The organism is Enterococcus sp. DIV0660C (genome assembly GCF_017316125.1).
In the GTDB taxonomy this organism is placed as follows: Bacteria; Bacillota; Bacilli; order Lactobacillales; family Enterococcaceae; genus Enterococcus_B.
This window is the reverse complement of sequence record NZ_JAFLWA010000021.1, coordinates 1-57,671: the sequence shown is the minus strand read 5'-3', so window position 1 is coordinate 57,671 and position 57,671 is coordinate 1. Positions and strand designations below refer to the sequence as shown.

The 57,671-nt window shown below is 35.4% G+C and carries 49 protein-coding genes and 1 other RNA gene (1 of these 50 running past the window's edge); 11 read left to right on the top strand and 39 right to left on the bottom strand.

Annotated features, from left to right (window positions below; translation table 11 throughout):
* The 3 genes from DOK81_RS06740 to tadA form a co-directional block, all read right to left on the bottom strand.
* Positions 1 to 257, bottom strand: the 5' portion of a protein-coding gene (locus DOK81_RS06740) for a bifunctional metallophosphatase/5'-nucleotidase (protein ID WP_206909522.1). Its footprint begins 1,129 nt before the window's first position; the window shows 257 of its 1,386 coding nt (coding positions 1-257); the start codon lies at positions 255 to 257; its stop codon lies off the left edge, out of view.
* A gap of 357 nt (positions 258 to 614) precedes the next feature.
* Positions 615 to 699, bottom strand: an RNA gene (gene ffs / locus DOK81_RS06735) — signal recognition particle sRNA small type.
* 40 nt (positions 700 to 739) lie between these two features.
* A complete protein-coding gene (gene tadA, locus DOK81_RS06730) occupies positions 740 to 1,237 on the bottom strand; it encodes a tRNA adenosine(34) deaminase TadA (protein WP_206909521.1) in 498 nt (165 codons plus the stop codon).
* A gap of 126 nt (positions 1,238 to 1,363) precedes the next feature.
* Between tadA and DOK81_RS06725 the strand changes: the two genes are divergently transcribed.
* On the top strand, positions 1,364 to 2,236 hold the full coding sequence (locus DOK81_RS06725; protein ID WP_206909520.1) for a helix-turn-helix domain-containing protein: 873 nt from the start codon (positions 1,364 to 1,366) through the stop codon (positions 2,234 to 2,236).
* Between the two features lie 73 nt (positions 2,237 to 2,309).
* Here the strand turns inward: DOK81_RS06725 and DOK81_RS06720 are convergent, their stop codons facing one another.
* Positions 2,310 to 2,645: a hypothetical protein gene (locus tag DOK81_RS06720; protein ID WP_067482472.1), complete on the bottom strand. Its 336-nt coding sequence runs from the start codon at positions 2,643 to 2,645 to the stop codon at positions 2,310 to 2,312.
* A gap of 85 nt (positions 2,646 to 2,730) precedes the next feature.
* Positions 2,731 to 3,276 (bottom strand): TetR/AcrR family transcriptional regulator, encoded by a 546-nt coding sequence (locus tag DOK81_RS06715; protein ID WP_206909519.1) that lies wholly within the window; start codon positions 3,274 to 3,276, stop codon positions 2,731 to 2,733.
* 463 nt (positions 3,277 to 3,739) lie between these two features.
* On the opposite strand from DOK81_RS06715, the gene DOK81_RS06710 reads away from it, so the two are divergent.
* Positions 3,740 to 5,278 carry a helix-turn-helix domain-containing protein gene (locus DOK81_RS06710; protein WP_206909518.1) on the top strand — a complete coding sequence of 513 codons (1,539 nt, stop codon included), beginning with the start codon at positions 3,740 to 3,742 and terminating at the stop codon, positions 5,276 to 5,278.
* Positions 5,279 to 5,329: 51 nt separating this feature from the next.
* On the opposite strand, the gene DOK81_RS06705 is transcribed toward DOK81_RS06710, so the two are convergent.
* From DOK81_RS06705 to DOK81_RS06675, 7 genes are all read right to left on the bottom strand, one after another.
* The gene (locus DOK81_RS06705; protein WP_206909517.1) at positions 5,330 to 6,034 is read right to left on the bottom strand and encodes a zinc metallopeptidase; all 705 of its coding nucleotides are present in this window, start codon (positions 6,032 to 6,034) and stop codon (positions 5,330 to 5,332) included.
* A 75-nt stretch (positions 6,035 to 6,109) separates the two neighbouring features.
* On the bottom strand, positions 6,110 to 6,445 hold the full coding sequence (locus DOK81_RS06700; protein ID WP_206909515.1) for a zinc ribbon domain-containing protein YjdM: 336 nt from the start codon (positions 6,443 to 6,445) through the stop codon (positions 6,110 to 6,112).
* 166 nt (positions 6,446 to 6,611) lie between these two features.
* Entirely contained in the window at positions 6,612 to 7,583 is a 972-nt protein-coding gene (locus DOK81_RS06695) for a bifunctional oligoribonuclease/PAP phosphatase NrnA (RefSeq protein ID WP_206909513.1), read from the bottom strand.
* Positions 7,584 to 7,597: 14 nt separating this feature from the next.
* The gene (locus DOK81_RS06690; RefSeq protein WP_206909511.1) at positions 7,598 to 8,929 is read right to left on the bottom strand and encodes a DRTGG domain-containing protein; all 1,332 of its coding nucleotides are present in this window, start codon (positions 8,927 to 8,929) and stop codon (positions 7,598 to 7,600) included.
* A 7-nt stretch (positions 8,930 to 8,936) separates the two neighbouring features.
* A complete protein-coding gene (locus tag DOK81_RS06685; RefSeq protein ID WP_206909509.1) occupies positions 8,937 to 9,617 on the bottom strand; it encodes a metal-dependent hydrolase in 681 nt (226 codons plus the stop codon).
* Between the two features lie 412 nt (positions 9,618 to 10,029).
* Positions 10,030 to 10,512, bottom strand: a complete 483-nt coding sequence (locus tag DOK81_RS06680) for a YbaK/EbsC family protein (RefSeq protein ID WP_206909508.1) — start codon at positions 10,510 to 10,512, stop codon at positions 10,030 to 10,032.
* A gap of 131 nt (positions 10,513 to 10,643) precedes the next feature.
* Positions 10,644 to 12,323: a ribonuclease J gene (locus DOK81_RS06675; RefSeq protein ID WP_206898279.1), complete on the bottom strand. Its 1,680-nt coding sequence runs from the start codon at positions 12,321 to 12,323 to the stop codon at positions 10,644 to 10,646.
* 668 nt (positions 12,324 to 12,991) lie between these two features.
* On the opposite strand from DOK81_RS06675, the gene DOK81_RS06670 reads away from it, so the two are divergent.
* The 3 genes from DOK81_RS06670 (at position 12,992) to DOK81_RS06660 (ending at position 16,506) form a co-directional block, all read left to right on the top strand.
* Positions 12,992 to 14,506, top strand: coding sequence for an ABC transporter permease (locus tag DOK81_RS06670; RefSeq protein ID WP_206909507.1), 1,515 nt, complete (start codon positions 12,992 to 12,994; stop codon positions 14,504 to 14,506).
* 13 nt (positions 14,507 to 14,519) lie between these two features.
* Complete coding sequence (locus DOK81_RS06665) at positions 14,520 to 15,200, top strand: ABC transporter ATP-binding protein (RefSeq protein ID WP_206909506.1); 681 nt, start codon at positions 14,520 to 14,522, stop codon at positions 15,198 to 15,200.
* A gap of 319 nt (positions 15,201 to 15,519) precedes the next feature.
* Entirely contained in the window at positions 15,520 to 16,506 is a 987-nt protein-coding gene (locus tag DOK81_RS06660) for a DUF1002 domain-containing protein (protein WP_206909505.1), read from the top strand.
* Positions 16,507 to 16,583: 77 nt separating this feature from the next.
* Here DOK81_RS06660 and DOK81_RS06655 read toward each other — a convergent pair whose 3' ends face one another.
* The 6 genes from DOK81_RS06655 to DOK81_RS06630 all read right to left on the bottom strand — a co-directional run bounded on the left by DOK81_RS06655 (position 16,584) and on the right by DOK81_RS06630 (position 21,463).
* The gene (locus DOK81_RS06655; protein WP_206898275.1) at positions 16,584 to 16,802 is read right to left on the bottom strand and encodes a CsbD family protein; all 219 of its coding nucleotides are present in this window, start codon (positions 16,800 to 16,802) and stop codon (positions 16,584 to 16,586) included.
* Between the two features lie 104 nt (positions 16,803 to 16,906).
* Positions 16,907 to 18,091, bottom strand: a complete 1,185-nt coding sequence (gene iadA, locus DOK81_RS06650; RefSeq protein ID WP_206909504.1) for a beta-aspartyl-peptidase — start codon at positions 18,089 to 18,091, stop codon at positions 16,907 to 16,909.
* A gap of 76 nt (positions 18,092 to 18,167) precedes the next feature.
* Positions 18,168 to 19,907, bottom strand: a complete 1,740-nt coding sequence (yfcC, locus tag DOK81_RS06645; protein ID WP_206909501.1) for a putative basic amino acid antiporter YfcC — start codon at positions 19,905 to 19,907, stop codon at positions 18,168 to 18,170.
* Between the two features lie 479 nt (positions 19,908 to 20,386).
* Positions 20,387 to 20,599: a DUF2922 domain-containing protein gene (locus tag DOK81_RS06640; RefSeq protein ID WP_206909499.1), complete on the bottom strand. Its 213-nt coding sequence runs from the start codon at positions 20,597 to 20,599 to the stop codon at positions 20,387 to 20,389.
* Between the two features lie 13 nt (positions 20,600 to 20,612).
* On the bottom strand, positions 20,613 to 20,825 hold the full coding sequence (locus DOK81_RS06635; RefSeq protein ID WP_206909497.1) for a hypothetical protein: 213 nt from the start codon (positions 20,823 to 20,825) through the stop codon (positions 20,613 to 20,615).
* Between the two features lie 113 nt (positions 20,826 to 20,938).
* A complete protein-coding gene (locus tag DOK81_RS06630; RefSeq protein WP_206909495.1) occupies positions 20,939 to 21,463 on the bottom strand; it encodes a hypothetical protein in 525 nt (174 codons plus the stop codon).
* 164 nt (positions 21,464 to 21,627) lie between these two features.
* On the opposite strand from DOK81_RS06630, the gene DOK81_RS06625 reads away from it, so the two are divergent.
* Together DOK81_RS06625 and DOK81_RS06620 are read left to right on the top strand one after the other, a co-directional pair.
* Entirely contained in the window at positions 21,628 to 22,368 is a 741-nt protein-coding gene (locus DOK81_RS06625) for a hypothetical protein (RefSeq protein ID WP_206909493.1), read from the top strand.
* Positions 22,369 to 22,474: 106 nt separating this feature from the next.
* Positions 22,475 to 22,645: a hypothetical protein gene (locus DOK81_RS06620; protein WP_206909492.1), complete on the top strand. Its 171-nt coding sequence runs from the start codon at positions 22,475 to 22,477 to the stop codon at positions 22,643 to 22,645.
* 155 nt (positions 22,646 to 22,800) lie between these two features.
* Here DOK81_RS06620 and DOK81_RS06615 read toward each other — a convergent pair whose 3' ends face one another.
* From DOK81_RS06615 to DOK81_RS06525, 19 genes are all read right to left on the bottom strand, one after another.
* Positions 22,801 to 23,760: an LCP family protein gene (locus DOK81_RS06615; RefSeq protein ID WP_242589935.1), complete on the bottom strand. Its 960-nt coding sequence runs from the start codon at positions 23,758 to 23,760 to the stop codon at positions 22,801 to 22,803.
* A 451-nt stretch (positions 23,761 to 24,211) separates the two neighbouring features.
* Entirely contained in the window at positions 24,212 to 24,829 is a 618-nt protein-coding gene (locus tag DOK81_RS06610; RefSeq protein ID WP_206909490.1) for an SIS domain-containing protein, read from the bottom strand.
* 639 nt (positions 24,830 to 25,468) lie between these two features.
* On the bottom strand, positions 25,469 to 25,813 hold the full coding sequence (locus DOK81_RS06605; RefSeq protein WP_206909489.1) for a hypothetical protein: 345 nt from the start codon (positions 25,811 to 25,813) through the stop codon (positions 25,469 to 25,471).
* Between the two features lie 160 nt (positions 25,814 to 25,973).
* Entirely contained in the window at positions 25,974 to 26,555 is a 582-nt protein-coding gene (locus DOK81_RS06600; protein WP_206909488.1) for a hypothetical protein, read from the bottom strand.
* 246 nt (positions 26,556 to 26,801) lie between these two features.
* Entirely contained in the window at positions 26,802 to 27,677 is an 876-nt protein-coding gene (gene galU / locus DOK81_RS06595) for a UTP--glucose-1-phosphate uridylyltransferase GalU (protein WP_206909487.1), read from the bottom strand.
* Positions 27,678 to 27,834: 157 nt separating this feature from the next.
* Positions 27,835 to 28,845 carry an NAD(P)H-dependent glycerol-3-phosphate dehydrogenase gene (locus tag DOK81_RS06590; RefSeq protein ID WP_206909486.1) on the bottom strand — a complete coding sequence of 337 codons (1,011 nt, stop codon included), beginning with the start codon at positions 28,843 to 28,845 and terminating at the stop codon, positions 27,835 to 27,837.
* A gap of 63 nt (positions 28,846 to 28,908) precedes the next feature.
* Positions 28,909 to 29,523, bottom strand: a complete 615-nt coding sequence (locus DOK81_RS06585) for a hypothetical protein (protein ID WP_206909485.1) — start codon at positions 29,521 to 29,523, stop codon at positions 28,909 to 28,911.
* Between the two features lie 28 nt (positions 29,524 to 29,551).
* Positions 29,552 to 30,205: a hypothetical protein gene (locus tag DOK81_RS06580; protein ID WP_206909484.1), complete on the bottom strand. Its 654-nt coding sequence runs from the start codon at positions 30,203 to 30,205 to the stop codon at positions 29,552 to 29,554.
* Positions 30,206 to 30,217: 12 nt separating this feature from the next.
* Complete coding sequence (locus DOK81_RS06575) at positions 30,218 to 31,027, bottom strand: ABC transporter permease (protein ID WP_206909483.1); 810 nt, start codon at positions 31,025 to 31,027, stop codon at positions 30,218 to 30,220.
* A 2-nt stretch (positions 31,028 to 31,029) separates the two neighbouring features.
* Complete coding sequence (locus DOK81_RS06570) at positions 31,030 to 32,388, bottom strand: ATP-binding cassette domain-containing protein (protein ID WP_206909481.1); 1,359 nt, start codon at positions 32,386 to 32,388, stop codon at positions 31,030 to 31,032.
* A 35-nt stretch (positions 32,389 to 32,423) separates the two neighbouring features.
* Positions 32,424 to 35,075, bottom strand: coding sequence for a DUF6270 domain-containing protein (locus tag DOK81_RS06565; RefSeq protein ID WP_206909480.1), 2,652 nt, complete (start codon positions 35,073 to 35,075; stop codon positions 32,424 to 32,426).
* A 13-nt stretch (positions 35,076 to 35,088) separates the two neighbouring features.
* Complete coding sequence (locus DOK81_RS06560; RefSeq protein WP_206909479.1) at positions 35,089 to 38,085, bottom strand: CDP-glycerol glycerophosphotransferase family protein; 2,997 nt, start codon at positions 38,083 to 38,085, stop codon at positions 35,089 to 35,091.
* The gene (locus DOK81_RS06555) at positions 38,085 to 41,852 is read right to left on the bottom strand and encodes a CDP-glycerol glycerophosphotransferase family protein (RefSeq protein WP_206909478.1); all 3,768 of its coding nucleotides are present in this window, start codon (positions 41,850 to 41,852) and stop codon (positions 38,085 to 38,087) included. Before DOK81_RS06555 ends, DOK81_RS06560 begins: the two co-directional genes overlap by 1 nt.
* Before the next feature lie 43 nt (positions 41,853 to 41,895).
* Positions 41,896 to 44,253, bottom strand: a complete 2,358-nt coding sequence (locus DOK81_RS06550; protein WP_206909477.1) for a CDP-glycerol glycerophosphotransferase family protein — start codon at positions 44,251 to 44,253, stop codon at positions 41,896 to 41,898.
* A 36-nt stretch (positions 44,254 to 44,289) separates the two neighbouring features.
* Positions 44,290 to 44,688 carry a glycerol-3-phosphate cytidylyltransferase gene (gene tagD, locus DOK81_RS06545; protein ID WP_206909476.1) on the bottom strand — a complete coding sequence of 133 codons (399 nt, stop codon included), beginning with the start codon at positions 44,686 to 44,688 and terminating at the stop codon, positions 44,290 to 44,292.
* Positions 44,685 to 45,863, bottom strand: a complete 1,179-nt coding sequence (locus DOK81_RS06540) for a CDP-glycerol glycerophosphotransferase family protein (RefSeq protein ID WP_347401439.1) — start codon at positions 45,861 to 45,863, stop codon at positions 44,685 to 44,687. The genes tagD and DOK81_RS06540 overlap by 4 nt, the downstream gene beginning before the upstream one ends.
* Positions 45,860 to 46,660: a WecB/TagA/CpsF family glycosyltransferase gene (locus DOK81_RS06535; RefSeq protein WP_206909475.1), complete on the bottom strand. Its 801-nt coding sequence runs from the start codon at positions 46,658 to 46,660 to the stop codon at positions 45,860 to 45,862. The genes DOK81_RS06540 and DOK81_RS06535 overlap by 4 nt, the downstream gene beginning before the upstream one ends.
* Positions 46,644 to 47,768, bottom strand: a complete 1,125-nt coding sequence (locus DOK81_RS06530; RefSeq protein ID WP_206909474.1) for a CDP-glycerol glycerophosphotransferase family protein — start codon at positions 47,766 to 47,768, stop codon at positions 46,644 to 46,646. The genes DOK81_RS06535 and DOK81_RS06530 overlap by 17 nt, the downstream gene beginning before the upstream one ends.
* A gap of 450 nt (positions 47,769 to 48,218) precedes the next feature.
* On the bottom strand, positions 48,219 to 49,955 hold the full coding sequence (locus tag DOK81_RS06525; protein ID WP_206909472.1) for a glycosyl hydrolase family 18 protein: 1,737 nt from the start codon (positions 49,953 to 49,955) through the stop codon (positions 48,219 to 48,221).
* 221 nt (positions 49,956 to 50,176) lie between these two features.
* Here DOK81_RS06525 and DOK81_RS06520 point away from each other — a divergent pair, with 221 nt between their 5' ends.
* Together DOK81_RS06520 and DOK81_RS06515 are read left to right on the top strand one after the other, a co-directional pair.
* Entirely contained in the window at positions 50,177 to 51,019 is an 843-nt protein-coding gene (locus tag DOK81_RS06520) for a helix-turn-helix domain-containing protein (RefSeq protein ID WP_206909470.1), read from the top strand.
* Between the two features lie 128 nt (positions 51,020 to 51,147).
* On the top strand, positions 51,148 to 51,792 hold the full coding sequence (locus DOK81_RS06515; protein ID WP_206909468.1) for a lytic polysaccharide monooxygenase: 645 nt from the start codon (positions 51,148 to 51,150) through the stop codon (positions 51,790 to 51,792).
* Between the two features lie 50 nt (positions 51,793 to 51,842).
* On the opposite strand, the gene DOK81_RS06510 is transcribed toward DOK81_RS06515, so the two are convergent.
* Both DOK81_RS06510 and DOK81_RS06505 read right to left on the bottom strand, forming a co-directional pair.
* Positions 51,843 to 52,985, bottom strand: coding sequence for a 3D domain-containing protein (locus DOK81_RS06510; RefSeq protein ID WP_347401440.1), 1,143 nt, complete (start codon positions 52,983 to 52,985; stop codon positions 51,843 to 51,845).
* 181 nt (positions 52,986 to 53,166) lie between these two features.
* On the bottom strand, positions 53,167 to 54,003 hold the full coding sequence (locus tag DOK81_RS06505) for a putative ABC transporter permease (RefSeq protein WP_206909466.1): 837 nt from the start codon (positions 54,001 to 54,003) through the stop codon (positions 53,167 to 53,169).
* A 176-nt stretch (positions 54,004 to 54,179) separates the two neighbouring features.
* Here DOK81_RS06505 and DOK81_RS06500 point away from each other — a divergent pair, with 176 nt between their 5' ends.
* Positions 54,180 to 55,895: an ABC transporter ATP-binding protein gene (locus DOK81_RS06500; RefSeq protein ID WP_206909464.1), complete on the top strand. Its 1,716-nt coding sequence runs from the start codon at positions 54,180 to 54,182 to the stop codon at positions 55,893 to 55,895.
* A gap of 1 nt (position 55,896) precedes the next feature.
* Entirely contained in the window at positions 55,897 to 57,660 is a 1,764-nt protein-coding gene (locus DOK81_RS06495; RefSeq protein ID WP_206909463.1) for an ABC transporter ATP-binding protein, read from the top strand.
* Positions 57,661 to 57,671: the final 11 nt, after the last annotated feature.

The window sequence follows — 57,671 nt, the reverse complement described above, 5'->3', positions numbered from 1 at the left end:
CCAACACCTTCATTATTGCCAATCGTTGCGGCATCGTAACCAATTTCATTCATCAGCAAAACATTGGCTTGACCGTTCGTTGCTTCCGATAACGGATGCCACCGATCAACAAAATCTCCTAAATCCACGGTAATAGTCGTTGTCTGTACTTTCTTTTCACTTTCGCGTTTCCGTTGCTCTAAAAAGCGTCTGATTCTGGGCCAGTTTTCCAGATGTGAATGGAGATCATTCGTGTGTAATAACATTATTTTTTCCATCTTCTCGCCTCTCTTCCCGATCATCATACCACAGAGCTATTTTTTTCTTCCAATAATAATTCTGAGTACTATTTACTTCAGAAAAATGGAATAAAAAAGCGTTTATGGTTTCTTTAAGCTAACCTAGTTATTATTAAGTCATTCCCAAAACATTCATTTTTTCATTCTTTACCTCCAACCTTGCCAGCCTCATTCTTTCTATTGAGGCTGGTCTTTTTTGATAAAAAAAATAAAAAAGCGTGCCTTTGACTTCAAAAGAAGCAGTTGGCACACGTTTATCTCTATCATTTAGTTGGTCCACTTATTTTTTGGACAAAAAAAAAACAGGCATCGCATCCCTGTTCATCAATCAGCTATTTTTATTCAGACACATGGTGGAGCCTACTTAGTGCTGCTTCCTTCCGGATCTGACACGCTTCATAAGCCCACCATTGTCCTAGCCTTTCGGCAAGAAATAGTATACCGCATTTTTTTCATTCTGACTAGCTTTTTTTCAATTTCTTTTTTTTCGCACGCAACTGACGGAAGAATGTTGACAAAACTTCTCCACATTCCTCTTCCAAAATACCGCCTTCTACTACTGCTTGATGATTGAAGCGTTCATCCGTCAATAAATTCATCAACGTTCCGGCCGTTCCACCCTTTGGATCATAAGCCCCAAAATAAACTTCCTTGACACGTGATAAGATCATTGCACCACTACACATTGGACAAGGCTCCAGTGTTACAAATAGCTGTGCTTTTTCCAAACGCCAACTACCCACAGTTGCGCACGCTTCTTTGATTGCAAGCATCTCTGCATGAGTTGTGGCGTCTTGCGTTGTTTCTCGTAAATTATGCCCGCGACCAATTACTTGATTATCTAAAACCACCACTGCACCGATTGGAACCTCCGCTAACTGTTCCGCTTTCTTGGCTTCTTCAAGGGCGAGGCGCATCCATTTTTCTTTTTCTTGTTGTGATAGCTGTTCTTCGTTCAATGAATTCCCTCACTTTTTCTTTCATTATTTTCTTCAGCATAACTTTACCATATTAAAAAAAACTTGTAACTAGTTGCTCCCTTTCGTCAACGTTTTTTATGGTAAAATAGCGATGAGGTGAAGTAAATGAACCAAGCACAATTATTAGAGTTATATCCAACTGCCCAACTAAAAGAATTTCCTTCCGCATCACCAAGCATTCTTTCTTTGGCTACTGGAGATGCCTTTCTTTGGTTTGAAAAAAAATCGTTATCTCCATCTGAAATCAGTCTTTTGAAAGCGTTATTCCCGATGGCAACTAATCCAAAAAATCATCCTTGGTACCATTATTTATTTGAACAACAAGTGCTCACACTGGATCGTTCCTATCGAATCATCCAATTACATGTTTCAGCAAATGATGATTTTTTGCAACAAGAATGGCAAGAAACACTATTAGCCATGTTTTATGAACCTGCAGATTTCTTTTTTTATAGCGAGCAAGACGCACTACTGATTGAGCCTAAAGGAAAAAATTTTCTCCCTGCCTCTGAGCTCAATGGTATTTTTCAAACATTAGATATTGACTTTGAGATTACAACAAATGTTTTTGTCGGCGCTTTTCATGAGCCTTCACAAGATTTTAGAACATTATTTGCCGAAGAAAGGAAAATTTTTCTTACAGAAAAACGTTCCCCACAAAATAGCCAAGCGGTGTTTTCCTTACAAGATGTTGCTCTTCATTACTTTACAACAGAAGGAATCAAAGATCACTTACTTGTCCAAACTTATCAGCGTTTGCTTGAGGAAATGGATATGGAAGAAATTATCCTCGCATTGTGGAACCATTTAGGAAATATTAGTTCTGCTGCTAAAAATCTTTTTCTTCACCGCAATACGTTGAAATATCGGATAGAAAAATTTCAAGAAGCAACTGGCTTCAATTTAAAGCAAGCAAATGATCTCCTTTTTTGTTATCTTCTAATCATTCAAAAACGTCCTATACAGAAAAAAAATTAAAAAAAGTGAGCATTGTAACTGACCAAATCAGCCCAATGCTCACTTTTTTATTATACTTTTTTAACGCAAAAAATTACATGATCTTGTCAACTAAAGTCATCAAACGTTCGCGTAGATCATCTGTTGAATCTTTCAGTGTATCGCCATAAACAGAGATTTTTTTACGACCTTTTTTGATTTTTTCTAAAACACCCATCAAAGAGTCCAAATCACTATCAGATAAGTCGTCAACTAAACCTAACAGTTTTTCGTTTCCGTCAAACTTATCATTAACAAATTTTTTGACTTTGCAACGATTAGACATATGACGAATTTTTTCCACCACTTTACCTGACACAACTGCTGTAGTTGCTACGCCGGCAGCTGCCATAATACCTAAACCAATTGTTACTTTTGTTGATGTTTTCATAAGTCTTCAGCTCCTTTTTATCTACTTCTATCATAGCATAGACAAAAAAATAAACGAACTATTACACTCGACTCATGAATCACCATTACTTAGCTGCAACTAAACGAATATCCGTTAAAACTTCTGGTAAATCATCATCTAGTTCGGCTAACTTACTCCAGATGGTTGTCATTGTTTCATAAAACTCACGAGAATTTTCGTCAGAATTTAAACTTCCTAAAATATTCAACCATAAAAGCTCAACTAAATAAACCTCATTAACCCTAGTATGCTCCTTGAGATGGTTTTTAAAACTTGTTTTGAATAAAGCAGCTAAGTCTAAATCAGATTGGAAAACGATTCCACGAACGCTTTCGTTCACTGCAAAAAATTCTTTCAACAAGTGAACAATACTAAAAAAGTCAGTCATCTGATAAGTGTCTAAATATTTTTCAAAGCTTTTCTTGATCTCGTCGATAATCGTTTCTTTTAATACGCCAATAGAATCAAAATGTGCATAAATCGGATATGTTGAACAGCCACAATACGCAGCTAATTTTCTAGCAGTAATCGAATGCAAACCAAATTCTTCTGCATAGACCATACTTTTAAATAGCAAATATTCTTTACTAAAATTGGTTACTCTACCCATTTCTTTCACCCTTTTCATTTGATTTTATTCTTCACAGTAATATTTTCTCTAACGATTCTTTGTCAATATCCTGCGTAACTTTATGTAGGGGGAAAGCGTATAGAAAAAGTCGCTATCTTTTATGATAAATATAACATCAATCATCCAATAAAATAGTAGCTGTCATCTCACGTAATAGACCTGTGACTAGGATGATTCGGTAGAACATAGCCAATAAACCATTCATATCAAGCTTGACTATAGTGTTATATTTCATACGTCTAAAAGAAATTTCATTACTTTTTTCTAACTTGACAAAACGCGCTTGGACATAAACAATAGAATAAACAACTAAACAATAACCTTAAAATAACAAGTTATATTATCACGGTCTAATACCCTGTGAGAATAACATAGTATAAAAACACTTACCACTCACACTTTATGGCCTATCCTGTACATATTTAGGAGAAAGGAGTTTCTAATGTTAGTTGATGCAAAAAAAAAGGAGCTACTCGTTCTTTATGAAATTATCCAAAGTGATACATGTTCCTTACAAGATCTTTCAAATAAACTCGTGATCCCCAAACGCACAGTGAAAGATTTGATACGAAAACTTAACCAAGCAATTAGTCAGTTATTTGAATTTCATACGTTTATTTACTCGAATCATAAAGGAGAGATTCAAATCAGTGAAGACTACGAAGAAACAAAAATGGAAGTATTTTATCGCTTGAAATTAGTCTTTTTACGTGAATCACAACGGTTTAATTACTTATTACTTTTGATGGACAGCCCTGATGTTTCCGTCGCCAAGGAAGAGTTGAGCCAAAAATTATATATTTCTTCTTCTTACTTAGAAAAATTAACTACTCGAATCAATAAGGACTTAAAAAAATTTCACCTACAAATTATTTCCTCAAATAATTGTTACACTTTATCTGGGGATGAACAATTGATCCGAATCTACCTATACATATTTCTATCTGATGCTTTTCAAGGAACTGAATGGCCGTTTACGACGATTGATTTAGCCGCTATGAAGCAGGAAATCACTTTGTCAGATGCGTTCCAGCTTTCCACTCATTCTGAAACGGAGCAAAAAAATATTTATTTGCTCTATGCGGTGTTCAAACTTAGAATCAAGCAAGCTTCTTTCTTAGAAGCCCCCACAAGCGATATTCAAAAGTTACTGAGGCTACTCTTTCACACATATGATTTTTCTGGTTCGTTTAAAAACATGACAATGGAACAATCTGAAAAACATGCTGAGAACGAATTACTCGTGTTCAATTTCATGGTTCTTTGTTTCTTCCCCAGCTGGATACATGTGCAACAAAAACTACTCATCGGTAAATATTTCAGACAAGTGGACCATCCTTTTTGTCAATTCGCACAAAAATTAACTATTCGATTAACTAAGTATTTCCCGACAATTGAGACGACTGAAAAACTCGCCTTCTATCACTATTTCATCACCCTTGCGCTTACACTTGTTTCATTATTAGGAGAATCAATCATTGAATTTCACACACTTTATTTCCCTGTTGTGACAGAACCGATATCAGAAGATGATGTCCAATTCCAATCGATTCTCAAAGAAATCAGTGCTCTTTGTCCAACGAGGTTGCGTTCAGCTCACGTTATTCATTACTTGAGTTCGCTGATTTATCAATTGGTTTGCTCTGAGACAGATACACAACTTTTGATCTATTTAAAAATGACGAAGACTCTAACTGGCAACTATCATCTAAAAAATCGTTTGGAAAAATTGTTCAATCATGAAACAATTCTTCTCACCTTTTCGCCAGAAAACGCGGACTTAATCGTTACTGATTGGTTTGAAGCAGCACAGCAAACCACGCCTTCTTTTTACTGGGATCTAACAAATGAAGAAATCAGCTGGCAAAAACTTGTCCTATTTATCCAGACACTCTATGACAAAAAAACACAACGCAATTCAAAGCAAACATTGCTACCTGTGGCACATAAGCAAAAAGAAGCACCGGCTTTTATCAATTGACAAAAGCGGTGCTTCTTTTTTATTTTTATCTATTGCTTTGCTAGTTAGCCTTTAGTCTCGACGGTTATTTCCGCCAAACAACAGAATCAAGCGGAGTAACTGTAAGAAGGTTGCCAGCGCTGCAGCGACATAAGTCAATGCTGCCGCAAACAAAACGTGACGCGCCATTGGCACTTCGTCTTCAGTCAATAAGCCACCCTCACTTAATATCTGTAACGCACGTCTTGACGCATTGAATTCAACTGGCAAGGTCACTAATTGGAATAACAACGCCAATGAAAAAGCGAAAATCCCGATATGGATTAACGTATAATTCCAACTAAACAAAACGCCAACCATAATCAATGGCAACGAAATTGCAGAGCCAAAATTAGCTACTGGAACCAATGCTGCACGAATTTTTAACGGTGCATACCCAACAGCATCTTGGACTGCGTGACCGCATTCATGGGCAGCTACACCAATTGCAGCAACTGAAGTCGATTGCGCTGTTGCTTGTGATAAGCTTAGCATTTTATTCCCTGAATTATAATTATCTGTTAAATTCCCAGCGATTGGTTGAACGCCAACGTTTTGGATGTTTTGACTGCTCAAAATGTATTGTGCAGCTTGTGTTCCTGTTACATTATTTTTGCTACGGATTTTATCATATTTCTTGAATGTGCTGTTGACATATGCCGAAGCGATTCCTGAAATGGCTAACCCGATGATGACTAAGATAAACGTTGGATCAAAAAAATTGTAGAACCCATACATTTAAGCTCACTCCTTTTCATTTTCTTTATTCTACCATGAGAAGAGAGAAAAAAATGTGAAGAGACTTTGAAGCTTTTAGTTTTTCTTAACGAACTCAGACTTTAACTTCATTGGACCAAAGCCATCAACTTTGCAATCAATATTATGGTCGCCTTCAACTAAACGAATATTTTTGACTTTTGTTCCTTGCTTAATTGCGCCAGAAGCACCTTTGACTTTTAAATCTTTGATGACTGTGACACTGTCACCTTCTGTCAAAGGATTTCCGTTTGCGTCAAGCACAACAAGTCCTTCTTCCACGTTTTCTATTTGTTCGGCGCTCCATTCATGGCCACATTCTGGACAAATAAATAATCCTCTGTCTTCATAAGTATACTCAGACCCACAAGTTGGGCAATTTGGTAATGTCATCTTCTTTCTCCTTTAAAATCTATTATTGAGCATCATTGTAACGAAAAAAAGAGCCTTTGAAAAGAGTGCTTGTGAATTTTGTACAAAAAAAGAGTAAAGAAAGTGACTGATGTGCTGTTCTTCTTCCAAAAGTCGCTTTTCTTTACTCCCTTAATGTCTTTTTCGATTATTTTTGTTGGTACTCTCGACACAAAGATTGGATTTCTTGATAGATTTCTTCTACCTCACGTAGATCTTTTGCATTTGCACCACTTGCTAATGGATGTCCGCCCCCGTGATGACGCTTTGCTAGCTCATTGATTACTGGCCCTTTTGAACGCAAACGAACACGGTAATGTCCTTCCGGTTGTTGAACAAAGATTCCCCAAGCCAATACTTCATCGACAACACCGGGCAAAGCAACGATTGCTGCAGTTTCAGAATCATCGATTCCATAGTCAGTCAACAATTCCTTCGACAAAAGCACTCGACCAGCACCGTTATGATCGACCTCAAGATGTTGGTATAAATACCCTGAAAGTTTAGCAACTTTCATTGGCATTTGTTCTAATTCACGATTTAATTGCCCTGCATCAAATGGATAGCTCATTAAGACAGCTGCAATTTCTAATGTTCGTGGCGTTGTTGCTGGGTATAAAAATCTTCCGGTGTCACCTACAATCCCTCCATAGAGTAAACGGGCTGCAGTTGCATTGATCGTTAGTTCATCTGGAAACATCAAAGCAAATGAAGCAATCATTTCACTACAACTGCTTGCCGTCGTATCTACCCAAACGAGATCTCCGTAAGGCTCATCATTGGGATGGTGGTCGATCTTGATCAACTGATCACCTAGTGGATAACGGTCATCACTGATTCGTGGCGAATTCGCTGTGTCCGTCACGATAACTAATGCGCCTTGATACAATGCATCATCAATTGTTTGCATCTCTGCTAAAAAACGAAGTCCCTCAACAGTTTCGCCTACTTGATAAATTTCTTTTGTTGGAAAGCTTTCCCGTAAAATTTCTGCTAAGCCAACCTGCGAACCGATTGCATCTGGGTCAGGACGTTGGTGACGATGAATGATGATTCGTTCTGCTGCCTGAATCGCTGTTAAAATTTCTTGTTGAATCGTTGGTTCTGCTGTGTTTCTCATGTCTTCCCTGCTTTCTAAGAACGTTCCATTACTTGGCAAACAACAATTGCTTTTGCCACAATAATATTTTCAATATACACTTCAATATCTAGTTTTGCTGAACGGCGCCCAATTTCTAGCACACGTGGTTGGATATCTAATTCACTCTCTAATTGAATTAAACGTAAATAATGGAGGTTCATTTGTTCAATCAAGATATTCCGTCGTTGGTTCAGTAACATCGTTTTTTGAGCAACATCTGAAATAATCTCACTCAATACCCCAAATGAAATCGTTCCTACGCCGTTAACCATTTGTGGTGTTACCGTAAATTTGAATTTAGGATTTTCTAGACGATTTCCTTCACGATCTGTTTCAATCGTTTGGATATCACCTGAAATTTGATCAGAAATCGTATCGGCAATTTGTGGTTGTCGCTGAACAAGCTGCATAGCTTTCATCACATCTTGACGCGTAATTACGCCTTCCAACGTCAAATCATCCGAGACCACAGGCATCACTTCAAGTCCATCCCAAATCATTTGATGACTTACTGAAGCAACACTCATCGTTTTCTTGACACTAATTGGTTCTTTCGTCATTACCCGTTCAATGAGTTGACTTTCAGATTTTCCCAAAATGTCCTTGGCTGTCACGATGCCCATCAACCGTTGGTGGCGATTGACAACTGGGAAACGTGAATGTTGCGTTTCTTCTGACAATCGTTGAAAATCAGCGACGGTTTCCGTCGGCAAAAGATGGTACGTTTTTTCTGCCGGCATATAAATATCACTAACTAACATAATATCTTTTTTGATCAATTGATCGCTCAATGCACGATTGATCATGGTCGCAACCGTAAATGTATCATAAGTTGTTCGTAAAATGGGCATTGCTAATTCATCTGCCAATTGAGAGATTTCTGGCGTTGTTTCAAATCCCCCAGTAATCAAGACAGCTGCACCATCTTCTAATGCGAGCTTTTGGACATCCGTTCGATTCCCCACGATCATTAGCGAACCGGGAGTGATATAGCGTTCCATCGCATGCTTCGTCATTGCACCAATCACAAACTTATTGAGATCTTTGTCTAGACCTGCTGCGCCTCCTAATACATCCCCTTCAATGATTCGGACAACTTCACCAAAGGTCAAACGTTCAATATGTTTCTTTAATTTCCGCTCGATCCGAATCGTTCCGACACGTTGGATAGTTGATACTAAACCAATGTTTTCGGCATCTTTGATTGCTCGGTAAGCTGTCCCCTCACTGACATTCAGTTCTTTTGCAATGCTCCGAACAGAAATTCGATTGCCTACTGGTAAACTTTCGATATATTCTAAAATCAAATCATGTTTTGTCGCCATTTTTCCCCTACACTTCCAGCGTATCTGATACGCTCATTATTTTTCCGACATTTGCTGGTAATAAGTCAAGAAACGCTTGTGGTTCTTGCTCGATTACCGGAAAAGTATTGTAATGAATCGGTACAACTTGCTTTGCACCAATTCGTTTGGCTGCGCGCGCTGCATCTTCTGGTCCCATCGTGTAGTTATCGCCAATCGGTAAGAAAGCAACATCAATCGCAAATTGTTCTGCCAGCAAAGCTAAGTCACTAAAATCCGCTGTATCTCCCGCATGGTAAATCGTTTTTCCTTCTGCTTGAAGAATGATCCCACTGGCTTCTCCCATATATTGAACGATTCCATTGACCTCATAACTTGAACTATGCAGCGCGGGAACAAGTTTTACTTCACCAAATGGAAACGCATGTTTACCACCAAGATTCATCCCAAATGCGTTCACACCTCTTGTTTGGGCATAGTCGGCAATTTCAACGATACTAATAATTGTTGCTTGGTTCTTTTGTGCAATTGGAATCATATCTCCAATATGGTCGCTATGACCGTGAGTTACTAAAATCCAATCTGTTTGGACTTCATCGACTGTTAAATCCGTTAATTTATTTCCAGTAATAAAAGGATCAATCAACAAGCGTTGCTTGTTTTTCATCTCAATTGAAAGACAAGAATGACCATGATAAGTAATTTTCATTTCTTCACTCCTCACAGATTTTTGGTTTGTGTACCTAAAATAAATAAAACGATTTCAATCTCATTGTTTCAATGAAACAAACCGCTTCCTCCACTTGTTTTTTTTTGAAATTTTAGTACAGTATGTTCCTTTTTATTGTAACAGATAACACAGAATTCACCAAGCAGACCTCTTCTTATTTTTTCAGATAAAAATAGAATTTATCGAATCAAATCTTAAGAATCCCTCCTGCTTTTTCTCACATAAATAGCGTTTCATTCCGATAAACACTCATAGTGAAAAAGAAGGAGGAATGACAAATAGCTTGTCATTCCTCCTGTTTCCGAATAGCCAATATTTTCCAAGCAGCGCCTTCGATAATAAAATTTTTTTCATAAAACGATGATTAACTATTTTTGTGCATTCTTGAAGTTTACGAGTCTTTGATCAGATCGGCGTAGATTGGTTGGACAATTGCCTCTAAGTCTGTTCGTGATAATAAGATACCGCGTCCTAATTCTCCACTAGAAATCAAAAGTTTTGATTGTTTTTTTAGAGAATGATCAAATACAAAAAGATCTTCAGGGTGCTGGCGTTTGATTCCCACTGGGGTATTTGCACCGTGTACATACCCTGTGTGCGCAAAAACAACATCCATATCAGGTAGTCCAACTTTATGATTTTTTGTTACTTCTCGCGTTTTTTTATAATCAAGACGTGCAGTCAGTGGTATTAAGGCAATAATAAAACCTGTTTTATCTCCTTTTAATACTAGATTTTTACAAACAAGATCAGCAGATAAGCCTTTTGCTGCTAGTGCAGATAAAAAGTCTACTTCCTCGACACCTACTAGGTCAATAATTTCAAAAGAAATTGCTTTTTCTTCTAAATATTGTTCTACTTTAGTTTTAGTCATCCATCATCAATCCCTTCCTTGATTCTCTATGCGTACAGATTCATTCTCCTACATAATAAAAAAGTAGAAGACCACCAAACAGGGGAAATCTTCTACCTTTTTTGATTTTTTAGAACAAAAATCTCTAGTAATTACTTTTTGCCACGTCGTTGTGTTGCTTCCATAATGACTGGTAAAATCACTGGACGACGTTTTGTTTGTTCAAATAAGTAACGACCCAATTGATCGCGGATATCTTGTTTTAATTTACTCCACTCAAAGTCATCACTTTCTAAATGTTTATTGACGATCTCTTCAATCATTCCTGTGCATTCTTTCATCAAATCACGACTGGCTTTGACATAAACAAATCCACGTGAAGTGATTTGTGGTTTTGAAACGATTTTCTTTTCTCGACGACTGATTGTAACGACTGCCACAAAAATCCCATCTTCCGATAAAATTTTGCGGTCGCGTAACACGATATTCCCAATGTCACCAACACCAAGTCCATCGATCATCACGTTTTCGGCACTAGTTGTACCAGCAACGCTCATTCGTTTATTCTTATATTCTAAAATATCTCCACGACCGGTGATGTAGATATTTTTGTATGGCATTCCAACGGCATGTGCCAAATCCGCATGTGCTGCTAATTCACGATATTCTCCTTGAACAGGAATAAAGTAAGTTGGACGCATGAAGTTTAACATTAGTTGCAAGTCGTTCGGATTTGCATGACCCGAAACACGCATGTTTTCTGAAATCAATTTCACTGTTCCGCCCGCACGATAAATCATATCTTCCGTTTTAGCAACCATTGTCTCCATTGCTGTGCTTGGCGTAGTTGTGATATAGACTAAGTCACCGTCTTCGATTTTCAGATTGCGGTGTGTGCCATTCGCCATTTTTTGTAATGACTTAATTGGTTCACCCATTCGACCTGTCTCAAGAATAATTAATTCTTCTGGTTCATAATTTTTCATTTCTTTTAAGGTAACCAATAAGTCTTCACTTGGTAATTGAACCTTTTCTAAACGCATTGCCGTCCGAATAATTCGTTCAAAATCTTGTCCTGTTAAGACCACTTTACGGTTAGCTTTTGCTGCAGCATCTAGCACTTGCTGTACTCGTTGTAAATTACTTGCCACGCAAGCAACAATGATACGACCTTCCCAATATTCGATTGTATCAAAAACTTCATCAGCAATTTGCAATTCAGAAGCAACGGGTGCTGGATTCTCAGCGTTCGCAGACTCACTTAGAAGTGCTAGTACGCCTTCTTTACCAATTTCTGTCAAACGTGCATAATCTGTTTGATACATTGGAATCGCTGTTTGATCAAATTTAAAATCGCCTGTATAAACAATATTTCCTTCTGGTGTTTTTAAATTGATTCCCACAGAATCTGGAATCGAATGTGTTGTGCGGAAGAAACTGACGATTGTTTCACCAAAATCAATCTCAGTATGTTCATCCACAACATGGAAATCTTTGAATCCTTTTGAATCTTCATTGCGACTAACACTTATTTTAGCTAATTCGATCGTTAACTCCGTTCCAAAAACTGGAACAGCTAATTTAGATAAGAAATAAGGCAAAGCGCCAATTGCATCTGCATGTCCGTGTGTTAAAAACACGCCAGCCACTCGATCTATATTTTCTTCTAAATATGTGAAGTCAGGAATGACAACATCGATTCCCAAAAGTTCATTTTCTGGATATTTCAATCCACAGTCTAATACAAAAATATCTTCTCCAACTTCTGCGACATACATATTTTTTCCATTTTCGCGGACACCGCCTAATGGAATGATTTTAATGGTACTCACAAATTTCACCTCTTCTATGGCATCACTTTCAAATGATGTCCATTCTCTACTTATATTGATTACTAATCTATTTAACTACTAATTGATTAACGAATTACTTTATTGCCAACTACTCCATTGTAGTAAATAACTAAAAAATTGTTTTTTGGTTGCTTATACAAAAGTCAACGAGACTCTAAAGGCAATCCTTACATAGAACTGGTGCTTTCCTATCTATTCTTTTGCCATTGTTCATCTTGTCGTTTTTGGATAAGTGTTTCTCGCTCTACAATGAATCTTCTTTACGCAATAACTGATTGCATCCAAGCCAAATAATTTAGCTGTCGCTATCATTATACAACAAAATCAGCAAATCGCTAGCATCTACAATCGTTTCCTACGGCCTTCTTAAAAAAGTACCAGACCTTTTCTTTTCATTGCACATAACCAAAGACAGGAAAGACTTCACTAGACCTATAACCACATTTTTCTTACACTTCTTGCTTTTACTGATTTTTTGCCACTTGCTCGAAACATACTTGTTACATTCTAGCACATTTCGAACGATAACTATAGCTTGTTTTTATTCCTATTCGTTGATTTCCTTTGGTGCTCTTCATCATTAAGGTTCATTTAAGTTAGACCTTTTACAATTTGGCAATGCAACACTATAGGAGGGATTGAAAACAATGAACTTTATCAAACGCGCACTAAAAAGTACCAAAGTGAAATGGGGCCGCTCGCTCCTCTTATTCGCTGTTTTTACAGCGATTTTAGTCTTTGTTCTCGCGGGTCTAACTATTCGTAGTGCAGCCGAGCAAGCTGCCAGCGAAGCACAAAAAGAAGTTGGTGCAACCGTTACGTTAAGCGCTAATCGCGAGGCAAGTTTCCAAAAACCAGATGAAACAGCAACTAGCGGAACAGATTCAGATGACACAACCCAAGAAAGAATTGACCCGGGAAGCTTTTCATTAACACCAGTTTCATTAGAAGATGCACAAAAGATTGCTGATTTAGCAGATGTTAAGAGCTACTCTTTTGAAAGTTCCGCTTCTGCATTAGCAAGCGATGGAATCACAGCTATTTCAAGTTCTGATTCAACAGATAGTTCTACTGAAACAACCGATGCAAATCAGCCAATGGGAGGCGGAATGCCTGGTGGTGGTCAAATGACACAAGCAGACTTTCAAGTTACTGGTGTGTTAGCCTCCGCGCAAAATAGTACTTTTTCAAGTGGAACAGCAACAATTACTGATGGTGAAGGAATTGATGAAAGCGACAAAGATACGAACCATGTTCTTATTGAAGAAACATTAGCAACTGCCAATGATTTAGCAGTTGGAGATACATTTACGATTACTAGTTCTGAGGACGAAGAAACAACTTATGAACTGACTGTGAAAGGCATTTATAAATCTAGCGAAAGTAGTAATAGTATGGAAATGCAATTCAGTATGATGAACCCTTCCAATACTTTGTACACTTCCTACACATTAGCCAATGAATTAAATGGAACAGCCGAGGACAATACCGTTGATTCTGCCGTCTATACACTCGCAGACCCAGAAAACATGGATGAATTTGTAGCAGAAGCTGAGAAACTTATTGACACAGATACTTTCAGCTTACAATCAAATGATGCAGCTTATCAATCAATGCTCGAACCTTTGAACAATGTAGCCAGTTTTTCCAAAAATGTCGTCTTGTTAGTTGCCGTTGCTGGCATTATTATCTTGACATTGATCATCATGATCACTATTCGTGAACGTCGCCATGAACTTGGTGTCTTACTTTCATTAGGCGAATCTCGAATCAAAATTATTTTACAATTATTTACTGAAGTAGCTTTATGTATGATTTTAGCACTAGGCGTGGCAGCAGTTAGCGGAAACGTAGTGGCAAATGTGGTGGGACAACAGCTGATAGAGCAACAAACAAGCACTGATCAAAACACACAAACAAACGATGAAGGAACCCAACGACCAAACGGAGAAAATCCTGGTGGACGTGGTCAAATGGGCACACCGGGTGGCAACAATAATCCGTTCACCGTTTCTAATGAAGTCAGCGAGCTTTCAATCAATGTAACACCAACGCAAATCGGTTTTCTTGCCTTGGTTGCTTTAGGAATCAGTTTGCTTTCTGTTTGCTTAGCTTCCATTGGCATCTTGCGTTTGAATCCACGAAAAATTTTATTAAATTAAAGGAGGTACACATATGTTACGAACAGAAAACTTAGGATTTTGGTATCAAAATCCAGAAGATGCACTTTACCAAGAAGTCTCATTAACTTTTGAAACAGGCAAAATATACGCGATTTTAGGTGCCAGTGGTTCTGGTAAAACGACCTTTCTCTCACTGATCTCTGGTTTGGATAATCCTAGAGAAGGAACCGTGTATTATGAAGATCGTCCCTTAGCAAAAATCGGTCTGAGAAATTATCGTAAGAATAGCGTTTCGATTATTTTCCAAGCATATAACTTACTTCCTTATCTTTCTGCAGTTGACAATGTCGTTGCAGCCATGGAAATTTCTCAAACCAAACAAAAAAATCGACGTCAAATCGCACTTGAACACTTAGCACGGGTCGGCATTGATGAACAAATGGCCCAAAAGAAAGTAACATTACTTTCCGGTGGTCAACAACAACGAGTAGCTATCGTTCGTGCAATCTGTTGTGATCACCAATTGATTGTCGCGGATGAGCCAACTGGAAATCTGGATGAAACAACGTCTCAAGAAATTGTTCAGTTATTCCAAGAAATCGCACATGAACAAGATCGTTGTATCATCCTTGTTACTCATGAACTAGACGTTGCCAAAAAATGTGATGAAGTTTATGAGTTAAAAAACAAAGAATTCACTCGTAAAATGCTCGCTTTACCCAACGATGACTAAAAGAAAGAAGGCTGTGACAAAAGTATTGTCGCGGCCTTCTTTGCTGAATAAATGGTCTACACTATTTTGCGTTATAACCATAGCCACGGTGCTCACCAAGCTGCTTCGCAAAATAATTTACAACTGTCGAAAAATATGAAAAGCTATTTTTAGAAAAAAACTCCTTATTACTTGAAGCTAAGGACTTGGAGTCACAACCTTTTTTAAATTTCCCTAAATCCGCCTCTAGTCCCAAGTTTTCTCAAGTACCTTGTAGTAAACTAAGTAAAATCATTGAATTAATTATTCAAATAATTTTCTACAACTTTTGGAGGTCAACATGAAAAAAAATCAACCAAAAACATGGACACTACTTGCTACGACTTTAATCGCAAGCCAAGTTCTATTAAGTACACCCTTAGCATTTGCTCAAGATTCAGCAACAAGTGAAACCGTTGCGACCACTTCAACAACGAACCAAGAAACAAGTCAGTCTACAAACCAAGCAGAAAAAATTCAAGTTAATGCTGTTGCACTCGGTAACGCACTAACTAAAGAACAACAAGACTATACGTTAAACAAATTAGGAATCAAAGGCGAAACACCGATTTATACAACAAATGGAACAGACCTAATGAACTATATTCCTGATGGTGGCTTCAACCAAGAATGGGCAGTCTACAGTTCCGTCCGTATGCAAACTTTGGCAGAAGGAAAAGGAATCAACGTTGATATCGCTACACCCGAAAATATTACGAAAATTACCGCAGCGCAATATCAAAACGCTGCTTTGACTGCTGGGATCACGGATGCCCAATTAACGATTGCTTCTGCCGTTCCAATTGATGGCTCTGGTGCACTAGCAGGTGTTTACAAAATCGTTGAAGAATCTGGCGGAATCATCAATAAAGACCGTGTAGAAGTCGCGCAAGATGAGATGAACGTCCTTTCTTCAATCACAGAAGAAAACAAAGACAAAGAAGGTTACTCTGATGAGGCTTTGAATGCCGCACAAGAGCAAGCAAAAGCTGAACTAGCAACCAAAACGAAAGACGGTCAGAAATTAACTAAAGAAGAAATCCAGCAAACTGTCGAAACAGCTTTAAAAGATCACGGACTTGCTGATATCATGACGACGGATCAAGTCAGTGAACTAACTTCACTCATGAGCGATATGAAAGATAAAAATATCTTTGAAGACTTCGTGAATGAACTAGACTTAACAGAAACTAAAAAACAAATTGAAGAAAAATCTAAAGGACTATGGGCGCAAATCAAAAACTTTTTCAGTGGTCTTTGGGATTCAATTACAAGTATGTTTGAATGATCAACAGCAAAAAGGGTGGAACAAAACGTCATTTCGTTTTGTTCCACCCTTTATTTTTTAGTCCAGGCAAGTAAAAATTATTTATCTTTTTTTGAAAATTTATCTTTGATATCTTCAAAACCTTCTTTGATGTCATCACCAAGATCACGCGCTTTTTCTTTGATGTCTGCGCCTAAAGATTGTGCTTTTCCTTCAACCTCTTTTGATTTATCATCAGTTGCTTTACCATAAGCTTCTTTACCTTCACCGACTACTTTGTCCTTCAAGTCTTCTGAACGTCCTTTTAAATCTGCCATGATTCTTCCTCCTTGATAAATAATGATTATTTTTAATCTACTTATAGAGTAACATCAACCAATTATTCAGACAAATAGAACACCTCAGACGCTTATTTTTTTCATTAACGCAATTGTTCAAATGTCCCCCAAACCTTGACTTCTTTTCCTTGAACCATCACTTCCCCTTTGGCAATCACTGTATCAATTGCCAGTGTATCTGCATCCAATAAACACAAATCAGCATCATTTCCGACTTTTATTTGGCCCTTTTTAGCTAGTTTCAATACACGTGCTGGATTAGATGTGATTGCTCTTAGTGCGATTTCCAATGGAATATTTTCTCTTTCAACAGCTTCTTTGATTCCAACTAATAATGCTTTAGCACTTCCGATACCCATTCCTAAGAAATGATTATTTTCATCAAAATAAGGTAAACTCCCCTGCCCATCAGAAGTCATTGTAAAGTTGTCTAGAGAAACGCCTTCTTCAATCACTCGTTTTAGCGCTTGGCTGAAACGAATTTCACCATCAGTTTTTTCCCAAAAATCGGGATCTTCACTTGCGGTAAAATCAATGGTTCCCCCTTCTTTAGCAAAGGCTAAACAAGATTCAAATAAATCGGCTGTTCGATTCGCATGGGTTGGCCAAAATTGGGTAATGGGAATTTCAGTTTCTTCCACAACACGTGTTAACAATTCTAATTTTCTTGCCCCACCACCTAAATGAACATTCGTGATTCCTGCCTTGCCAGATAACATACCGCCAACTCGAGCGTCTGCAACTGCTCGAGAAAATTCTTCAAATGTTGGTTGGGAAGAACGATGATCAGAAACCGCAATTTCTCCAATCCCAATTACTTTATCAATCACTAAGAAATCTTTGATCAATGAATCTGTCACTGTTTTGACTGGTAAACGATAGGAACCTTCATACACGTAAGTCGTGATTCCCTCTGCTTCTAGTCCACGTGCTTTACTAATGAGTGCAGTCATATCTCGCCCTTGTCCATCTGTTCCTAAACACCCAACGACTGTCGTCACACCCGCACTGGTCAACTGACTAAGCGTCACTTCCGGAGTTCGGTTTTGGAAGCCACCCTCACCTCCACCACCTAAAATATGAAAGTGACCATCAATAAAACCTGGAGTCAAGATTTTCCCTCGTCCATCGATTTCTTCCAATGTCACTTCCGCAAAATCACTAGTCAATTGTTCTTCCATGGCAATGATTTCGTTTCCTGAAAGTAAAACATCCATCACACCTAAATAATCTGGTGCATAAACTTGTGCTTGTCGAATGATCTTCATGAATTTCCCTCATTTCTTTTCAAAAAAGGATGAACGAAGATCAGTTCACTGACCTGTCCATCCTCCGCTTTATTTTCTATTGTAACCCAATTGCAATCGCAATCATAATAAAAATCGTTCCCAAAATAAATAAGAATCCTTGCATCTTGATTTGGAATTTCGCCCATTTTGCCCATTCGATCCGAGCAACACCTAGTACACCAATCAAACTAGCCGAAACTGGCGTGAAAGCATCCATAAATCCAGAACCAAGCTGATAAGCCAAGACAGCAACTTGTCTTGAAACACCTACCAAGTCAGCAAGTGGTGCCATGATTGGCATCGTTAATGCTGCTTGACCGGAGTTCGATGTGACCACTAAATTGAACAAACTTTGGAACAAGTACATTGCCCATGCACCAATCACAGCCGGTACACCTGTTAAGACTGTTCCAATACTGTGTAATATCGTATTCAGCGCGGAAGGAATGGAAGCATCTGAACCACCCAATACAAGTAAGATCCCTTTTGCCATACCAACAACAATCGCTGTTCCAGCTAAATCAGCTGCACCTGATTGGAAAGAAGAAGCAACATCATTGATCTTCATATCATTTAGATTAAAGATTACTGCAATGATCCCTGCAGCTAATCCCATGACAAAGAATTGCGAAGCAATTTCTGGAATATAATATCCTTTTTGTGTGACTCCCCAAATGATCCAGACTAAAACAATCAACATTTCGGCTAGAATCAATTTATGTCCAAGTGTGAAAGCTTTTTTCTCGTCTGTTGTTTTTTCAAGATGATCACGGAAGTAAGCATCTGACTTGTAGGTCACAGAACTTGCTGGATTTTTACGAATTCGTTCTGCATAAATCATTAAGTAAATCGCTGATAAACCAGTCACAATCACCCACATGATCAAACGGAAAGTTGCCCCAGACAACACTGGGATTCCAGCAATTCCCTGCGCGACAGCAACACTAAACGGACTCATCCAAGATGTCGCATTCCCAATCTGCGAAGCAACATAAGTGACCGTCACTGCGACAATCGAGTCATACCCTAGCGCAATAACGAAAGGTACCATCACCATTGAGAATGGAATAACTTCTTCAGCCATTCCAAACGTCGCACCTCCAAAAGAAAAAGCAAAAAATAATAGCGGCAAGGCTAAACGTTCAAGTCCTTTTGTTCTACTAATAATCGCATAGATTCCTGCATCAATTGCGCCCGTACGCATAATAATCCCAAAAGCACCACCGACAACCAAAATCAGTGCCGCAATCCCAACTGCAGAACCATATTTGTCACCAGAAACTAACCCTTCAAACACGAAGTTCAGGAAGCCAAATCCACCAAAATCGTCTGTTCCCCAAACTTTTGCTGTTTTGTGTAGTTTTTTCGACGTGTCATAGATATTATCTCCATACTCGTCATAAAGTACATCATCTGTTAAAGCAATCTCATCTAGTTTTTCTTGTGTTAACTGTTTTTCACCAGCGGCAAGCACGTCTTCTAGCCCGGCTTCTGGAACATCCAATTTCTCACGTTCCGCTGGATTATCTTGTAATTTCTCTAATTGATCAAAAACATACCCTTTATCAAGTGCATAGGCATAACGGAAAGAGTCTTGGCGAAGTACTGTTCGTGTACTTGTTTCTCCGTTTGCGTCTTGATATTCGATTTCCTGTGTACTAAAGCGACCAGCTGGTACCAAAAACGTTAAGATCCAAGCAAAGATTACTACACCAAAAATAATCACGTACGTGTGTGGCGTCGTTAGCTTGGTGAGGTCTCGCTTGTTTTTTTCCGAAGAAGGATTTTTCTTCAAGTAATTTCTTCCTTTCTGTTCACAATGATATTGTGATGAATAAAAAATGGATAATCAAAAAGATTATACAGGAAAACCCCTTCACTCACATGAATAATTTATTAGAAAATAATAAGTGAATCATACGATACAAATCGTTGATTTTATTACATTAATCTGATGATTCATTAGAAAATATTTTATCACCAAGTAAATTTAAGTCAAAATTCCCACACATTTCTCATACCGTTTCATTAAAAATAAACGAATATTCTTAACATTTCTTTTTTATAACCAATAAAAATAACGATCATTATCTATAAAGCCTTGAGCTATAAACTTTTTCATTACAAAAGGTAAACTTCGTTGCATAATTGATAACAAATGTATTATAATCATGGTGTAAAGAGTTTTGGGGAAGACTCTTTCATCAACGTGTATAAAGAGAGAAGAAAGAATTGTTAACAATTCTTTCTTCTCTCTTTTCCTTTTATTTTTCGCTAAAACAAGATCGTTTCGATTGTTTCAATATACTTTGCACCTAATGGATGCGCGTACAGTGTCACACCCTCTTTGACTGAAAGATCCAACTCACTTAAGCGATGCATCATTTCCTGAACTTCTTCTGCTGTCAATGAATTGGACGCAATTACAGGATTGACTCTTTGATTTTTCCCTTCACTATCTGAAAAGATCAACTGTAGTTTTTTCATTTTCTCTTCTCCTTTAACTCTTTCGATAACTCGTTGCTTCCGTTTTCAAAACAGACGCAACTTGCACTTCTTTTGGTGCCAATAATTGAAAAACGTCACCTAATGCCAATACTTTTTCATCTTCTGGATTAGGAATAATCGATCCAATCGTTTGTCGATATTCTTTTTCTGTTTCCAAATTGGCAAAATAAATCGTTAATTTTGTACTTTCTAATTTTTTCTCCATAAGTTTCTCCCTTCTTGATTTATAAGTAAATGAAACCACGCCTGCACCGGTTCATTCGTCATTCATTTACTCACACTACTAGTAACGTGTTCAGAACACACAATGTCAAAATTTTAATTGATTTTTTCATCCTGCCATCGTTTTTTTAGTTTCTTTCGCCAATTCGCTATTGTTTGTCTACTTGCTGGTGCTAGGTAATCACTACTTCGAGCTTTTTCCAAACGATACGCTAAAAAACATTGTTCCTTCGCCGTTAATTTGTGCCAAAGAAAGCAAAGCATCAGTCTCTGATCAGCGTATTCATGCGAAACATCAGACGATCCAGTAGTAAGACTACTCATTGATTGTCGTCCTTGTTCCTCATTTACCGCTACTAAAATGTCTTGTTGACGCCAGATTTTTCGTTGGTATGTTTTTATTTCCCAGACAATTTTTTGAAATAAATAGCCTATAGGATAAGCTTCTTCAAATTTTTTTGACGTTGCAAAATCCCTTGCCACTTCAAAGAAAGCAATCCGCGCTAATTGAACATATTCCTCATATTCCTGATTGTTTTGATAAACTCCACATTTCTTTACCACTTTGTGATACAGCTTTTCATATTTCTGACATAAATCTTCTAATTCTTTTTGTTCCATCCTTTTCTGCCTTTTTCTTTTTTCCGGCCGGTACTTGTAGCTTAAGGAAAAATATAGCCACTGTAAAAAAGAAAAAGAGTTTTTTTGGGTCAAAAAAAGTTCCATGCCCATATGCTAAACTTTAGCTACACGAGGAATTATGACATTATTCTTGGAGGTAGTTTATGATTGAAACCAGCAAAAATCGTTTTACCATCAATGATTTAACGACTATTTATTGTGAATCGTCATTTGTTTCTTCTATAAAAAAAGAATCCCTTTTTAAATCTGAACAGCTTTATTTTTTATACCAAATTCCTTTAGATATCGAAATTTATGCACTGCTTCCAGACACAACCACAAAATTCAATCGTTGTTGGATCGTTTTTCAGCATGAGTGTATGTTGGTCGCAAGCTCGGCGCAAGAGATCATTACTTATCTACTAGACAGCCATCACCAGTTAAAATTAAGCTGGTATCTCAAAACAATGCGTACACTTCTTCCTGTCAACCACTACAAATTACCAGCAGCGATTCGAACACAGAGTTTACTACCGCTGGAATCTGCAAAAAAGGTAACTACCATTTGGTTCAATCCATTACAGGTGCAGTTGGTTGAAGAACACTCCTTTCAAACAACGATCCAGTTAACAAATCAGCTTCGTTTTCTTTCTCCAATCAAGAAACGAAATTTAACAAAAAGAATTCGCCTCGCGTTTTCTTGTCATTTAATGATCCACACAGATTTTTCACCACTTTATAGTCCAATCTTTTTTCCATTCTTTCCACAAGCAAAATGGTTGGCTCGTCCTTTTCAACAAGTTTTGGCACATCAGCAGCATTATCACCGTGGCACTTTTTTTCGTCAGTATCAACAAATTATTTTTCAGGAAGGGCAACAAGATTTTGAACAGGGGCCATGTTAAATCATTTACGAATTTTGTTATAAATTTATTTAAGAAATTGCCAGTAACTCGTAACTTCTATGTCAACATGCTATACTATTGCTAAGAACTTGAAGGAGTGAGAGTTATGTTATTACTATTACTAATTACTGTTTTATTGATTATTGTAAGTTCTTATATTCTAAGTTCTGAAGCATTTATTGATGCCAAAACGATCGTACGAGATCCACGGAAAATCATGTCTTTTACAAAAGCATTTTTCTTGGCTGCTTTTGCTTTATTTTTTGGTCTAATCTAACAGTAAATAAAATTTTAGGATTCGGTAAAAGAAGACATTCTTTCAACCGATCCTTATTTTTTTCTTTATCAGCGTATCAGTGTATCGCTAAAAAAACTCAGAGCAACCATTTGCACGGTTGCTCTGAGTTTTTTGTTAGGTATTTTTTCTTTGCACTATTTTAATTGTTCTTTTAGTTCTTTTTGGATTCGAGCGAGTTCGTCACTACTTGCTCGTTGATAAGAAATGCCATTTTCTCCAGTTGTACCGTCACCAGTAAATGAATCTCCTGCTAGTTGTTCTGAACGAATCGTTGAAAAGGCATCACGGTAATTAGTTGCTAAAACTTTGATTGTATCCCATGAAACATCCGTTGCTGCATTGTTGCCCAAAGCGTCCAACAAATTTGTATAGTTCGTCAATGTATCCACTGACTTTGTTTTGTTGATAATTCCAGAAATCACCTGACGTTGACGATCTTGACGTCCATAATCTCCTTTGGGATCATCGTATCGCATCCGTGCATATTTCACGGCCTCTGAACCATTTAACGTTTGTTTGCCGATTGGGAAATCAGTTCCATCGTAGCTAAATGTCAATTTATTATTTACATCAACACCACCAACTGCGTCAACCAACTCTTGCATTCCTTTCATATTGATTTCCGCGTAGTGGTCAATGGGAATATCTAACATGTTTTCAACTGTTGCAATAGACATTGCCACGCCTCCAAACGCATAGGCGTGATTGATCTTATCACTCGTTCCATGCCCAACAATCTCTGTGTAGGTATCACGAGGAATACTTACTAAAGTCGTTTTCTTCTTTTGTGGATTAACCGTTGCAACCATAATTGAATCTGAGCGACCTTGATCTGTGCGACCAAAATCTCCTGTATCCACACCTAGTAGTAAAATTGAAAATGGATCGCCAGCATCATAATTGATTGCTTTGTCCCGTTTTGATTCAGTGATTCGATCGACCGTTGCATAAGTCTTGTCTGCTGTGGACTTCACATCAAAATAAATTTTTCCTGCATAAACAGCAATCCCCGCAATAATAATCAACAAAATACTTAAAATCCATAAAAAAACTTTTCGTCCCGTGCTCATTCGTTTTTTCTCAGCTCTTCTCATCTTTTTTTCCCACTTATCCTTTAATTTTTCTCAACAGTTATTAAGATAACAAGTTGATCTCGTTTATCTTTCTTAGATAACGATACCAAAATGATTCTAACTTTTCAATGAGATTTCAAACAATTAAAGGTTTGCTTTAAAGTCTGTAAAAATGAGTTAATTTTTTATTGATATTTCTTTCACCTAATCATTTCTCTCCATCAATAATTGGGGCGACTGTTATCCACACCCCTTCGTGAAACACCTATATAAATAACTAACAAAATAGAAATAAATACTATTATGAAAAACTATTAAATCATTAAAAATAACTATCAAGCCATTATTCATCAATAATTATCGACTAAGAAAATCGTTTTCTTTTCATAAAACTGTTTCTGTAGCTGTGGAACACAAGCTTTTTTTCTTTTATACAGTTGATTACTGTGGAAAACTCTCTGAATAGTGGCCTTTAATCAGAAGACACCTCTTTTTTAAGTAAAAACTGAGCAATAAAATAGAGCATTTGCTGAAGTAAAAACATGGTAGAAACAGAGGCTGTTCCACAAATTGATGGATCCAATTCAGGTATAGTCAATACCGCGTCATGCAATTTTGCATGATTATCTAAAACCAAATCTGCAATTTCAAATAATCGTAATCCACTACTATGCTGCGATTTTATACTTCTAGATAAATCAAAACCCGTCACGATGATTACTGGATACTCATGCTCTTTGATCCACTGCGCGAGTTCAATAATAGCCGGGTTACGTCCTTCATTTGATAACAGTAAAAAAATATCTTGAGGGTTTGTCTCTATCTGTTCAATAATTGCTTGACCGGTTCCCTCTAATCTCTCGTAAATACCATCAGCTGGATTTTTGATCAATTTCCCTGGGACGATATCTGGAAGCTGTTCCCAAAATTCAAAAGCCACACCGCTTAACGTTCGGCTAGCGAAAATCTGTAACCGACCTCCGGCAGCTATTCGCTGAGCAATCCAAGTTCCTGCTTGAATCATTAATGGTTCTTCTACACGTAGTTTTTCTTCCAGCTGTTGATAATAATCAAAATAACGTAAACTCATAAGTCTCCCCCACGAATCAAAATCAATAGAAACAGCTGCCTAATAAAGTGAAAACAACAAAACGGCAGTTGCCAACTTACTTTGTACTCGTCGTTATTTTTCCCCAACAAAAAAAGGTATTGAGCGTCTAGCCCAATACCTTGACATAGCAAATAAACAAGCGTGCAACCTTCATAAAAATCTACATAGGGGTAGAAATTTCACCTTAGATTAGGTACAATAAAAAGGTCGATGCACTGCATTGACTATGGCAAAATGATTGGTCAGCGCGTACTGACAAGTCATTCCCTGTTTCTTAGCGCCAACTAAGAAACAGGGAGCCTTTTTTTATTCAGCTGTTTCTATCTGTTCTCATTGTAAGGAAACTATTTGCTGAGTGCAAGAGGTGAATCATCAAAAAACAAGAGTACGACATCTTTTCATAATTATAATCTTGTTATTATATTCTAACTTTCCCCACTTCTTAGCTATTCTAAACAACTTATCATAACGTTTTTTCAAATAACAAGCAGTCAAAATTTAATTAAATAAATTTTGTACACATATATTCTCAAATAAAATTCTAAGAAAAAGGCTGGAATCTTGTATTTCAACCAAAAATCCTGATTTTTGGTTGACTACAGCTATCCAGCCTCTTTTTTATTCTTTTACTGAACGATACGGAGCCGCATGCTTTCCTTTTTTGATCAAGTGCATTCGATGACCCAAATAGCGAATATAAATCACCACATACAACCCTATCAATACAGCTGCAAAAATTAATGCGGTTTGTGCATCAACTGCAATTTGTAACATCAAACTGCCAATCGCAATCGTTGCTAAATACCAAATTAAAATCAATCCTTTTTCTTTGCGCTTTACCATCTGATACATGACATAAAAACTGACACAAATGAAAGGTAATAAGATTAACCAATTGCTTCCTTCCAGTAACCACTTCAATCCATCAAGCAATGATTGAGCAATTGCTATTAGTTTTTCCATGAAATCCACACCTTCTATTTAAATTCCGTTTGACAAAAACTCTTCATCATTTTACTACTAATTCAAAAAAAATGTTGATTTTTCTTCTTTTATCTTATGCTATTTTTGTACACTTAAGTAAAAATTAAAGCTTCTTTTAGGTATACAATCGGTTCAAGACTTAAACGAATCGATTCTTTTTTTCTAATATTAGCTGCTTTTGGACGCGAGAGAAATCAGTAATAGTATCTAGCACTTCATAAAAACCTAAAATTTCATCGATTTCTTGTTCATTCAAACCATCCACAGCTTTATGCCCAGCTTGAACCAATGCCCTTTGTTCTCGCCAAAAATCGCTGATAGTCTGTACCGAGTCTTCTATGAGATCATATATACGCCATTGGTCAGCCAAAGTCTGAATCAATAGCTGTTTCTTTTTCACGATGGCTGAACTCCTTAATTTATCATATCCATATTCCTCTTTCCACAAAATATAACTTTGTTTCGTTGGAAATAATATCTCTTGTACTTCTTTATTGTTAAAACCCAAAAAATGAAGTAATAAAAAATAGCGAGGATTGATTACCGTCTCTTTTTTTGTACTATGTTTTGGTATTTTCTGCTTATCTACTAAAAGTGTGGCTAACTGTTTCACTCTTTGAGGTGTTTCCTTTTGAGAATGATACCAGTCAGGATTTTCATTCAAGAGTTCAAGCAACTGTATTCTAGCAGCTTTTTTTAAATCTTTATCTTGTTTAGTCATCTCAATCGGCCATTGAAATTCTAAGCCGCTGACACTTCCCTCCACTTGTTTTTAGCAACAAAATTATGCACTCTATTTATTTTATAGTAAACCACGCAAGTGTCAAATAGAAAGAGGATGTCAACGACATGTTGACATCCAATAAATAAGGATAAATTATCAGAAAGCACTTAAGCAATTCATCTAAACACAAAAAAGTAGAGCCCAAAATGACTTAGTCTCTACTTCAAATCATTACAAGATCAATTAATTTAATTTTTTTCCTAGTTCAATCAGATATTCTCTTAATGTTTCACCAATTTCTGGATGTTGCAATCCATACTCGATACTCGTCTTCATGTAACCAAACTTATCGCCAACATCATAGCGTGTTCCTTTAAATTCATGTGCAAATACACGTTGACTTTTATTCAGTTCATCAATCGCATCAGTTAGCTGAATTTCATTTCCCGCACCAGGTTTTTGTGTTTCCAAAATAGTAAAGATTTCTGGATTTAACAAATAACGGCCAATAATAGCCAGATCACTTGGTGCGTCAGTTGGATCTGGTTTCTCTACAAAATTTTTCACACTATAAACGTCATCTGAAACTAATTCACCAGGATTGATAATGCCATATTTCGACGTATCTTCATGCGGAACACTCATAACAGCAATTGTCGAAGAGGTTGTTTGCTCGTAATCGTTCATCAATTGTTTTGTCAAAGGAATGTCATCCACCATCAAATCATCACCCAGCATCACAATAAAAGGTTCATCTCCTACGAAAGCTTTTGCCTGTAACACGGCATGCCCTAACCCTTTTGGATGAGATTGACGAATAAAGTGTAAATTGACGTTAGTCGTTTCTTCCACTAATTTCAATAATTCATTTTTTTCTTTTTCACGTAAGTTTGTTTCCAATTCAACATTTGAATCAAAATGGTCTTCAATTGGTCGTTTTGCTTTTCCTGTAACAATTAAAATATCTTCGATTCCTGAAGCCAAAGCCTCTTCAACAATAAATTGAATCGTTGGCTTGTCAACAATTGGTAACATTTCCTTTGCCATTGCTTTTGTTGCAGGTAAAAAACGTGTCCCCAATCCTGCTGCTGGAATCACAGCTTTTCTAACTTTTGTCATGATCTGTTCGTTCCTTTCTCACAATCATTCATTTAAAATAATATTACTCATTGAACTATTATAGCAGAGGTAAAATAGGAAACCTACTTTCTTTCTGTTTTATGCTCCACAAAAAAGTAGAACAAAACGATTACCGTTTTGTTCTACTTTTTAATATTTACATAAATTCATTTTCCGTCTTGCCATCACGCAACATGATATCTTTTGCAGCTTGCTTGATATCTTTATCTTCATATAACACACTATAGATGGTCTCAGTGATTGGCATCTCCACATTTAATTGCTTAGCTAGTTCAACAGCGGCTTTTGTCGTTGAAACACCTTCAACAACCATCCCCATATTTTCTAGAACCTCAGCCAATTTATGTCCTTGACCCAATAAGTTTCCTGCACGCCAATTACGAGAATGAACACTCGTACACGTAACAATCAAATCGCCCACACCGCTTAATCCAATAAATGTCAGTGGGTTAGCACCCATAGCCACCCCTAGACGACTGATTTCAGCTAAACCTCGAGTCATGATAGCCGCTTTTGCGTCATCACCAAATCCTAGTCCATGAATAGCGCCAGCGCCGATTGCAATAATATTTTTTAATGCAGCACCTGTTTCCACGCCAATTACATCGTTATTTGTATAGATTCGGAAATAATCATTCATAAATAAATCTTGAACAAATTCTGCTGCATTTTGATCAATACTTGCAGCCGTAATCGTCGTGATGTCGTGAACGGCAACTTCTTCTGCATGACTTGGACCAGAAAGAACAACGATTGCTTGGCGTTTTTCTTCTGGAAGTTCTTCTGCAATCACTTCTGAAATGCGTTTGTGTGTGCCTTGTTCTAATCCCTTACTTGCATGAATGATGATTGGTTTTGTATTCATTTTTTCTAGCAATTCTTGCGCAACTGAACGAATAGCTTTTGTTGGGACAACGAATAATACAGCATCAACACCATCAACAGCTTCCGCTAATTCTTTATATCCTACAATTGATTCAGGAATTTGCAAATCTGGCAAAAAATGTTTATTGGTATGATATTCATTGATCTCATCAATTTGTTCAGGAACATTTCCCCAAATTCGAACATCATGCCCATTTTCTGCTAAGGTTTGTGCTAAGGCAGTCCCCCAAGAACCTGGACCTAAAACTGCGATTTTTTTCATTAAATTTCTTCCTTTCAATTGTGAATCTGAAAATTACTTAATCCAAAATATTAACATTTTACCTTACTGTTGCTCATATTTCATGTAATAGTAAGAATCATTGTCAGGAGCATTCTCACGAATCAATTCCTTACCTTTCAGGTAGAATTTATAACTCTTGATTTCCGAATTAATATGGAATGTTTTTGAAATATAATAAGTATCTTTGCTGTTGACCAAATCCGGAATATTTTTATTATCTAATTTTTCAAAAGAGGCTTGGTCTTCTTTTTTCACCTTTGAATTATAATACTCATCAGAAACAATGAAGCTTTCTTGTTTCAAACCTAGATAATTATCTTTTTGCTTAATTGTAGCCATGATACGTCCAGTAAATAATTTATTATCTGTGTATGTTCCTATAAATATATTTGACTGATCAATCGGTGAGAAACTTAATTTTTTAGCAGTTTTTTCCCACTTCACATGATCAAACGTTGCTAATTCTTCTCCACGATAATTTCCTTCTGAAAGATAAAATTTCCCACTAACAGTTGAAAAATCAGCCACTGGTGATAGTTTAGAATGAATATTTTGGTAATACCATAAACCACCACCACCAACTAGTACTATCAATATTAACACAATACCAGCAATGATCCACCCTTTGGATTTTTCTTTTTTAGTTCTTTTAGTCATAACTATGCCCCTTTTTTAATATGATTTTTTATTGTTCAGTCATAAGTCGTAATATTTCTGCTTTTGTTTCAGAAAAATTATTTCTTGGAAGGTTCAATTTCGTTAATCCCTTCCCGCCAACTTTAAATAACTCTCCTACTTCTCGCGTAACTCCAGTAAGAGTTAGATTCGTATCTATGGACTTTTTTAACTGATTAAATTTTTTGACTAACGAAATGGGGTTCTTTTTTTCCAGAATTTTTTGCTTATATAAGCGTATCACGTGCTCTTGTCTTGAAAAAACAGTAAAACGTTCAGAACTATCCGGATAACATGTAAAAAATATTTCTAACTCTTCAAATGTTACTTTCTGCTTACCACGTTTAAAATCAACTCCCTCTTGACTAAATTCAGAAGGATTTGAGATAGTAATTACTCCATTTTGCGATAATTCTTCCATAATGATTTTTAACAGGTTTTCTTTGGTAACAACAATATAATTTTTCACTGGTAAATTGAACTCTTTCGCAAACCATAGCATGAACTCTGATTTATCAAGTAAAGTAAACTGTTCACTCAAGTATACTTTATTTTCTGTGACTGTTTCTGGAAGAAATCGCATTAAAATATATTTTTTACCAGTCGAACAATAATAATAAAAAGTACTATTTTGATTATCATCAATAATTAGTAAAGTCCCCATCTAAATTTCCTCCTAAATATAGTCAACAAATTTTGCTCGAAATTTCAAATGGATGTGCGATCCAATAATCAAAAAGATAAGTGTGATACACCAGAATATTAAACCATATGTCCCTTTATTCCAAAACCACTCTCTTGATAAGAATGTATCTCTAAAACCGTCAATTAAATAATAAATAGGATTCAATTTTAAAATTTTTACCAATCCTTCAGGTAAATTTTTCGTATCAAAATTCCAAATTGCTCCTGAGATGTACAAAAATAGTCTAATTGTTGACTGTAGCATAACGTGATAATCTCTAATTAATGTACTGATAGTTGCATTAAACAACCCAAATGCAAATAAAAAGACAATCATTGAAAACAAATAATATACATATTGTAACCAATAAAGTGAAGGGAATATTCCGCCTATGATTAAGAGAATCACTACAAAAGTTGTCATCCAGAAATACGAAATGAGATTGCTAGTGATCGAAATTGAAGGCAATATACTAACCGGAAATTTCATTTTAGAAACTAATCCTACTTGTTTATAGATACTATTTGAGGATTTTAAAATTGTTGATTGCATGAAAAACCAAGTAGTAATTCCTGGAAGCATCCATAAAATAAACGGAATTCCAGATACCGATCTACCACCATTAAGACCCAAACCAAAAACTAAATAGTAAATTGCAATTTGGATAATAGGATTTAAAAACTGCCAAAGAAGTCCTAAGTAATGATTCTGATAGGTGGCTTTTTCTTCATATCGCGACATTCTTAGAATAGTTTGTAAATTATTAATTTGTTCTTTTATAATAATTTGTACTTCTTTCATAATTAATTCTCCCCACTCTGATTAAATATTTCAGGTATATTGATTACTTCTCCTGAGTGTAAAGAATCTGTCTCTAGCCGGTCATTTGCTTCCAATAGTTCTTCGACAGATATATTATTAGTGTAAGCAATTTGGCTCCATGTATCTCCTGGAAGAACAGTATATTTTTTCATTTCGTTACTGGACTGAAACACTTCAGATGATTCAACTGTAGAGCTTTTTTCTTTTTCTGTCGTCGATTCACTTACAGGTTTTTGAGTACTCGACTTAACTTTGTTTTCTGTTAGAGATTTTTTACTCTTAGTTACATGCTTTTGAATAAAAACAATGGGATTCTCTAAGAAAAATGTCAACGATTTTCCCGAAAAACTAATTACTGAAAATAATAATGTTAAAAGAATTAAACACACTAAAATTATCTTAGTTGAGTTTTTCATATTATCTCCAACTTGGTTGCGTTGTAATTTACTTTGCAGGTCCTTTCGCTCGGATCTCAGTAAAAGAGTTGATTCTTGTTTTTTTGTTACTTCCTTATCATATAAATTTTCTAAACTAAAACTACTTTGCTCAGATTTATATTTTGTTTGATATTCTTTTTTTTCTTCCTTAGATAACGACTTAAACCACTTTGTAAATTTTTTATATTCATCAATTACTTCATTAGTAGGTCCGAATGCTTTTAGGTCACCATAATGCATCCAAATCGTTTTGTCACAAAGTTTTGTTACTTGACCTAATGAATGACTTACAAAGAAAATAGTCTTTCCTTCTTTTTTAAAATCTAAAATTTTATCAACACATTTTTGATAGAAAGTATCATCTCCTACAGAAAGAGCCTCATCAATAATTAAAATATCAGGATTTTGATGTACAGCTATAGAAAACCCCAAACGGGACTTCATACCACTTGAATAACTTTTAACAGGTTGATAAATAAAATCTCCCAAGTCAGCAAAATTTATAATCTCTTCAATATTTTCATTGATTTCCTTGTTGTTCATCCCAGACATTGTACACTTTAAGCGAATATTTTCTATTCCACTCAAGGGATTTTTTAGTCCAGCTCCTATTGTCACAATTGATGTTTCACCCGAAATTATTAGCTCTCCAGAAGTTGGAGGAATTATTCCGCCGATAATGTTAGAGAGAGTTGATTTGCCGGAACCATTTATACCAATTAAGCCGACAGCTTCTCCTGCAAAAACATCAAAAGATACACCTTTAAGCGCCCAAAACTGCGGAATTTCTTCTTTGCTAGTTCCAAACAAGCTTTTTAATTTGTCAGATTTTTTTTGGATTAGATCATATTCCTTAGTTATATAACTTGCATGAACTTTTATTTTTTTATCTAAATCACTCATTTTTTGGTCCTTTCATTTAACTAAAACATTATCTATTAGTCAAAGGTACTTTCAAGAATCTCTTTCCATAGTTGATCCACTTTATGTCTACTTTCATCAAAATCAACTGTATTAGATCGATCATTTTTTCGCCAATCATTACTAATTCCCTTAAAGTGTCTGTGATGAATTCCTTCAATCTCATCGGGAACAAATCCAGGTGCAAATTTATGAAGCCAAAGCTGGATATTTGTCGGTATTCTTCTAGGATCAAACGCATATTTATATGTCGTAGCTGGACGCTCTATATCATAATAGTAGAAATCCGAGAATTTAGGAATTGAATCATAATTTGAACGTATATTCTCTATCCATCTGCCATTGAATCGGACTGCGCCTGAAGCACTTTCTTTAACATGATCAAAAATTGTCCGTTTATCGTCACAAACAATTAGTTCATCAATATCACAGTTGATTACTCCTGCACTTTTTAGAAAAAACCTATTTCTAGAATGTTCTAACATTACGTATTGTGCATAATCTGAATCATGGTTACCTGGTCTAGTTCCGATTGGTCCAAATTTATAATGCCAATCGACAACATATCCTTTTTTTAAACCATTGACACTTTGGAGGGTCATGAGTAACTCTTCGTTTGTATAGGTCTCCGAATTATTATTATACACAATCACACAATCTACATTGTGGTTTTTCACATAGAAAGTTGCCCAGTCCTTTATCCAACTCAAATTATTGTCCTTATTAATTGTTACTAAACAATTTAAATCCTCAAAATTATCTAGAATATCCGCCCCAATAGTTCCGCTAGCATGAAATCTTCCTGCATCAATTCTAAAACTTCTATCTGTTTTATTATAACTTTCATGATAACTTAGAGGAAAAATGACCTTTTGTTCTTTCCATCCATTTTCTATCAAAGGAAAATCAGTACGTTTTGATCCAAAAAGTGTATATTCAGCCATTTGGAAAAGACTTTCCAAATTTCTAAATGCCGGACCTGAAAAAATCACTTTTCCATCTGATTCAAAGGCATCATAATATATTGTTTTATAGTCAAATTTTTTTACATAATCTTTTTGTCTTTCTTTAAATGGTCGTGGCGCTCGTCGTGCTACTGGAAAATTATCATCAATTGCTGCCCCTGAAGGAACTATGATATCAAACGAATCAATACTATACTTATCTTTCTTTTCAATTAACGAGGTATTATAGTCGGTGATTTGTTTTTGTTTCTTAATATTTTGGGCTTCATTTGAAATAACAGCCTGATCTATATCTTTCATAAAATGTTTATAAAAGTTTGATTCAAAATGATTAATGCTATGGTCTCCTGGAGCCATAACGTCAGCGTGGTATCCATAGTCATAACTATCTATAGTATTCGCTAAAGGAACCAATGAAATCAGATAATCAGAAAAAACATTTGCAATCATATTAAAAGTCTTTACCTCTGTGTCTTTTTTAGGAAAAGGCACCAGTTCACGCTTTTCATTTAGGTAATGACTTGCAGAATTTGTCCGATTTACAATGATTCGATTTTCAGGAACCACCTTTAAAACTTCTGAGAGAAAATACTTTGCATTTTTCTTAAATTCTTCGAAATAATCAGCAAAATTTTCCTTTGCCTGATACAAAGTAAACTCTGGATATTTTTTCATATATTCATAATTAAAATACGCATTTGTCAATCGAGATCCATCTGGGTATTCAACGTAACCTCTTTGAATATCACCATGAAGATCGATAATCAAGTAATCAGGTTGAACTTCAGCCAGTTGTTTGAAGAATAGTTTATTTCTCTCAGTTTTAGACCATATCTGTGGATTAATATTCATCTCTTTATTCAGAGTTGGATCGTCCACAGTCTTAGAGACATTCGCTCCAAATGTACATAATGAACTTTGAAATTGAGTAAGGACGATATTATATTTATTTTTATAATCTGGATTGTAGAAGTCAGTTGATGTAAATGCCCGTCTTGAATAACATGAACCAAATATTGCAATTTTTAGCTTATCTTTTTTCGTAGCATTAAAAGATAAAAGAGCTTCTCCTTTCCCACCTTCTACTACTTCCTTTGATTTATTACTTTTAGAATATTTTATTCTAACCATCGTTCCATCAGAAAACTGTAAAAAGAGTGAATACCTTCTTTTAGCATTCACGGTTTTAAAGCGATACATGCGATCGACAATAATTTTATACATTCCCTTATCTTTCAAAGGTATTGGTGTTATAGGTACATTCATAAACTCCGTCATTATGTACCTTTCCCCTAACGCATCAACAAAAATTAAATTCGTAGCAAATGCTAAGTCCAATGGAGATTCTAATTGAATTTCAGCTTGCTCACCTTTTATCTGTAATTGAGTTAATAGAATGTTCTTTGTACTTTTAAAATGTAGTGCAACATTTCGCTTAGCGTTATAAAAACGATATGTTAACAAATCAGATATATGCTGGAACTGATTCATCGTATCTGGGATATCTACCTTGTATGTTTTTTCCTTATTATCGATTTCTTTAAAAAAATCATAAATCGTTCCATCAACTGTTTCTTCACTAATAATCTTCATTAACTCTTCTGCTGAAGATATTTTATAAGTCTCACTCTTGTCATAAGCAAATACAGTTTGATGCAATCTTTTTTTTATTATGACTGGAAAATCAATAAAATTCTCTACCATCAATTATCAACTCCTATTTTACTATTTTTTTTAACAAGTTTTTTTTAGTTATAAGCTTAATACCACCATTTTTTTTCGATTGAACATTAGAATCAATGATTGCATCATAAATCCGCTTCGAATTGTCATGATCCATCAATGAGAAATAATCCTTACGCATATTCGCATAAACTTCTTTTTCTACAAAACCATTTTCTATCGTTTCTTGGATAAGCATGATCAACTTATCTGATGTGTAAGCTACATCCCCAAATAAATCTTTTTTCGGATCCATGTAGAGTCCTTCATATTGTAAATATTTTTCTATATCAAATTGGAAAAAGACACAAGGTTTCTTTAAGTAATACATTTCCCAGATCACACTTGAATAATCTGAAATCATCATCGAACTCTTCATAATTAACTCGTCCATTGGAACCTCTAAAAATTCATATTTATCGATTATTTCTGGATCAATTTCAAATAGATCAATATATTCTTTGAACTTTGGATGTAAGAAAAAAGCGATTCTTACATTATTCGCTACAAGTAATTCTTTTAATTCCTTCGAAGCTAAAAATTGACTATATTCTTTAAAATAATCCGTTTGAATAAATTTTTCTTTAGGTAGACCGTCCATCCAAGTCCGCCAAGTTGGCATTACAAAAATTTGACGATACGGAATTTCACTTGTCCTATCCCGCATGACATCCCAACGAGCCAATCCAGTTACAGCTACTTCTTCTTCCTCATATCCCCACTCATTGATTACTAAGCGTTTTTCGTATTCTGAAGGTACAATTACTAAGTCAAATACATTTCTATTTTTATAGAAGTCAGGAACTTTCTTCAACCCATTCACACCATGTTGTAAGTAAGCTAACGGTTTTTCTGTTAAAACACGTCCCATATAGGTTTCTTTTTGCTTCAAATTATAAACATTACGCTTAGTGTCAGAAGAAATCAGTAAAGTTGAAGAAAACAAATACAAGAAATACTTAAATGACATAAAGTTCAATGTACGATCTTTCTTATCATCCAAGAATTTTGCTTCGGTTGCATGTTTATCAATCACATAATAAAACTGATCATGTTTTTTGTTTTCATAGCAATAATTAAAAAAGTGATAACCACTGTCATGAGCTGAGGAAGCTAGTTTTTCAAAACCTATCCAAATATCTTTTTTAGCAAAATACGGTTTCATCAATCGAGCTAAATAGTAAGCAGATTGTTCCTTAAAGTTATTCCATTTGGTTTCATAGCTTTCTCTTTTTCGATAAGTAAAAGAAATATCCTCACTAATTGTAATATACGGGTACATTAAAAAATCGTCTTGCGTATGGTATTGATATTTAAGTGTGTTACTTCTAATATTTCGTTTAGCAGCTTTACTTGCTTTATTTATACGTACAAAATAACGTTGTTCATTTACATTTATCTCAACATACAGATCCCAATATAATGGCTCAAAATCATACATTGATAAATCAATTGTTGTTTTGATTAAAAGATGATTTTTCTTTTGATCAATAGTAAAATCAGTTATTTTTATTCGTTCTAGCATATCCTTGTTACGTTTCACCAGTAAAACACTTTGAACAGATATGTCCTCTTTGTTTTTTGTTTCTAGCTTACAAGTTAACCTTACTTCGGGTTTTTTATAAACAAAATCGGCTACTTGCGTTTTTATTTCATAGCGCTCTTTAGCTAAGTTAGATAAGTTATTTTTTACAAGTGACAAGGTATTGCTGTTAGTCAAATACAATTCAAAATGTTGAGAATACGCTGTTTTATGCTGACCATAAGTTATTACTCCAAAAAAACGATTCTTTTTATCTTTAGGTAATTTTTCTTTATTTGCTAAACGCATCAATTTATATTGACCTTCACTAAAAACATATAGGTAAAAATCGAAACGAGCTTTTTTTAATTCAGCTACCTCATCCTCCATGAAACTACGTAAATTACTGTGATAATAATCATCCTCATTATTCAAAGGAAGAGTATAATTTAATCCCTGTCCTCTTTTATTGATGATTAATTGTGCATTTTTAAACTGCCTTTCTAATTTGAAACTAAGCTGATAATCTACCAATCTCAAATTAGAAAACTTGATTTTACCATGTTTTTTTAATTCTTGATTTGTGAAATTAGTTGGAATTTCCGTTTTCTTCAACAAATACAGTTGATTATTTTCTATAAGTAGATCTTCGGCAAAATTATCTCCTTCTAGAAAGATTTTTTTGACTGAAGTAAGTAGTTGTTGATTTCCAAGATATAATTTTACTCTCCCACATAATTCAGGAAATAAGCTTCGATTAAAGGTGATTTGTCCATCTCTCACTTTACCAAATAGCCATCGTTTCCCTATTAAGAGAGAAGCTTCAACCATTGAGTGAGTAGCTGGTGCAGTCAGAACGATGGATTCATTCACTACATCTATATTAGTTACTTTCAGCTCTAAATTGTGATATTCTGTATGTTTCATTTTAGTATTTGCTAAAAATTTAACACCGTCAAATACAATTAATCGTCCACTGATGTGAGCAACATAATGTTGTGCAATAGATACCTCATAATTACGATCAACTAAAAAATCAATTGCACTGATATCTTCACCCAAACAGAAAAATATTTGAGGATTTTCATCAGTTCTATTTAGATTAATAGTCGCTAGTTCATTATCCTTTCTCCCAATTATAAGAGGCTCAGCCATTACTCCATTGAAATTTTTATTTCGATATGGCACAGTCTGAACACAAAATCCTACTTTCGTCTTTGAAATAACTCTATAGCTGTTGTTTTGTTCATCCGTTAAAAACAGTTTGCTGCCATCCTCTACAAGAAGAATTTCATTACCCACGTTATCGATAATTTTGAATTCACCTGTAATAAAATGTTCAATATTTAAACTATACGTATCCGTATTTTCTTTTCTAAAAGGAAATTTTTCCCCAGAGACTGAAATTAGTTCACAAGGGTTTTCCCATGTGATATAGAGTCTATCCTCAAAAATCCGCACACTATTCATTATTGATCCACTCTTTCTTTGACTATTGTTTCATAAATTCTTTGACTATTTCCACGGTCATGATAATTAAAATATTTTTCACGCAACACTTGATAAGGCTCTTCTAAAATAAAATTTTGAGAAATTGTTTGTTCAATTGTACTGATTAGTTGATCAACTGTTGTGGCACGTTTACCGAATAATTCCGTTTCCATGTCAATATAGCTTCCTTCATATTCATTATATTTTTCATAATCAAATTGGAAAAAGATAACTGGTTTTCCCATATAAAACATATCCCATGTAACAGATGAATAGTCACTAATCATTAATGAAGATGCCATAATCATTTCGTTTACCTTAATATCGCCAAAAGCATAAAGCTTGATTCGCTCACTCGGTGCACTAAATTCTGAAATGTAATTTTTGAATTTAGGATGTAAGAAAAAGATAATCTCTAAGTCATTCTCTTTTAGCATTGTCTCTAACTTACTTGAAGCTAAAAAGCCCATGTAGTTATTATAGTAATCTGTTTTGATAAACTCTTCTTTAGGCATATCTTCCATCCACGAACGCCAAGTTGGCATAACAAATATTTTTTTACGTTCTTGTTGACTCGAACGATCTTCCAATAAATCCCAACGAGAAAAACCAGTAACTGCAATCTCATCTTCATCGTACAGCCAATTTTCATGTAAAATTTCTTTCTCAAAGTCGGATGTTGCAACTACCATATCAAAATTGCCTCGTCCTTTGCTTTTCTTAAATACATCTGAACGTTTTAATGCGGTAACACCATGCTGTAAAAATACACTTTTCTTTTCTTGAATTGCTTTCGCAGCACGTCCAGATCTCACTCGAATATTATGCACATGTCGCGGTGTTTCAGACGCAATCAATAATTTAGAAGCATATAACATAACAAAGTAGCGATACGACATATGGGTAAGAATATTTTTATGTTCTTTTTTGGCATTTAAATAATCTTTTGAATCTTTCGATAATACATAGTAATACTGCTGTTTGAGATTATTTTTCTGTACATAATCAAACATTGCATAACCGTTATCTTGCGCCGTTTGAGAAAATTTTTCAAATCCTAACCAAATACGTTTTTTATCTAAATATCCTTTGAATAAACGATAAGTTAAGTAACCTGCTTTATCTTTAAAACTTGTCCACTTGTTTTCGTAATTTTCTTTTTCTCTGATCATAAATGCGATATCGTTAGAGAATGTAACATATGGGTAGATGATTTTAGATTTATCGTCACTCAACAAACTATTATTCAAATAATCGGCTTCCACTTGATCCAATATTTCTTTTTGCGTCCCTTTTATTTTAATTGGATAAACCACTCCATTGAATTTCATTCCAACGAACAGATCCCAATACAGTGGGAAAAACTTATTCCAATCCATTTCAAAAGAAAATTCAACTTCATTTTTTGTTTGGTTGATCATTTTACAATTGATTTGCATGTTATATTCTTTACTTCGTAGTTGCAAATAAGCATTTTCCACTTCAAAATGTTCTTGACTGTTTAGTACTATTTTGAATACATAGCCGTTTCCAGCTTTTTTCATACCTTTTAATTTTGTTTGTACTTGAAAATACTCTCTCGCACCAGCAGTATAGGTTGAAAACACACCACAAATAATATTACTTTTTGTTGTGTAAATTAAAAATGATTGCTCTTCAGTTAGTCGAGTTAGACTCAACCCTTCTTTACGCTTTTTGCTCTTTTTCATACGTAACTTGCATTCCTCATATTTTGAGTAGGTCGTCTCAAGAGAAAGACGAAAATCAAGACGTGGAAATGCTCCTACTGAGTTTTCGATAAGTGGGGACAAGTCAAACCCAATAGCTGGATCATCTTCTGTTCGAACCTTACTTTCTAAAATAATTTCTTCCTTCGTTGCACGTTTGATAACTTTTAACTGGATAGGAGATTTGATGCCATCCAGCTCAGGAATAGTTAAGTTTAGAAATTGCTTCTCAATCGTTAGTTCTGTTACATCTAAGTCTTTCGTAATCACTTTTTTCATGAATCTTAAGTATGCTGGATAAACATCTTGCAATAAACTGATTCCTTTGTCCTTATTGACATACAAACCAACATTATATTTCTCAGGTTGCTCATTATGATGTGCAAACTCCATCAGTAATTTACCGGGAAGTTTTTCAACTACACTATCCTTGATTTTTAATGGCGAACGTTTGATTGCTTCAGATGCGATTTCTTGAAGATAAAAATCACCATAAAGTTTTGTATCTTGTTCCAATTCGTTCTTTATATCCGAGAGATCAGCAAAATAGCTACCGTCTTCCATCAGGGATAAATGAATTAAAATCAAGTCAGTTTTTCCACGACGTTTCATTATTAAATTTTGTTTTAAAGAGAATCTTTTTTCTGGTACTAAAAATAATTTTTCCCCTTCAGACCAGATATTCTTGATTCCTACAGGTTTCGTAACTTTGACTGGATAATTCTTAGCTATAAAAGTTTCATAATCATAAGTTATCAACATGGTTTGCTTGTGGTGTTGAATGAGTGAATAGCTTAATACATTCTGTGGCTGAACTTTTAAGTCCAAATAAATTTTTTGCTTTGTGATACCATTGATCCCTATAATTTTATATTCTTGATTTGGAGAAAGTGGTGTCTTCAATAAATCTAATGTGAATCGCTCACCCGATTTTTGCCAAGGAATGTAACGTTCTTTTGTTTTGCCTTCCAAAGCGATTTCTTCTAGATTATTTATTCTGATTTCTAAGCTACTAAAATTATTTTTTAAAACCGGTTGTAAGTTTGTGAGTGGTTCGATCCAAATAGAATTACCTTTAATAAAAAATTTCACTTGGTTCCCGAGTATCTCGGGATAGTTTTTTAAAACATGTAATTCCTTTTTGGAGAACTTATAAGGTACGAACGCTTGATTCTCTTTTTTAAACAGCTGGATTTGTTGACTTGGTAGCAAAGTAAGACCTTCTTTTGTCAACTGAGAATAATCTGTTTGTTGCGTTTTAATATATACATTTTTTAAATTTTGAATATCCTGTACAGAGGTTACAAATGCTTTGTTTCGAATAAGCATTGTTTGTTGTACATTCTCTAGTAGAAAGAATGATTCTGATAAAGGATAAAATTGAGCATGTTCATTTTCTACTTTTGAAGTAACGATTTTGGTAGCGACGTATTGATCTAATACATATTCAACAAGATAAAAAGAAGAACTGCTGAAGCTTTGAATAACTTCTAACTCCTGAATCATTTCGGTTAGATCAACAGAAAGTTTATTGTCTTTTTGATGACCATTGATCCTCAAATAGTAACCAGATTCATTTTTCACAAAGAAATCGACTTGCCGATAGTTTGCGATTTCTTCAATTGTCAAATGATTATTTGTCAATCGAGCTATGATTTGTTCATCATTTTTTATGATTTGATTTGGTGAGATCATGTAGTTAAATATCTTCGATTCAGAAATAAAGAAATATTTTTCTTCTAATAAATGGATAGGTAACGAACTATCTGAGCTATCTGTTAACTCATTGACCTTAATTGTTCCAAAAAGAGTGACTATTTGTAAGGGACGATTAAAAATGTTTAATCCTTGAATAGAAAAGCGATACCCCATTCCTTCTTTACTTGCAAGTATTTCATATGTTTTTCCAGATATACATTCTGTCAAGTACAATTCTTCAATTCTCTCTTCACCAGATAATTCAATATAAATTGATTGATTATCATAAATTAACTTCTTAGCTACTAACGTTGTTTTCAATTTGTTCACCTCATAAGCAATATAGGAATGTTAAAAATTCCTTCTATCTGACTATATCGTTGATACGTATTCTAACCATTTCAACTAGTCGATTCCTTTTAATTCTTTGTTTTAGTCTATTTATTAAATTAGGTTCATATCGTTTGATTTCTTCAAAAATTCTGGCTGAATTTTGATTATCTATATAGGGAAAGATTGTTTTTGCATGTAAGTTTACATCGTTTGAAAGATAACCTCTTTGCTTCATCTCTAAAATCAAAGATTGTACATCAAAACAGCGAGTTTCTTGTAACTCTTTATTAAGATCGAGATAACTTCCTTGCAGTTGTTGATATTTTTCTATGTCAAATTGGAAAAATATTGTTGGTATTCCTTGGTACAAGGCTTCCCAATAAATGCTAGAATAATCTGTTATTAAACATTCGCTCTCAGAAAGAAGTTCGTTTAATGGAACGTCGCCCATTGGAATAATACGTAGATTTCTATGTGCAGAAACATCAAACAATTGAATATATTCCGCTAATTTGGGATGAATATAAAAAATGATAGTGTAGCTTTCCATCTCCAAGAACTTTAGGAGCTCCTGATTGGAAAGCAGTTGAGAATATTGTTGAAAAAAATCTGATTTGATAAATTCTTCTTGAGTTAAATCTTCTAACCAAGTTCGCCAAGTTGGCATAATCAAAAATTGTTTTTTCTTTATCAATTTACCTTTATTTTTTTGTAACTCATCCCATCTAGCTAGCCCTGTCACTACAATATTTTGAGGAGTATATTCCAAGTATTTCTGAACTATTTTTTTCTCCCACTCTGCTGATGTGATAAAAAGTTCTGCTTGATTATTTGAACGTGTTGCATTAAATGTATTGTCAAGTTTCTTAAGACCTAAAACACCATGTTGAAGAAAGACATATCTTTTTTTATCTAGAATGGGCTTGATTGGTCCTGTTTGTACCCGCCAGGCGTAACCATGACCCTTAGATTCCGAAGCAACCACTCTTCTGGCTATAAGTAGCAAAAAGAGATGTTTCACACTCATAAAATCAACTCGACGTCGTTGATAGTGATCTAACTTGTTGTACTCTGGTGATTCTTTTTTTATTACAAAATATGCACGTTGATTAGTTTTTTCTTGTAAATAATTGAAAAAATAATATGAATTATCTTGTGCTGTATTTGAGTATTTTTCATGAATCAACCAAATATCGTTCCCTAAAAAAAAGAGACCTATCGTATGAGCTAGGACATAAGCAATCCATTCATTTCGTTTGTATTTTTTCGTCTCATACTCGCTAAAAGGACGATAATTAAGACTGATGGCGTACTTCATTGTTTGATATGGATACACGATGTTCTCATCTATTTTTGACTGATAACGTCCCGAAAAGTACTGTAATTTTAAGTACAGAAAGAATGACTTATTGATTATTCTACAAGCATATGTTTCTTGCTCACCTTGGCATTCTAAATATAAATCCCAGTAATAATACGCCCAGTCATAGGCAGTTAAATCAATAGAAAAAACAAGTTTCTTTCCGATTCTTTTTATTGGTTCTAATTGATATGCAGCTGTTAGCGTTCCTCTGTGTTGGATTTTCAACAAATAGGTAAAGCCTTCTCTATACTCTATTGGAATCTTAATTTCTATAACCAACGATGTTTTTTTCCTCAAGGCTAACAACTTCGCTTTTTTATGGTAACGAAATTCATTCATTTTAACTGGTGGCTGTATTGTAAATGATAACGATGTTTTTTGAGAGGCATAGATCATTACTTCACGAGTAGCATCCTTATATATAAAATCAAGATATTTATTTTTTTTTGTATGAATCTTAGCTAGTAAAAATTCATAACTCTTCCCTTCAGTTTCAAGGTAAAAATGGTACCTACCTAATTCATTTATCTGGTCAATTAAGTCAAGATTATTTATTGAAATGGTTGTTATTCCAGCTGTTTGACTTCTAAAGTAACGAATTTTTTCGTATAATTTTCCAGACTTTGAGCGAACGTTTATTGTAAAGTCTGTTTGAGACAGATCAAAAAAGGAAAATTTTAATTGCTGATTTTCAATCAAACAATCAAATATAGGTATCTTGTTTTCTTGACTAATCCTCTGTTCAATGGACCAATTATGCGTCCTTAATTCTATTATTGTCGTATTTAAATCAACTAGTTTAACTATTGAGTTGGTTTGAATGTCAGACGGTAATTCTCGATCGACTTCAATTTGAAAAATAAGTTCATCAGCTAGTAGCATTTCCGTTACATTGACGATCTGAAAATTTTCTTGATTGACTTGTAATGAGTAATTCTCCGAGAAAACGCCAAGAAGCGAGGCGTCTTTCAAACTACCTCGCAAGTTGTTATTATTCAATGATATGAATGAACATTCGTACTTCAAAAAAACACCTCTTTCAACTTTGCAGCATCACTTAAATTACACTTTATTCAAGTCTTTCTTGATTTGTGTTGTTGAGATTTCAGGTGTTCTTGGTAAGTAGAAAACTTCAGCAGTTGTTTCTGTTTCCAGAAAATCAAACTTACCTGCCCAATCGTCTCCCATCACAAAAGTATCAATATGATATTCTTTAATGTCAGACGCTTTTTGACTCCAGTCATTTTCTGGAATGACCAAATCAACATAACGCACAGCTTCTAGCAATTGTTTTCTTTTTTCATAAGAAAAATAGCATTTTTTTTGCTTTTGGTTCCAGTTAAATTCATCTGTTGATAGGGCTACAACTAGATAATCACCTTGTTCTTTCGCTCTCTTTAATAAATTGATGTGACCATAATGTAATAAATCAAATGTTCCATAAGTAATTACTCGTTTCATTTTGTTCCTCCTAAAATTTTCGTTAATAATTTTTCAGTCGCATCAATATCATCAATACAAAAACGTTGATAAAATGCATAATACTTACTACTGGATTTAAAAGACGTTGCCTTTACTGCATGGATTTCAGAAATAAGTTCATCTTTTTTCTGAATGATTGGCCCCGGCAACTTATCCAGTACTCCCTCATAAAAGCCTCTGATTTCTTTTCCGTAAGAGTCTAAATCATACATATAAAAGATTATTGGCTTTTTCGTTAAAGCAAAGTCAAACATGACAGAAGAATAATCAGTAATTAGCAAATCTGCAATCAAATACAAATGACTGATATCTTCATAACTAGAAACATCTATCACACGATTGCCATATTGTTTAGGATCAAAGTGTTCTGCCACTAAGTAATGCAGTCTAGTCAAAATGACCGTATCTGATTCTTGCTCTAAAATTTCAGCGAAAGGAAATTGATTATCAAATTTGTAAGCACCTTTTTTTATAAATTGGTTATCTCGCCAAGTGGGCGCATAGAGGATAACTTTTTGATTGTCAGCAATAGCTAGTTTTTTCCTGATTTGCTTTATTCTTCCATCTTTATCAGGCAACAGAAGAATATCATTTCTTGGATAACCGATTTCTAGTATCTCTCCTTCATATGCAAATGCACTTCGAAAGATTTCCGTACTATAGGCATTCGGTGAAATCAAATAATCCCAACGAGCAGCCTCATTTTTAAAATTTTCCCGATACTTATGTGTATCCGTTCCTGGCATCGTCACATTCTTGATGTCTAATCCTAATCTTTTTAGTGGCGTTCCATGCCATGTTTGAACGTAAATATTTTTACCTTTAACCATCCACCCAGGCATCCTAGTATTGAAAAACCAATATTTTGATCTTGGCATTGTCAGCAGCCACTTCAAGCCCATTCGCCTTACATAAGGAACGTCATTTTCAATGAAAGGAGTTTCAAAGCCTTTCTTTACCGCCCAAACACATGTGTACTCCGGATAATTTTCCCGAATATATTCATAAATAGCACGTGGGTTATCACTATATTGTTTGCCGTGAAAACTTTCAAAAAAGATTAGTTTCTCTTTCGGATGTTTGTTAAGTAAAGAAAAAACTTTTTTCACCCATCGATGATAAATTATTTCAAGATTTCTTCGCAATGTACTCACTCATGTCTCCACTCTTTTAACTCTTTTTTGATTTCTACATCTAATTGTTGTGTCTTATTGACCACTTTGACGTCCCTATGCCGCAGAATCGAATATAAATACTTCGGAATCTGCACCAAACGATCATAACGCTTCATCGAAAGTGATCGATAAAGCCATTCAAGATTATTGTCTAAATAAAATTTTGGTGCCCGCTTGACTACTCCCGCAAGGACATCAAAGGTGCCTCCTACGTCTAGAAAAACTTTGGCATTCAATTGATCTACGTTTCTTTCCAAAAAGATTTCTTGCTTAGGTGATCCCAAGGCAACAAAGAGAAAGGTACAGTTTGCTTGATTAATTTTTTTAATTACTTCTTCTGTATTTCTGCTCGTGTAGCCATGAAGTGTGCCCGCCACTTCAATATTCGGATATTTTTCTTGAATATTTCGTGCTGCTTGGTTCACTACATCCTTTTTGGCTCCATATAAAAAAATTCGGTAACCAAATTGATTCGCAAACTGCAAGCTTCTTTCCATCACTTCAATACCAGTTATCCGTTCACGAATATTCCCTCGTAACATTTTAGAAGCCTTGACCACACCAATCCCGTCAGCAATCCTATGTGTCGCCCGCTCCAAATAAGCTTTCACTTCTGGATACTGGTAAGCTTGCAAGGTAATTTGAGGATTAACACTTGTAATCAACATTTTTTTATTTGCAGCTAAATATTTTGGAATATCCTCCACGATTGTTTGATAGGTTAAATCATCGACAGGGACTCCACTTATGTATTCAGTCCTATTTGTTTTTTCCACCAATCTCACCCAGTTCCTTTTTCACTAACGCCATTATCTCTCCAACAGTTTCGCCATTTTCATACTGATTCCATAACAGTTTTGTTTTTTTTACCAATTGTTCATTTGCTTCATATGAATATGATTGAATTGTTTGCCCCAACAATTCCTGGCTCTTCACGACTGGTCCAGGTGCCCATTCAAGAAAATCATCTTGAATTCCTGGATTATTTTTATATTTATCAAAATCAGGACAGAAAAAAATAATTTTTGGCTGTTCCTGTATAGTAAGATACTCAAAGGTACTTGCTGAGTAATCCGTAATCAATAATTTTACATTTGGGTAACTTTCCATGATGTTTTGATTCCACCAATGTACATTTTCAGGTAAGGTCCAATTTTCTTGATTGATCGTTGGATGTAGATGTACATAAAATTGTTCTCCCGATAGTTTAGAAAACGTAGCTAATGCTTGTGTAAAAATGTGCTCCATATCTTTTTGTTCAGGACGGTACGTCGGTGCATATAAAATAAATTTTTTTGTTTGTTTCACCGTTTTTGCTACTTTATGAACTGTTTCTAATCTTAGAGAACCTACCTTTTTAATCACGTTTAAATTTAGATCATAGCTTTTTTGAAAAATACCTGCCATCTTATCTGAATTGACTACTACATAGTTGAAAGAGTTATAAACTTTTTGAAACCTCTTTTGGTCTTGTCGACTACGTTGCTTCGTCTGCGGATCATCCCAACCAAATTTTTTGATTGCACCATCAGCATGCCATACTTGAATGACTATCTGGTCGGAAGCCATCACTGCTAATTCAGGAAAATAGTTATCAACGATAATCACTTTTGCTTGTTTTAATAAAGAAAGGTTTCTTCCTAAAAACAGACTTTTGGGCGTAAATGGGCGAACATCGACCCCTTCACTCTTTAACTTTTCCGCATACTCGCGGCACTTATCTACAAAAAAAACAGTCACCTTTCCTGGATAGTTCAAGTGAAGCTGTTTGATTAAGTCGCCTTCATTAAACGAAAAACTCATGATGTACACAATCGTCGCGGTCAGTTTTCTTTTAGGCCAAAGCATTGCAGCAGTCATATATCCATTTTTCACTATATCCATTGCTGATCTACTCCTTCCCAACCTAACAATTTTGTCACCTGATCACTATTTTTTATCGATTGTTTTATCCACGAAACGCATAAAAAACAATCGATAAAAATCAATTTTCGGTCTTTAAAAAGGCAATATTTGATTTAATTATACAGAACAATATAGATGATTAAAAGGTGATTCGTCATGTGTAATATCCGAGAAACAATCACGTAATGTTTTTTTAACATAAAAGACTCATTCGTAAAGAAAAATATTTTGATAATCGTTATTTTTTAGCTGAAAATAATAAAATCACATTCCGTTTTTTAATCACCCACCTACAACAAGAAATACTTTTTAACTCTTTTCCCCCAATAAGATGAACGTTATATAACAAAACAAACATCTAACTATGAACTAAAAGAACAGTTGCCTTTTTTGCACTAGTTAGATGTTTGCATAATTTGTTTTTTTAACTTATTTGCTTAACTTTTCCCATAAAGCAGGTGCTTGATCCGGACTCCAAACAGCTATCGATGTGTGTGTCTGCAAGCATTTATATTGATGCCCTTGATGAATTACCACATCCCCCGCATGGTACGTGACCCCAACTTTCCACTCTTGGACTTCGCTACTATCAGAAGTTGTTGTGCCTGTTACTTGTTGACTGAAATCAGAAAGACCAACTCGATTCACTGCTTTGATTTGATACATGTATGTTGTTTCTGGTGTCAAATTTTGATCCGTGAATTGGTTGTCAGTTGTCGTTGCCACTTTTTTATTCTCACGATAAATCTCATAGGTGGTCACTTCTTCTTCTGAAGCGTTGTTGTCCCATGTTAAAGTTAAACTATTTGCTGTAGCTTTGCTAATTTTTACATTCGTAGGTGCAGAAGGCTTGCTTAACTCGGATGCCTCTTTTGTAACCACATCTAGCTTAGTTGAGTGCGCAGATTGATTATTTGACGTGTCTACTGCTACGACTGTATAGCTATAGTTTGTTGCTGCTGATAAACCAGTATGCACAAAATCTGTTGTTTTACTTGTGCCAACTAACTGATCTTTTTCATAAATATTGTAATGATCTACTTTGACATTATCAGTAGAAGCTTTCCAAGACAACGAAACACTGTTTGAGGTTGCAGATGCTGTTAAATTTGTTGGAACAGTTGGTTTCTCTGTATCAGGCACCTGTTCTTCAAATAATCCTTGATAAGCACGTGCAAATGATTCATTGTAACCAATCCCCGCTGAATTTTTTCCTTCATCCCAGTTCACACTCCACGTCATGATCCCTTTTAAAGGAGTCCCTTTTTTCGCTAGCGTTTCAAACACTTGATAGACAACATTCGGATCTTTGACATAACCATTTGCTGCTGCATCTTGGTTGGCTGGAAGTCCTAAAGCTAATTTACTTGCTGGAATATGAATAAAGCCATTATCCCCTTTATCAAAGGCATCTGAGATTCCATATAAGAATTCAAACTTTTTACTATCGTTGTTTTGAGCAATCCATTCTGAGCCAACACTAATACCATCTCCAGCTTGATTATAAAGCTGTGGCGCAATAAAATCATAGTCGTTTTCTAAAGCAGTGATATAAGGTACATATTTCCCTGCTGTTCTCAAATACGGAAATTCTGGCGCCATTGAAATAATAAAGTGTTTATTTTGTTGTTCATAATGGTTACGCACAATTTTTAACGCTGCTGGGATGACTTTTGCATTATCTCCTGCTGCTACAGCCGTTTGTTCTAAATCAATATCCAAGCCATCAAAGCCATATGTATCGACCAAGCGAATAATTTCATTTGCAAAAGCCTGTTCTTGTCCAGTTGAAAGTTCAATATGTGAATCTGCGCCACCTAGTGATAAAAGAACCGCACGATTTTGCGCATTTAAAGTTGCCACTTGGTTTCTGAATGCTTGATCACTCATATTATACGGTTTGAAAGTAGGTATTCCTTCCCCTTTCATAAAGGCAACAGAAATGACATTGTAAAAGGGATTGATCTGGTCTAATTGGACATCAGCGGGAGCTCCGCCCATATAACCTGCCCCCATTTCTCCAGGCCAATTATGATAATAACCAACCGAGATTTGCTTGTTTGCAATACTTGGCATTTCATCTGCTGTATCCGCAGCGACACCATTTGCACAACCAAATATTCCTCCAATGATACCAATTGAAAATAACAATAATTTTTTTTGCATTCTTTTCCCTCCAACATTTATTTTATTTTAAAATCCTCCTCAATTATAAATTACCTCTTATAAAAAAGACTTTTTTGTACGCTATTGCAACAAAATATTCCTTAAAACAAAAGGAATTTTACACTTTTTAATAAAAAAGCAACATAAAAGAAGAATTTCTTTATTCGAATCGGAGTGTGTTATCTTAAACTAGAAATAAAATAACAAAGGGAGTGTTTGGTATGCCAAAACATGCTTTTTTGATTCGGAAGTTAAGGAAAGAACGTGGTTTTACTCAGGAACAGTTGACCATGGGAATTTCCCAACGAGGAACACTCGCTGCTTTCGAATCTCGTGGTACAAAAATCAGTTTTGAGCTTTTGATTAGTTATCTAGAAAAAATGAATGTGACTTTAGAGGAATACGAATTTTTACTAAACGATGGTTCTCTGTCACCAAAACAAAAATTAACCAATTATTTTCTTACAACTCCTGCACTCACTTCTGCACAAGAAGACGAATTACTAAAAGAATATGAAAAAACTGGAAATATTTTTTATCGTTTGCTTTACGCCCAACGGAAAATCATTCTTAATCATTTAGACAACGAAGCAATTACTCCTGAGGTCAAAAAAGAAGCTCAACTAATTATGAATTATTTAGAACATATCGATACTTGGGGGCATTTTGAGCTTTCAGTATTTTCAAGATGTCTTTTTGTTTTTAAAACGGACTATATCGTACGTTCCTTCTATCATAGTGTTACTAAAATGGGAATTTACCAAGATACTGCTGTTCAACAAAACTTATTAGCCAATTTTATTTTAAATGGCGTTAGACTATCTTTCACTCGCTCATCAAACACTTTAAGAACACTTTTTCTTGCTGAACTTAAAAAACTAGCAGAATTACATACGAATAGCTTAAATATGGCTTATTATAAAATCTTTTCTGCCTTGGATCGTTTATCTCAAGGGGATCAAAGCGTGATTCCCGAAATCGATCAAGGAATTCATTTTTTCAATTGGTTAGGTCTAACGACAATGACGGACTTCATCCTTCGATTAAAGAGCACTTATAGTTGATCACATAATTTTTTTGTTGCAATAACATACAAAATAATTTTTTAAAACTGTTCCATTTTATACTACTTGTTGTTGAGAGATTTGAGTTTTATCTCTCAAATAGAATATTTATTTTGGAGGGTTTCAAGATGAAAAAGAGTACATTGTTAGGATTAAGTTTCATTTTAGTTACAACTGGATTTACTGCATTAACGACTGTTTCTGTTGATGCACATGGCTATGTTAAGGAACCAGCAAGTCGTGGTTATCAAGGCTTTTTAGACAAAAGCAATCTAGGTTGGAGCGGCGCTCATGATAAATATGGTGCAGTTATTGATGATCCTCAATCATTGGAAGCAAAAAAAGGCTTTCCGCAAGCTGGACCTGCAGACGGTCACATTGCTTCAGCTGATGGCGTATTAGGAGATTATACTTTAGACAAACAAACCGCTGATCGTTGGACAAAACATACTGTATTCACTGGAAAAAATAATTTTTCTTGGACATTTACTGCTGATCATGCAACAACAAAATGGCATTACTATATTACAAAAAATGGTTGGGATCAAAACAAACCATTAACTCGAGATGAATTACAATTGATTGATACAATCGATCATGGGGGAGAAGTTGCTTCAACAGATGCAACTCACAAAGTAACGATCCCTGCTGACCATCTAGGCTATCATGTTGTTTTAGCTGTTTGGGATATTGATGACACACCAAATGCGTTTTATAACGTCATAGATGTAAATGTCAAACAAGGAGATCGCTTGACTAATTTAGCACAATAATAAAAAAGGGCTAAGGCAAACGCTTGTACGTTTTGCCTTAGCCCTTTTTATTAACTCATTACAGTTACTTTTACTTGTCGACGTCCCCAAGCAACACATTCTGCAACCGTTGTAAAGTGAACATCAATAATGTTTCCTTTGATTGCGCCTCCTGTGTCAGCAGCGATCGCCACACCATAACCTTCAACATTCACGATTGAATTTAGTGGAATCACACTAGGGTCAACGGCAATTGCTTGCGGATTATCATATAAATCTAACCCACTGGCAGTGATATGTCCTGAACCCGGTTCTGAATAAGAATATGCTGTAGATTCCATCATACGGGTAGCACCTGATGTTGGTACTTCCTCTTTTGGCTTTTCTTTTGATTCTTCCTTAGCTAGTTCAGTCTCTTGTTTTGCTTTTTCAGTCGCCAATTTTTCTGCTTCTGCTTTTTGAGCAGCTTCTTGCTCTTTTACTTCAGCTTGCCTTTTCACTTCTTGTTCTTTTGCTCGTTTTTTTGCTTCCTGTTCAGCCGCTTCTTGTTTTGCTTTTTCGGTAGCGATTCGCGTTGTTTCGGCCTCTTTGTTTTTAGCAATTTCGCTAAGTATCACTTGATTGTCTGCTAGCTTTTGTTTTAAAGAATCAACTTTTTCATTCAAAGCCTTCGCTTCAACTTCTAAAGAAGCTCGATTCTTTTTTAGTGAGGTCTGTGTGTCCTCCAACTTTTGATTAAGATCAACTAATTTTTGTCTTTGACTATCCAAACTAGCGATTTTATCTTTTTCTGCTTGGTGAAGAACACGAACGGCATATGCACGGTTGATAAATTCAGCAACTGTATCAGCTTCTAAAAGTGCTTGTAGATTTCGCTCGTTCGAACCATTGATTTGCACATCTTTTAGTCGTTGCGCAACCGCTTCTTTGCGCTTATCAATCGTTGCTTCTGTTTCCTTGATTTCTTGTTTTGATTTATCAATCGTTTGCTTATTTTGATCAATTTCTTGTTTTATTTTCTCAACTTCTTGATACTTTTCATTGACATCATTTAATGTCATTTGTACTTCAACACTGATTTCTTCACCCCGACGTTTTGCAACTTGTTCTTTTTCATTTAAAGAATCAAGCGATTCTGCTTGAGCCACTAAGGGTAGTGCTAAATTTGCTGACAATAAGACAGCAAGCATAACTAAGGCTTTTTTTGCCTTCACGAACTCCAACACCTTTCTCCTAAAATACCAACTCTTACATTATACAAATGATTATTACAATTTATATGTCAAAAATATTACAATTTATTACAAATACAATTCGTGACCAATGAACTATTGGACAAAATAAAAAAGCAATTGAACTTTTTCGTTCAACTGCTTTTTTGAGCAATGATATAAGTTATTTTTTCTTACGCAATTCTTTTACTAATTGACGAATTTCATTCACATCTTTGCCTTCTTTCAACGATAGTTGTGGGAAATTCTTCAAGAAGCGACGTTGCGTATAGTTCAAGCGTGGCAAATAATCATTCGTTTTTGCTGACTCTTTAAATGCCTGTAACCAATCAGTAGCAGCTTTTTTCTCTGGTTTTGAGATAATGCCCTTACCGAAAACTGTACCTGAAGTTTTTTGACGTTCTTCCCATTCGTCTTTGGTTTTTTCAAAGGCTTCTTGCAAGTTTGCTTTTTGTTCATTGATTGCTTTTTGCAAATCTGTGACTGCTTTTTGGAAACTTTGCAAGTTTGCCAATGTGTAACCAAGATCCATCATGGTTACCCCAATCAAGATAACTGGTAAATAAAAACCAAAGTGTTCCGCCAACAATTGTTCTAAAACTAAAATATGTGGATGGATTACTTTCACGATCAAGACACAGCCAACGCCCCAAAAAAGTGAGACCGGTACAGCAACTCTCCCATTGATATTCAACGGAACATCATGATAATCCCACCAAGTAGCATGAAACAATTTTTCCAAGCCAAAGCTCGTCAAGTACTCCAAAATCGTGACCAGAACTGTTGATAAAACATACAATAAAATAAGGTTCGATTGGAAGGGCTCGATAAAATACAAGACGCCCAAAATTCCAAATCCATAGATTGGCGTAATTGGCCCAACCAAAAATCCTCGATAGACGAAATGCTTGGCCTTAATGGAACAATAAATGGTTTCCCATAACCAACCGACAAATGAGTAAATAAAAAATAGCAATACTACACGAATAAACTCGTTCATAAGTACCTCCTTTTTTCTTTTCATTGTATCAATAAGCTGAAAAAATGAAAAGAAACTCTAATGAAAGAGCTTGCTGACTTTTCATTCCAAATTTCATAAGCTACAATGTGTAATGTACTTATCACTTTTCTTCTACTATAAATATAGAAAAAATTTTACTACTCAGGAGGAATCATATGATTCAATTATTGCGTTATGCAAAAGACTATCGTAAGCAAATCATTTTAGGACCCTTTTTCAAATTTCTTGAAGCAGTTTTTGAATTAGTTCTTCCCTTATTGATGGCTTCGTTGATTGATAACGGACTTAAAAAAAATGATACAGGTGTGGTCATTCAAATGGGCGTTTGGATGGTTGTCATGTCAATTATCGGACTGATTTGTGCCATCATTTGTCAATACTATTCTTCGATCGCTTCGCAAGGTTTTGGTACAGAATTGCGTAATCAACTCATGAAAAAAATCAATACACTTTCTCACAGTGAGCTAAATCATTTTGGAACAGACACCTTGATTACTCGAATGACCAACGATATCAATCAATTGCAATTAGCGTTGGCAATGGTTATCCGATTATTGATCCGTGCACCATTTTTAAGCATCGGTTCTGTCGTGATGGCCTTTATCATTGATTGGCAAATTGGTTTATTCTTCTTACTTTTTTTACCTATTTTTGCGGTTATCTTGTATTTTATTATTAAAAAGACAATTCCTCTTTACCAAAAAGTTCAAGAAAAATTAGATTATTTAAACGAAATCGTTAGTCAAAATCTGAGTGGTGTTCGCGTGATTCGGGCCTTTGGTCGAACAAAAACGGAAGTCAAAAGTTTTGACGAGAGTACCGATGATCTAGCCAAGAATTATTTACTGGTTTCCAATATTTCCGCACTTTTGACCCCTGCCACCACTTTGATTATGAATATAGGAATTATTTGTCTATTGACAGTTGGCGGCATCAAAGTCAATATTGGTGGACTACAACAAGGACAAGTTTTAGCGTTGATCAACTATATGAACCAAATGTTGTTAGCTTTGATCGTTGTTTCTAACTTAGTCGTGATTTTTACCCGAGCTGAAGCTTCAGGAAAACGCGTCAAAGAAGTCTTAGCCATGGAAAATTCGATTCAAGAAGCATCAGATGCAAGTACGCCTGAACTTGATAGTAAGATAATCGTTGAATTCAAACATGTAGATTTCCGCTATACACCAGCTTCTGGTTTGTCTTTAGAAAATATCAATTTTCAAGTGAAGAAAAATACTGTCGTTGGAGTCATTGGACCCACTGGTAGTGGTAAAACCACTCTGACTCAACTAATTCCTCGCTTTTATGATGTCAGTAGTGGCGAAGTGCTCGTTGACGAATTAGATGTCCGACAGTGGGAAACGGAAAAATTACGAGAGCAAATTGCTATGGTTCCTCAAACAGCTGTGCTCTTCACTGGCTCTATCCGCGACAACTTACATTGGGGCAAAGCAAACGCCACAGATGAGGAATGCTGGGAAGCTTTAGCAATTGCACAAGCTGATGAGTTTGTTCGTCAACTTCCTGATGGTCTGGATACCAGAGTGATGGAAAATGGAAAAAACTTTTCTGGTGGGCAAAAACAAAGACTGACTATCGCACGCGCCTTGATTGCGAAACCATCCTTACTGATTCTTGATGATTCATTAAGCGCACTTGACTATCAAACGGATTTGAATTTACGCAAAGCATTGAAGACTTCTCTTGATTGTACCGTATTGATTATTTCTCAACGAGTTCGTTCGATTCAAGAAGCAGAAACTATTTTAGTCATGGATCAAGGACAGATTGTTGCTCAGGGAACAAATGATGAACTATTACGCACATCAAAAGAGTACCAAGAAATCGTGGCATCACAGGAGGAGGAATAAAATGAAACAAAAAAAATTCTCAATGCAGTTATTCAAGCGATTTATCCCCTACTTGATGGCTTATCCTAAAGAAATTGCTTTAGCAATTTTCTTTGGTTTATTGAATGGGATTGCGACAGTAGTCATGACGTTACAAATTGGCCAAAGTATTGATTTGATGATTGGTATCGGCCGCGTCCAGTTTCAAGAACTCTTTCACTTATTGTTACTCTTTGGTAGCGTAGTACTTGTTAATGTCCTTAGTCAGTGGTTGATCCAAGTCTTAAGTAATCGCCTTGCTTATCTCTCCGTAGCGGCGCTAAGAAAAGATGCTTTTGAACGATTGAACCGTTTGCCTCTTCGTTATTATGACCAGACTGCTCATGGAAATATCGTCAGCCGTTTTACCAATGATATGGATAATATTTCGATTGCCATTGCAGCAGCGTTCAATCAATTATTTTCTGGTGTTGCAATCATTGTTTTATCTTTTATCTTTATGATTCATTTGAGTCCGTTGTTAACTGTTGTCGTCTTGTGTGCCACCCCAATTATCTTTTTAGTCAGCTTTCTGGTTGCACGTTCTTCTCAAAACGACTTTAATCAACAGCAAAAAATTATTGGGGATATTTCTGGATTTGTTACTGAACGAATTGGCAATCAAAAAATCGTGAAAGCTTTTCAACAAGAGTCAGCTAGTCAACAGGCATTTGAAACATTGAATCAGGAACTTTACGTCAAAGGACAACGTGCTCAATTTTCTTCTTCTTTGACAAATCCTTCTTCGCGATTTGTTGATCATTTAGCTTATCTCTCAATTGGTTTAGTTGGCGGATTACTCGCTTTACGAAGCGGTTCAGCAATTACCGTTGGTGTTATCTCAAGTTTCACTATCTATTCGAGTCAATTCTCAAAACCTTTTATCGAATTATCTGGTATCACTACGCAAATTCAAACTGCCTTTGCTGGATTAGATCGAGCGTTTGAGTTGATCGATCAACCAGAAGAGACACCTGATGCCTCTGATGCATTTGCTTTAGATCCCCAAACGATCAAAGGAGAAGTCGTTTTCGAACACGTTTCCTTTTCATATGACCCAGATCAACGTTTGATTGAAGACTTCAATTTTAGAGCAAAACCCGGGCAAACAATTGCGATTGTTGGAAAAACAGGAGCTGGAAAATCGACACTAGTCAATCTTTTAATGCGTTTTTATGATACGAATAGTGGAAAAATCCTGATTGATGGTCACGATATTCGTGATATCAAGCGAACGACTTTGCGTAAAAGCTTTGGGATGGTTTTACAAGACACTTGGTTATTTGATAGTTCCTTACGGGCAAACCTACGCTACGGCAATCCAAATGCTAGTGATGAAGAAATCAATGAAGCGTTAAAAGCTGCCTATATGTATGAATTTGTCGAGCGGTTACCTGAAAAGCTTTCCACCAAAATTGGCGGTCAAGGACTAAAAATTTCTGATGGTCAGCGACAACTATTGACTATTGCACGAACAATGATCAGTAATCCACCTATGTTGATCTTAGACGAGGCAACTAGTTCTGTTGATACACTAACTGAAAAGAAGATTCAACAAGCATTCTTGACAATGATGGAAGGTAAAACTAGTTTTGTGATTGCACATCGGCTTTCTACCATTAAAAATGCTGATCAGATTTTAGTCATGGATCAAGGACACATCGTCGAAATGGGAACGCATGATGAATTAGTGAAAAAAGCAGGCTATTACAATCAGCTTTATCAAGCACAATTTACACATCAATAAAAAACAGGCAA

What these genes read in the sequence shown, in the direction of transcription:
- tagD (WP_206909476.1), bottom strand. Translation starts at nt 44,688, where the DNA reads ATGAAACGAGTAATTACTTATGGAACATTTGATTTATTACATTATGGT.
- DOK81_RS06605 (WP_206909489.1), bottom strand. Translation starts at nt 25,813, where the DNA reads ATGGAAAAACTAATAGCAATTGCTCAATCATTGCTTGATGGATTGAAG.
- DOK81_RS06665 (WP_206909506.1), top strand. Translation starts at nt 14,520, where the DNA reads ATGTTACGAACAGAAAACTTAGGATTTTGGTATCAAAATCCAGAAGAT.
- DOK81_RS06640 (WP_206909499.1), bottom strand. Translation starts at nt 20,599, where the DNA reads ATGAAAAAACTACAGTTGATCTTTTCAGATAGTGAAGGGAAAAATCAA.
- DOK81_RS06715 (WP_206909519.1), bottom strand. Translation starts at nt 3,276, where the DNA reads ATGGGTAGAGTAACCAATTTTAGTAAAGAATATTTGCTATTTAAAAGT.
- DOK81_RS06690 (WP_206909511.1), bottom strand. Translation starts at nt 8,929, where the DNA reads ATGGCGACAAAACATGATTTGATTTTAGAATATATCGAAAGTTTACCA.
- DOK81_RS06530 (WP_206909474.1), bottom strand. Translation starts at nt 47,768, where the DNA reads ATGGATATAGTGAAAAATGGATATATGACTGCTGCAATGCTTTGGCCT.
- DOK81_RS06655 (WP_206898275.1), bottom strand. Translation starts at nt 16,802, where the DNA reads ATGGCAGATTTAAAAGGACGTTCAGAAGACTTGAAGGACAAAGTAGTC.
- DOK81_RS06685 (WP_206909509.1), bottom strand. Translation starts at nt 9,617, where the DNA reads ATGAAAATTACTTATCATGGTCATTCTTGTCTTTCAATTGAGATGAAA.
- DOK81_RS06610 (WP_206909490.1), bottom strand. Translation starts at nt 24,829, where the DNA reads ATGAGTTTACGTTATTTTGATTATTATCAACAGCTGGAAGAAAAACTA.
- DOK81_RS06695 (WP_206909513.1), bottom strand. Translation starts at nt 7,583, where the DNA reads ATGAGAAACACAGCAGAACCAACGATTCAACAAGAAATTTTAACAGCG.
- DOK81_RS06705 (WP_206909517.1), bottom strand. Translation starts at nt 6,034, where the DNA reads ATGTATGGGTTCTACAATTTTTTTGATCCAACGTTTATCTTAGTCATC.
- DOK81_RS06630 (WP_206909495.1), bottom strand. Translation starts at nt 21,463, where the DNA reads ATGGAACAAAAAGAATTAGAAGATTTATGTCAGAAATATGAAAAGCTG.
- DOK81_RS06625 (WP_206909493.1), top strand. Translation starts at nt 21,628, where the DNA reads ATGATTGAAACCAGCAAAAATCGTTTTACCATCAATGATTTAACGACT.
- DOK81_RS06680 (WP_206909508.1), bottom strand. Translation starts at nt 10,512, where the DNA reads ATGACTAAAACTAAAGTAGAACAATATTTAGAAGAAAAAGCAATTTCT.
- DOK81_RS06495 (WP_206909463.1), top strand. Translation starts at nt 55,897, where the DNA reads ATGAAACAAAAAAAATTCTCAATGCAGTTATTCAAGCGATTTATCCCC.
- DOK81_RS06725 (WP_206909520.1), top strand. Translation starts at nt 1,364, where the DNA reads ATGAACCAAGCACAATTATTAGAGTTATATCCAACTGCCCAACTAAAA.
- DOK81_RS06710 (WP_206909518.1), top strand. Translation starts at nt 3,740, where the DNA reads ATGTTAGTTGATGCAAAAAAAAAGGAGCTACTCGTTCTTTATGAAATT.
- DOK81_RS06575 (WP_206909483.1), bottom strand. Translation starts at nt 31,027, where the DNA reads ATGAAAGAAGTACAAATTATTATAAAAGAACAAATTAATAATTTACAA.
- DOK81_RS06590 (WP_206909486.1), bottom strand. Translation starts at nt 28,845, where the DNA reads ATGAAAAAAATCGCAGTTTTAGGTCCAGGTTCTTGGGGGACTGCCTTA.
- DOK81_RS06620 (WP_206909492.1), top strand. Translation starts at nt 22,475, where the DNA reads ATGTTATTACTATTACTAATTACTGTTTTATTGATTATTGTAAGTTCT.
- DOK81_RS06585 (WP_206909485.1), bottom strand. Translation starts at nt 29,523, where the DNA reads ATGACTAAAAGAACTAAAAAAGAAAAATCCAAAGGGTGGATCATTGCT.
- DOK81_RS06520 (WP_206909470.1), top strand. Translation starts at nt 50,177, where the DNA reads ATGCCAAAACATGCTTTTTTGATTCGGAAGTTAAGGAAAGAACGTGGT.
- DOK81_RS06525 (WP_206909472.1), bottom strand. Translation starts at nt 49,955, where the DNA reads ATGCAAAAAAAATTATTGTTATTTTCAATTGGTATCATTGGAGGAATA.
- DOK81_RS06615 (WP_242589935.1), bottom strand. Translation starts at nt 23,760, where the DNA reads ATGAGAAGAGCTGAGAAAAAACGAATGAGCACGGGACGAAAAGTTTTT.
- DOK81_RS06505 (WP_206909466.1), bottom strand. Translation starts at nt 54,003, where the DNA reads ATGAACGAGTTTATTCGTGTAGTATTGCTATTTTTTATTTACTCATTT.
- DOK81_RS06570 (WP_206909481.1), bottom strand. Translation starts at nt 32,388, where the DNA reads ATGAGTGATTTAGATAAAAAAATAAAAGTTCATGCAAGTTATATAACT.
- DOK81_RS06635 (WP_206909497.1), bottom strand. Translation starts at nt 20,825, where the DNA reads ATGGAGAAAAAATTAGAAAGTACAAAATTAACGATTTATTTTGCCAAT.
- galU (WP_206909487.1), bottom strand. Translation starts at nt 27,677, where the DNA reads ATGACAAAAGTTAGAAAAGCTGTGATTCCAGCAGCAGGATTGGGGACA.
- DOK81_RS06600 (WP_206909488.1), bottom strand. Translation starts at nt 26,555, where the DNA reads ATGACTAAACAAGATAAAGATTTAAAAAAAGCTGCTAGAATACAGTTG.
- DOK81_RS06580 (WP_206909484.1), bottom strand. Translation starts at nt 30,205, where the DNA reads ATGGGGACTTTACTAATTATTGATGATAATCAAAATAGTACTTTTTAT.
- DOK81_RS06670 (WP_206909507.1), top strand. Translation starts at nt 12,992, where the DNA reads ATGAACTTTATCAAACGCGCACTAAAAAGTACCAAAGTGAAATGGGGC.
- DOK81_RS06565 (WP_206909480.1), bottom strand. Translation starts at nt 35,075, where the DNA reads ATGGTAGAGAATTTTATTGATTTTCCAGTCATAATAAAAAAAAGATTG.
- DOK81_RS06660 (WP_206909505.1), top strand. Translation starts at nt 15,520, where the DNA reads ATGAAAAAAAATCAACCAAAAACATGGACACTACTTGCTACGACTTTA.
- iadA (WP_206909504.1), bottom strand. Translation starts at nt 18,091, where the DNA reads ATGAAGATCATTCGACAAGCACAAGTTTATGCACCAGATTATTTAGGT.
- DOK81_RS06560 (WP_206909479.1), bottom strand. Translation starts at nt 38,085, where the DNA reads ATGAATAGTGTGCGGATTTTTGAGGATAGACTCTATATCACATGGGAA.
- DOK81_RS06700 (WP_206909515.1), bottom strand. Translation starts at nt 6,445, where the DNA reads ATGACATTACCAAATTGCCCAACTTGTGGGTCTGAGTATACTTATGAA.
- DOK81_RS06500 (WP_206909464.1), top strand. Translation starts at nt 54,180, where the DNA reads ATGATTCAATTATTGCGTTATGCAAAAGACTATCGTAAGCAAATCATT.
- DOK81_RS06720 (WP_067482472.1), bottom strand. Translation starts at nt 2,645, where the DNA reads ATGAAAACATCAACAAAAGTAACAATTGGTTTAGGTATTATGGCAGCT.
- DOK81_RS06515 (WP_206909468.1), top strand. Translation starts at nt 51,148, where the DNA reads ATGAAAAAGAGTACATTGTTAGGATTAAGTTTCATTTTAGTTACAACT.